At 68.8% G+C, this 57,479-nt stretch carries 49 protein-coding genes (1 of these 49 running past the window's edge); 32 read left to right on the forward strand and 17 right to left on the reverse strand.

Features of this window, described 5'->3' with window-relative positions; genetic code table 11:
* The 3 genes from LW840_RS14450 to LW840_RS14460 all read right to left on the reverse strand — a co-directional run.
* A partial coding sequence (locus LW840_RS14450) for a hypothetical protein (RefSeq protein ID WP_291277228.1) occupies window positions 1–3,473 on the reverse strand: 3,473 nt, incomplete at its 3' end.
* Between the two features lie 164 nt (window positions 3,474–3,637).
* Window positions 3,638–4,936: a M20/M25/M40 family metallo-hydrolase gene (locus tag LW840_RS14455; RefSeq protein WP_291267228.1), complete on the reverse strand. Its 1,299-nt coding sequence runs from the start codon at window positions 4,934–4,936 to the stop codon at window positions 3,638–3,640.
* 112 nt (window positions 4,937–5,048) lie between these two features.
* Window positions 5,049–6,575: a fumarate hydratase gene (locus LW840_RS14460; RefSeq protein ID WP_291261331.1), complete on the reverse strand. Its 1,527-nt coding sequence runs from the start codon at window positions 6,573–6,575 to the stop codon at window positions 5,049–5,051.
* Between the two features lie 110 nt (window positions 6,576–6,685).
* Between LW840_RS14460 and LW840_RS14465 the strand changes: the two genes are divergently transcribed.
* From LW840_RS14465 to LW840_RS14520, 12 genes are all read left to right on the forward strand, one after another.
* Entirely contained in the window at window positions 6,686–7,798 is a 1,113-nt protein-coding gene (locus tag LW840_RS14465; protein ID WP_291261330.1) for a hypothetical protein, read from the forward strand.
* A 23-nt stretch (window positions 7,799–7,821) separates the two neighbouring features.
* A complete protein-coding gene (gene kynU, locus LW840_RS14470) occupies window positions 7,822–9,066 on the forward strand; it encodes a kynureninase (RefSeq protein ID WP_291277229.1) in 1,245 nt (414 codons plus the stop codon).
* A 6-nt stretch (window positions 9,067–9,072) separates the two neighbouring features.
* Window positions 9,073–9,885 carry an agmatinase gene (speB, locus tag LW840_RS14475; protein ID WP_291267230.1) on the forward strand — a complete coding sequence of 271 codons (813 nt, stop codon included), beginning with the start codon at window positions 9,073–9,075 and terminating at the stop codon, window positions 9,883–9,885.
* 79 nt (window positions 9,886–9,964) lie between these two features.
* Window positions 9,965–12,325 carry a bifunctional salicylyl-CoA 5-hydroxylase/oxidoreductase gene (locus LW840_RS14480; RefSeq protein WP_291277230.1) on the forward strand — a complete coding sequence of 787 codons (2,361 nt, stop codon included), beginning with the start codon at window positions 9,965–9,967 and terminating at the stop codon, window positions 12,323–12,325.
* On the forward strand, window positions 12,325–13,116 hold the full coding sequence (locus tag LW840_RS14485) for an SDR family NAD(P)-dependent oxidoreductase (RefSeq protein ID WP_291267232.1): 792 nt from the start codon (window positions 12,325–12,327) through the stop codon (window positions 13,114–13,116). Before LW840_RS14480 ends, LW840_RS14485 begins: the two co-directional genes overlap by 1 nt.
* Entirely contained in the window at window positions 13,113–13,661 is a 549-nt protein-coding gene (locus LW840_RS14490) for a MarR family transcriptional regulator (protein ID WP_291261326.1), read from the forward strand. Before LW840_RS14485 ends, LW840_RS14490 begins: the two co-directional genes overlap by 4 nt.
* Window positions 13,658–14,506 carry an enoyl-CoA hydratase family protein gene (locus LW840_RS14495; RefSeq protein ID WP_291268953.1) on the forward strand — a complete coding sequence of 283 codons (849 nt, stop codon included), beginning with the start codon at window positions 13,658–13,660 and terminating at the stop codon, window positions 14,504–14,506. Before LW840_RS14490 ends, LW840_RS14495 begins: the two co-directional genes overlap by 4 nt.
* 3 nt (window positions 14,507–14,509) lie before the next feature.
* Complete coding sequence (locus LW840_RS14500; RefSeq protein ID WP_291273596.1) at window positions 14,510–15,703, forward strand: acyl-CoA dehydrogenase family protein; 1,194 nt, start codon at window positions 14,510–14,512, stop codon at window positions 15,701–15,703.
* 4 nt (window positions 15,704–15,707) lie between these two features.
* A complete protein-coding gene (locus LW840_RS14505; protein WP_291277231.1) occupies window positions 15,708–17,345 on the forward strand; it encodes an AMP-binding protein in 1,638 nt (545 codons plus the stop codon).
* On the forward strand, window positions 17,342–17,767 hold the full coding sequence (locus tag LW840_RS14510) for a thioesterase family protein (protein ID WP_291267235.1): 426 nt from the start codon (window positions 17,342–17,344) through the stop codon (window positions 17,765–17,767). Before LW840_RS14505 ends, LW840_RS14510 begins: the two co-directional genes overlap by 4 nt.
* On the forward strand, window positions 17,764–18,162 hold the full coding sequence (locus LW840_RS14515; protein WP_291261321.1) for a RidA family protein: 399 nt from the start codon (window positions 17,764–17,766) through the stop codon (window positions 18,160–18,162). Before LW840_RS14510 ends, LW840_RS14515 begins: the two co-directional genes overlap by 4 nt.
* A complete protein-coding gene (locus tag LW840_RS14520; protein ID WP_291277232.1) occupies window positions 18,162–19,052 on the forward strand; it encodes an enoyl-CoA hydratase/isomerase family protein in 891 nt (296 codons plus the stop codon). Before LW840_RS14515 ends, LW840_RS14520 begins: the two co-directional genes overlap by 1 nt.
* A gap of 46 nt (window positions 19,053–19,098) precedes the next feature.
* Here the strand turns inward: LW840_RS14520 and LW840_RS14525 are convergent, their stop codons facing one another.
* Complete coding sequence (locus LW840_RS14525) at window positions 19,099–20,409, reverse strand: alpha-hydroxy acid oxidase (RefSeq protein WP_291277233.1); 1,311 nt, start codon at window positions 20,407–20,409, stop codon at window positions 19,099–19,101.
* A 235-nt stretch (window positions 20,410–20,644) separates the two neighbouring features.
* On the opposite strand from LW840_RS14525, the gene LW840_RS14530 reads away from it, so the two are divergent.
* Window positions 20,645–22,855: a DUF5916 domain-containing protein gene (locus LW840_RS14530; RefSeq protein ID WP_291273600.1), complete on the forward strand. Its 2,211-nt coding sequence runs from the start codon at window positions 20,645–20,647 to the stop codon at window positions 22,853–22,855.
* A 431-nt stretch (window positions 22,856–23,286) separates the two neighbouring features.
* On the forward strand, window positions 23,287–23,676 hold the full coding sequence (locus LW840_RS14535; RefSeq protein ID WP_291267239.1) for a nuclear transport factor 2 family protein: 390 nt from the start codon (window positions 23,287–23,289) through the stop codon (window positions 23,674–23,676).
* Here LW840_RS14535 and LW840_RS14540 read toward each other — a convergent pair.
* The 3 genes from LW840_RS14540 to LW840_RS14550 form a co-directional block, all read right to left on the reverse strand.
* Window positions 23,657–25,264 (reverse strand): amidohydrolase family protein, encoded by a 1,608-nt coding sequence (locus LW840_RS14540; RefSeq protein ID WP_291261316.1) that lies wholly within the window; start codon window positions 25,262–25,264, stop codon window positions 23,657–23,659. The two genes, LW840_RS14535 and LW840_RS14540, sit on opposite strands and share 20 nt — an antisense overlap.
* Before the next feature lie 13 nt (window positions 25,265–25,277).
* Complete coding sequence (locus LW840_RS14545) at window positions 25,278–25,742, reverse strand: hypothetical protein (protein WP_291267240.1); 465 nt, start codon at window positions 25,740–25,742, stop codon at window positions 25,278–25,280.
* Window positions 25,743–26,126: 384 nt separating this feature from the next.
* On the reverse strand, window positions 26,127–27,398 hold the full coding sequence (locus LW840_RS14550; protein WP_291261314.1) for an OFA family MFS transporter: 1,272 nt from the start codon (window positions 27,396–27,398) through the stop codon (window positions 26,127–26,129).
* A gap of 66 nt (window positions 27,399–27,464) precedes the next feature.
* On the opposite strand from LW840_RS14550, the gene LW840_RS14555 reads away from it, so the two are divergent.
* The 8 genes from LW840_RS14555 to LW840_RS14590 all read left to right on the forward strand — a co-directional run bounded on the left by LW840_RS14555 (window position 27,465) and on the right by LW840_RS14590 (window position 35,017).
* On the forward strand, window positions 27,465–28,046 hold the full coding sequence (locus tag LW840_RS14555; protein ID WP_291273601.1) for a pyridoxamine 5'-phosphate oxidase family protein: 582 nt from the start codon (window positions 27,465–27,467) through the stop codon (window positions 28,044–28,046).
* Window positions 28,043–28,528 carry a YeeE/YedE thiosulfate transporter family protein gene (locus LW840_RS14560; protein WP_291267241.1) on the forward strand — a complete coding sequence of 162 codons (486 nt, stop codon included), beginning with the start codon at window positions 28,043–28,045 and terminating at the stop codon, window positions 28,526–28,528. Before LW840_RS14555 ends, LW840_RS14560 begins: the two co-directional genes overlap by 4 nt.
* Before the next feature lie 2 nt (window positions 28,529–28,530).
* On the forward strand, window positions 28,531–28,998 hold the full coding sequence (locus LW840_RS14565) for a DUF6691 family protein (protein ID WP_291277234.1): 468 nt from the start codon (window positions 28,531–28,533) through the stop codon (window positions 28,996–28,998).
* A gap of 256 nt (window positions 28,999–29,254) precedes the next feature.
* Window positions 29,255–31,006, forward strand: a complete 1,752-nt coding sequence (locus LW840_RS14570; protein ID WP_291267243.1) for a hypothetical protein — start codon at window positions 29,255–29,257, stop codon at window positions 31,004–31,006.
* A gap of 163 nt (window positions 31,007–31,169) precedes the next feature.
* Window positions 31,170–32,423 carry a porin gene (locus tag LW840_RS14575; RefSeq protein WP_291277235.1) on the forward strand — a complete coding sequence of 418 codons (1,254 nt, stop codon included), beginning with the start codon at window positions 31,170–31,172 and terminating at the stop codon, window positions 32,421–32,423.
* A 72-nt stretch (window positions 32,424–32,495) separates the two neighbouring features.
* A complete protein-coding gene (locus LW840_RS14580; RefSeq protein ID WP_291261308.1) occupies window positions 32,496–32,885 on the forward strand; it encodes a hypothetical protein in 390 nt (129 codons plus the stop codon).
* Window positions 32,886–32,895: 10 nt separating this feature from the next.
* Window positions 32,896–33,351: a hypothetical protein gene (locus LW840_RS14585; protein ID WP_291277236.1), complete on the forward strand. Its 456-nt coding sequence runs from the start codon at window positions 32,896–32,898 to the stop codon at window positions 33,349–33,351.
* 40 nt (window positions 33,352–33,391) lie between these two features.
* Window positions 33,392–35,017: a M28 family peptidase gene (locus LW840_RS14590; RefSeq protein WP_291277237.1), complete on the forward strand. Its 1,626-nt coding sequence runs from the start codon at window positions 33,392–33,394 to the stop codon at window positions 35,015–35,017.
* 14 nt (window positions 35,018–35,031) lie between these two features.
* Here the strand turns inward: LW840_RS14590 and LW840_RS14595 are convergent, their stop codons facing one another.
* On the reverse strand, window positions 35,032–35,700 hold the full coding sequence (locus LW840_RS14595; protein WP_291261305.1) for a cyclase family protein: 669 nt from the start codon (window positions 35,698–35,700) through the stop codon (window positions 35,032–35,034).
* On the reverse strand, window positions 35,700–37,175 hold the full coding sequence (locus LW840_RS14600; protein ID WP_291261304.1) for a M24 family metallopeptidase: 1,476 nt from the start codon (window positions 37,173–37,175) through the stop codon (window positions 35,700–35,702). The genes LW840_RS14595 and LW840_RS14600 overlap by 1 nt, the downstream gene beginning before the upstream one ends.
* Before the next feature lie 143 nt (window positions 37,176–37,318).
* On the opposite strand from LW840_RS14600, the gene cysM reads away from it, so the two are divergent.
* From cysM to LW840_RS14635, 7 genes are all read left to right on the forward strand, one after another.
* Window positions 37,319–38,224, forward strand: coding sequence for a cysteine synthase CysM (gene cysM / locus LW840_RS14605; RefSeq protein ID WP_343213758.1), 906 nt, complete (start codon window positions 37,319–37,321; stop codon window positions 38,222–38,224).
* Between the two features lie 153 nt (window positions 38,225–38,377).
* The gene (locus tag LW840_RS14610; RefSeq protein ID WP_291261302.1) at window positions 38,378–38,965 is read left to right on the forward strand and encodes a GNAT family N-acetyltransferase; all 588 of its coding nucleotides are present in this window, start codon (window positions 38,378–38,380) and stop codon (window positions 38,963–38,965) included.
* A gap of 5 nt (window positions 38,966–38,970) precedes the next feature.
* Window positions 38,971–40,152, forward strand: coding sequence for an MFS transporter (locus LW840_RS14615; RefSeq protein ID WP_291268964.1), 1,182 nt, complete (start codon window positions 38,971–38,973; stop codon window positions 40,150–40,152).
* The gene (locus tag LW840_RS14620; RefSeq protein WP_291277238.1) at window positions 40,149–40,889 is read left to right on the forward strand and encodes an adenine nucleotide alpha hydrolase; all 741 of its coding nucleotides are present in this window, start codon (window positions 40,149–40,151) and stop codon (window positions 40,887–40,889) included. The genes LW840_RS14615 and LW840_RS14620 overlap by 4 nt, the downstream gene beginning before the upstream one ends.
* Window positions 40,890–41,010: 121 nt before the next feature.
* The gene (locus LW840_RS14625) at window positions 41,011–41,421 is read left to right on the forward strand and encodes a hypothetical protein (RefSeq protein ID WP_291270093.1); all 411 of its coding nucleotides are present in this window, start codon (window positions 41,011–41,013) and stop codon (window positions 41,419–41,421) included.
* Window positions 41,422–41,462: 41 nt separating this feature from the next.
* Window positions 41,463–42,758 (forward strand): hypothetical protein, encoded by a 1,296-nt coding sequence (locus tag LW840_RS14630; RefSeq protein WP_291277239.1) that lies wholly within the window; start codon window positions 41,463–41,465, stop codon window positions 42,756–42,758.
* 126 nt (window positions 42,759–42,884) lie between these two features.
* Window positions 42,885–43,127: a hypothetical protein gene (locus LW840_RS14635; protein ID WP_291277240.1), complete on the forward strand. Its 243-nt coding sequence runs from the start codon at window positions 42,885–42,887 to the stop codon at window positions 43,125–43,127.
* 800 nt (window positions 43,128–43,927) lie between these two features.
* Here the strand turns inward: LW840_RS14635 and LW840_RS14640 are convergent.
* From LW840_RS14640 to LW840_RS14650, 3 genes are all read right to left on the reverse strand, one after another.
* A complete protein-coding gene (locus LW840_RS14640; protein WP_291277241.1) occupies window positions 43,928–44,320 on the reverse strand; it encodes a hypothetical protein in 393 nt (130 codons plus the stop codon).
* A gap of 917 nt (window positions 44,321–45,237) precedes the next feature.
* The gene (locus tag LW840_RS14645) at window positions 45,238–46,749 is read right to left on the reverse strand and encodes an aminopeptidase P N-terminal domain-containing protein (RefSeq protein ID WP_291277242.1); all 1,512 of its coding nucleotides are present in this window, start codon (window positions 46,747–46,749) and stop codon (window positions 45,238–45,240) included.
* A 555-nt stretch (window positions 46,750–47,304) separates the two neighbouring features.
* A complete protein-coding gene (locus LW840_RS14650; RefSeq protein ID WP_291277243.1) occupies window positions 47,305–48,756 on the reverse strand; it encodes a nitronate monooxygenase in 1,452 nt (483 codons plus the stop codon).
* A 387-nt stretch (window positions 48,757–49,143) separates the two neighbouring features.
* Here LW840_RS14650 and LW840_RS14655 point away from each other — a divergent pair, with 387 nt between their 5' ends.
* Window positions 49,144–50,061: a serine hydrolase gene (locus LW840_RS14655; RefSeq protein ID WP_291261292.1), complete on the forward strand. Its 918-nt coding sequence runs from the start codon at window positions 49,144–49,146 to the stop codon at window positions 50,059–50,061.
* A gap of 38 nt (window positions 50,062–50,099) precedes the next feature.
* On the opposite strand, the gene LW840_RS14660 is transcribed toward LW840_RS14655, so the two are convergent.
* On the reverse strand, window positions 50,100–50,537 hold the full coding sequence (locus LW840_RS14660) for a hypothetical protein (protein WP_291266996.1): 438 nt from the start codon (window positions 50,535–50,537) through the stop codon (window positions 50,100–50,102).
* Between the two features lie 11 nt (window positions 50,538–50,548).
* Window positions 50,549–51,811 carry a glucose-1-phosphate adenylyltransferase gene (gene glgC, locus LW840_RS14665; protein WP_291261290.1) on the reverse strand — a complete coding sequence of 421 codons (1,263 nt, stop codon included), beginning with the start codon at window positions 51,809–51,811 and terminating at the stop codon, window positions 50,549–50,551.
* Window positions 51,812–51,901: 90 nt separating this feature from the next.
* Here glgC and glgA point away from each other — a divergent pair, with 90 nt between their 5' ends.
* Complete coding sequence (gene glgA, locus LW840_RS14670; RefSeq protein ID WP_291277244.1) at window positions 51,902–53,347, forward strand: glycogen synthase GlgA; 1,446 nt, start codon at window positions 51,902–51,904, stop codon at window positions 53,345–53,347.
* Window positions 53,348–53,733: 386 nt separating this feature from the next.
* On the opposite strand, the gene LW840_RS14675 is transcribed toward glgA, so the two are convergent.
* From LW840_RS14675 to rfaD, 3 genes are read right to left on the reverse strand one after another with little or no spacing between them, the layout of a single operon-like run.
* Entirely contained in the window at window positions 53,734–54,516 is a 783-nt protein-coding gene (locus LW840_RS14675; protein WP_291277245.1) for an ATP-binding cassette domain-containing protein, read from the reverse strand.
* Window positions 54,513–56,117, reverse strand: coding sequence for an ABC transporter substrate-binding protein/permease (locus LW840_RS14680; RefSeq protein WP_291277246.1), 1,605 nt, complete (start codon window positions 56,115–56,117; stop codon window positions 54,513–54,515). The genes LW840_RS14675 and LW840_RS14680 overlap by 4 nt, the downstream gene beginning before the upstream one ends.
* A gap of 5 nt (window positions 56,118–56,122) precedes the next feature.
* Window positions 56,123–57,151: an ADP-glyceromanno-heptose 6-epimerase gene (rfaD, locus tag LW840_RS14685; RefSeq protein ID WP_291277247.1), complete on the reverse strand. Its 1,029-nt coding sequence runs from the start codon at window positions 57,149–57,151 to the stop codon at window positions 56,123–56,125.
* A 220-nt stretch (window positions 57,152–57,371) separates the two neighbouring features.
* Here rfaD and LW840_RS14690 point away from each other — a divergent pair, with 220 nt between their 5' ends.
* Window positions 57,372–57,479, forward strand: the 5' portion of a protein-coding gene (locus LW840_RS14690) for a SusC/RagA family TonB-linked outer membrane protein (protein ID WP_291273826.1). The gene runs 2,964 nt beyond the window's last position; the window shows 108 of its 3,072 coding nt (coding positions 1–108); it begins with the start codon at window positions 57,372–57,374; the stop codon falls past the right edge of the window.

The following is a 57,479-nucleotide window of genomic DNA, read 5'->3' on the forward strand; positions in this document are numbered from 1 at the left end:
AAGCCGATGCGCCGGCGCGAGGCGCTGCCTTCCATCAGCGAGTCGGGAGCCGGTACGGCTCCGTTCGCATCGCGACCGGCCCAGGTGTAGCCGAACAGCAGCCGCTGGCCAGCGCTGGCCGGGCGCTCGTCGCGCAACACGTACCACAGCTTCATGGTCGCGTCGTTGCGCCCGCGCCCCCCCTTGTCGGGCGCGACCCCCGTGACGGCGCGATCCACGCGCAGCCGAAGCGTCAGGCGCGGAAACGCCGCGGGGGCAAAGCGAAACGCCACGGTCGTCATCTTCATCGCGCTGCGCCTGGTGCGCAGTCGGCAGCCCCGCCCGTTTTCCGTGTCCGACGTCACCATGGAGAAACCGTTGGTCGGACTGCCCTCGGTGCCGCCGTTCCCCGCGTCGTATACGAACTCGTACTCCTCGCGGAACTGCCGCATGTCGTCATGGTCACACCGCATGTCGATGCCGTGGGGGAGCAGATCACCCGTGGCTTCCACGGCAGGGCCGCCCGCCAGCGACTCGAGTTCGTTCATGCGAAAGGTGCGGGCGGGCGTCCACCCGGAACGCCCGGACGGCAACGGCTGCCGTGGACGGCGTGGCTGCGCCGAGGGTTGGATCGGGGCGGGCATGGCGGTCGGTGCCTGGGAGGCCGTGGCGCGACGCCACGTGCTGTCGGCCCCAGGCGCCAACGCGCCCAATTCATTGAGCGTGAGCACGACGCTTTCCAGCACGCTTTCCTGCGGAAAGGCCGAGGCGCTGCGGGCCGCGATATGGTCACCCCGCAGCGCCCCGAGGTGTACCGAAGGCAGGCCATCGGGAATGCGCGCGGCGCTGCGGGTCACGACCCCGTCGTTCTCTTCCGCAAATCGGCCGATGCGCTTGGTGAGCTTCATCCACGGATGCGCTTCGCGCATGTCGGCGTGCAGCGACAGCGTGTAGACGGGCACCTGCGCCACCACGCGCTGGCCTTCGTTGCTCCAGAAGGCGGCGCGCGTGGCGGGCCACAGCGACTCGACGGCGCGGCTGGTGTCGCAGGCGGCGGCGCGTGGGCGCGTGATGACCGCGCGCAGCAGGGCATCCGGCAGGTCTGCCCGCTCGGCCACCGGGGTGCCGCCATGCGGCGTGGCAATCGTCACCACCGCCGCCACCTGGCGTTCGGCAAACTGCGGGTCACGGGCGAGGGCGTGCAGGGCGTCGAGGCCGCCCTTCGAGTAGCCCACCAGCAGGTACCGTGGCCGGGCATACCCGCGGGCGAGACGGCGCTCGGTATCGTCGCGCAGCTGCTGCAGCAGGGCGTTGGCATTGTCGCTGCTGCTGCACCGGCCATCGGTCACGGCGGTGATGGTCCGCATGCCGAGCTGCTCCCGCACGCTGCGCACGCCGCGTCGCCAGATCTCGTCGTCGAACAGTTCGCCGAAGATCCCCGGGACGTACACCAGTGCCACCTCGGGAACGGGCGCGTCGTACAGGGTGGCAACCGAGGGCTGCTCCACCTGTCGCAGCAGCTCGCGCTCCTTGAAGACCTCCCCGAAGAGACGCGACGGGAGCGTACTGTCGAGCGCCAGCGGGGCGAGGCCGCGGTGCAGGCGGGGGCGCAGCTCGTGGTGCCACTGCTGCGCGAACGCCATGTCGCGCGGGTCGCTGATGGAGTCGGACTCCGGCGCCGAAAGCACCGCATCGAGGTAGTACGGCAGCGTCCAGGCAGCCATGGCGGCGCGACGCAGCGCATCGCCGGCCCCGGCGGTCGCGGTGTTCGGGGCGGCCCCGCGTGCCGTGGCGCGGGCGGCGGGGGCACGCCACACGTCGCGGAGCGCAGCCAGCGGCGCCAACTCCGGAATGCCGCGCAGGCGCGCTTCGGTGCGCTCGAGCAGGCGGGTGAGGCTGTCGCTGTTCAGCGAAGCCGGGAGCGGGTCGAAGAGCGCAAGCAGCGTATCGACGTGACCGGTGACGCCCTCGACGACGCGGGTCTGGCGCAGGGCCGCGCGCGTGCGATCGACGGCCCGTTGGCGCGTGGCGCGCGCGGTTGCGCTGGGGCGCACGGCGGCGGCCAGCGTGCGTGCGGTTTCCTGATCGAAGTACTCCGCCGAGAGCGTGATGGGCCGGACCCGGCGCAGGAAGGCGGCATCGGGGTGGTCATCGTCCCGGTGGGTGGCAATCTGCCGCGGGGCGGAGGCGAGGCTGTCGGCCACGGCCCGCGCGTCGTGTGGCGCATGGGCCACGGCCCGGTGAAAGAGTTGCCGTTCGGAGAGGCCCACGACCTGCATCACTTCGTGGCTTCGCACGTGGGCCGGCACGGTGGTGTGCGTGCTGGCCACGAGACCGAGCGTGGAGCGTGCCCCCAGCGCACCGTGCGTCCGGACCATCTGCACGAACCGACCGAGCGACCCGGCCCAGCAGAAGCCATCGCGCAGGTTCACCACGAGATCGGGGGCGTTCTCCACCTGCTTGTCGGCGCTGCGGATGAGCCGGAACGGCGCATCAGGGTAGGGCCCCGCCATGGTGGCCCCGCGCATGACCGTGTCGGGGACCCAGCGGGCCGCGCCGCTCTCGGAGACGAGTGAATCGGGGATGGCGAGCGGATTGCCGGTGACGCGCAGGTACTGCACGGCGCCATCGGGACGCCAGCGCAGCCTGGCCTCCCCGCGGTCGGCACTGTGAATGACCACGTAGCGGTCATCCGCACGCACTTCGAGCCACGTGATCAGGTCCACCCCCGGCAGGCGCTGCGCGGCCTCGGCGAAGGTGCGGCGGCGCTGCAGGTCGGCGAAGTAGACGTTGACCATGCTGGCGAGTGCCAACGTGACCACACTCACTTCATCCGCGCGCGTCAGGCGTCCCGAATCGCGGCGCACGAGACCCGCCCGGCGCAGCGCCGCGTCGAGCGAGACCGGGGTGAGCCGGCGCTCCGGCTGCCCTTCGCCAAACGCCCCGGCGTTGCCGTGGTCGGAGACGATGAACTGCCGCACTGCCGTGTCGCCCCGCGCAGCCAGCGAATCGCTCACGCGCGTCATCATGGCGTCGAGCCGCTGGAGATAGCGGTGCAGCCCGCCCAGGTGCGTATGCGCAATGGCGTCGGCGCCACCCAGAAACACCACGTGGTGGTCACGCGTGAAGTGCTCGAGCACATCACGCTCGGCATCCGCGAGCTCCCGGTCGGCCAGCCGGTCCCCCTCGAAGTACATGAGGGGCTCCGTGATGGGATCGAAGAACCAGTCGAAGGCGCGCATGTAGTTGAACGGGCTCGCCTGCCGCGCGAAGACCTGCCGCGGGTCGTCGTTCACCTGCATGGCGTCGAGATCGAACCAGCTCGCTTCCACCGAGCGGAGGGTCCCGCGGGGACCGAACAGCCGGCTGGCACCCATTACCTCGGTCCACGCCGGGTGACTCATGGACGGATAGGGCGCCACATGGCGCCCCGCGTGGTCGAACGCGCGAAAGAGGCCGCGGCGTCGCGCCTCGATGAAGGCGTCGTAGCTCAAGCCATCAACGGCCCAGACAAGCGTGCGCGCGCCGCGCGAAACGGCCGCGCCCTGCACCGCGGCCGCGCCCGGCGCTGTCGCAGGGGGTGCCGCGACCGGTATGCCGGCCAGGGCGGCCGGAAGGAGAAGGCCGAGGACGAGGCGCCGGCCGTGCTCCATGGTGTTCAGGGAACGATCTTGGCCGGCGGCACCACCTTCACCCCATCGGCGAAGGTGGCCGTGAGCAGGTACAGCAGCTTGGTGCTGGGGAGTGCGGTCGAGGCGAGCGCATACTCCGTGAGCTGGTGTGCGCCGTTGGCCTTCGAGCCGCCAATGGCAATGGAGGGGATCTTGCGCACGACGCCCGGGTTGGCGTCGGTGGCGCCGGTGGCGACGGCTTCCATGGCCCCGGGCATGCCGGTGCTGATACCGAGTGCCCGGTTGATGTCGACGGCCGTCTGCACGAGCGGGTGCGCACGAGCGCCGGCGAGCTGCTTCTCGGTGCCACCGGCCTGGTTCTTCTGCTCGATCTCGACGCGCAGCCCGACCTTGTACTCGGTCGCCACCTCCTGCGTGACCCGCGTGATGGTGCGATCGAGGGAGTCGAGCAGGACCGGGTCGCTGCTGCGGAGGTCGACCGTGAAGTAGAGCTCCTGCGGCACCGCATTGAAGATGTTGCCGCCGTGGATCTGCCCGATGTTCATCACGGCGCCATCGGGGAGGGCGGGAAACTGCAGCTGGTACAACCGATCGATGGCCGCGGCAACCGCGCGGACGGGCGTGGGACGGCCGCGCGAGGCGAGCGTGTGCGCGCCGGGGCCGGTGAACACGTACTTGGTCCAGTAGATGCCCAGCGCGCCGTAGGCGACGCTGCCGAACGCCCCGTCGGGCACGATGAGCAGGTCGGGGCGCGGGTTGGTGCGGAGCCAGTACTCGGCACCCTTGAGCCCCAGCTCCTCCTGCGTGGTGCCGATGAAGATGATGTCGCCCTTGCTGGCGAACCGGGTGGCGTTCATGGTGCGCAGCGTGGCCAGCATGTTGGCCACCGAGGCGGTGTTGTCACCCACCCCCGGCGCGAACAGCGTGTCCCCGCTGCGCCGCACCTTGCGCGGCGTGTCGTTGGGGAAGACCACGTCCATATGCGCCATGATGACAATGGTCGGCCCGCCGCCGGTGCCCTTGCGGACGGCCACGACGTTGCCGATGGAGTCCACGGTGGGCTTGAGTCCCTCCTTCTCGAACGCCGCCTTCACGTAGGCGCCGCGCGCCTGCTCCTGCCCCGACTTGCCGGGCATCTCGGTGAGGCGCACCCACTCCTCGAGCTGTTGCGGAAAGTTCTTCTCGAGCATGGCCATGGCCGACTTCACGTCGGCACGCGCGAGGAGGGTGGGATCCCAGCTGGTGGGGTACGGGGCCGGCTGCTGCGCCGCGAGCGGGGCGGCGGCGAGGAGCAGGGCGGACAGGGCGACGGAGAGGGGGCGCATGGGATCGTGATGGGGAGATGACGCGGCACCCGAACCCCGCGCTCGACACCCGAAACGGCTCCGTTCCGGGTGCCGAGTTGGCGGTGCGGGTCGTTGGTTTTCGCGACGCTGGTCAGGCCAGAATTGGCAGACCCTTGGCGATCTTGTCTTTCCACACGGACGGTCCGGTCTCGTGCACGTTGTCGCCGGTGGCATCCACCGCGACGGTTACGGGCATATCCGCCACGTCGAACTCGTAGATGGCTTCCATCCCGAGGTCGGCGAAGGCCACCACCCGCGACGACCGGATGGCCTTGGAGACCAGATACGCGGCGCCTCCCACGGCCATCAGGTACGCGGCCTTGTGCCGGCGTATGGCCTCAAGTCCGGCCGGTCCGCGCTCGGCCTTGCCAACCATGGCAATGAGTCCGGTCCTGGCCAGCATCATCTCGGTGAACTTGTCCATGCGGGTGGCCGTGGTGGGGCCGGCCGGGCCCACCGCTTCGTCGCGCACCGGATCCACCGGGCCCACGTAGTAGATCACGCGATTCGTGAAATCGACGCCGTCGGGGAGTCCTTCGCCACTCGCAAAGAGATCGGCAATGCGCTTGTGCGCCGCGTCGCGGCCGGTGAGCATCCTGCCGTTGAGCAGCAGCCGGTCACCGGCCTTCCACGTGGCGACGATCTCCGGCGTGAGCGTGTCGAGATTCACGCGCTTGGCGTTCACATCGGGGCGCCACGTGATGTCGGGCCAGTCGCTCAGCTTGGGCACCGGCAGCTGCGCCACTCCGCTGCCGTCCAGCCAGAAGTGTGCGTGACGAGTGGCCGCGCAGTTCGGAATCATGGCGATGGGCTTGGACGCGGCGTGCGTGGGATAGTCCCAGATCTTCACGTCGAGGACGGTGCTGAGCCCACCGAGTCCCTGGGCCCCGATGCCGAGGGCGTTGATCTTGTCGTGCAGCTCGATGCGCAGCTCCTCGATCTTGTTCTGCGGCCCGCGCTGCTTGAGCTGCGCCATGTCGATGTGCTCCATGAGCGACTCCTTCGCCATGAGCATGGCCTTCTCGGCGCTGCCGCCAATGCCGATCCCCAGCATGCCCGGGGGGCACCAGCCGGCGCCCATGAGCGGCACCGTCTTGAGCACCCACTCCACGATACTGTCGCTGGGGTTGAGCATGGCGAACTTGCTCTTGTTCTCCGAGCCGCCGCCCTTGGCGCCCAGCTTCACCTCGACCTTGTCGCCGGGGACGAGCTCCACGTGCACCACGGCCGGCGTGTTGTCGCGCGTATTCTTCCGTCCGAAGGCCGGGTCGGCCACGATGCTCGCCCGCAGGATATTCTCGGGAAGCAGGTACGCGCGGCGGACCCCTTCATCGACCATCTCCTGAATGGAGAGCGTGGCGTCCCACCGGACGTGCATGCCGACCTTGAGGAACACCACCACACTGCCCGTGTCCTGGCAGATGGGCCGATGCCCTTCGGCGCACATGCGCGAGTTGGTGAGAATCTGGGCGATGGCATCCTTCGCGGCGGGGGACTGCTCCTTCTCGTACGCATCAGCCAGCGCGTGGATGTAGTCCAGCGGGTGGTAGTACGAGATGTGCTGGAGCGCGTCCGCGATGGACTGGATGAAGTCGGCCTGAGTGATGGTGGTGGTCATGCCCTAAATAAAGCAGGGGGCCGGGAGCCGGGAGCCGGGGGCGTGGGGCAGGCTGCGGGTGAAGAAACACCGAATGACATGAAACCCAGGAGCGCCCTACGATTCTTCGGATGACACTCGCCCAGTACGCTGTCGATCCGGTCACCGGGTTCGTGCCGCCGGTTCCGCTGCCGCCACGGCTGCCGACGCCCTTTGCCGCGTGGGATGCGTTGGTGCCGGAATTGAGTGCGCTGATTCGGTCGCGCCGCCTGCGCGGGGTGCTGCGGGCGCTACCGGTGGCCGATGTGGCGGCGCTGGAAACGGAAGGCGACCGGGAGCGGGCCTTGCTGCTGCTCACGCACTTCGCGAACGCCCATGTCTGGGGTGGCGATACTGCGGCCCTGCGATTGCCCGCGTCCGTGTCGGTGCCGCTCTGCACGCTGGCCAACGCCATGGGGCGCCAACCCATTGCGCACTACGCCACCACCACGCTCACGAACTGGCAGCTGGTGGACGCGGCGCAGCCGCTCTCGGTGGACAACGCCCGCACGATCATCCAGTTCCTGGGCGGCGTGGACGAAGACTGGTTCTTCGTGGCCAGCATGGGGGTGGAACTGGCCGGTGCGCCGCTGCTGCCGGTCGTGGCGGCCGCGGTGCAGCACGCGCACTCGGGGACCGACCAGGAACTCGCCGTCACCCTCGACGCGTTCGCGGCGGGCATGACGGCGGTGCACGAGGCGCTCGAGGCGGTGCGGCGATGGTGTGACCCGGCCACGTACTACTTGCGGGTGCGGCCGTTCGTTGCGGGGTGGCCGCAGCCGGGGGTGATATACGAGGGCGTGTCCGACGAGCCGCGGCGGCTCATCGGCGGCAGCGCCGCGCAAAGCGCGCTGCTGCAACTGTTCGATGCCATGCTGGGCGTGCACCACGCTGACGCGCCGGCCGGCGCGTACCTGCGCACCGTGCGTGCGTTCATGCCGCCACGGCATCGCGCCTTCGTGGAAGACACGGAGCGCGACTCCCGGGTCCGCGAACGCGTGAAGCGTGGTACGGTGGCGCTCCAGGGGGCGTACAACGCGGCGTTGCAGCGCATTGCCGCCTTCCGCGATGCACACATGCGGCTCGCGCACGATTACATCGTGGCGCCGTCGGCGTCCGGGCGCGATACCACGGGGACCGGTGGCACCGCGCTGGACACCTTCCTGCGGGGCGCGCATCGCTCGACCAGCGATGCGAAGCTCTGATCCTCTCACGCCTTGATGTGCTCATGACCCCCCTTCCCACGGCCGCCGACGTGGCGGCGCTCGACGCGGCCGATCCGCTGCGGCACTTCCGGGAACGTTTCACGCTCCCCGAGGGCGTGATCTACCTCGATGGCAACTCGCTGGGCGCGCTGCCGCGTCAGACGCCCGACCGTGTAGCCGGGGTCCTGCACGGCGAGTGGGGGGACGGGCTCATCCGCAGCTGGAACAGCGCCGGGTGGATCTCGGCCCCGCAGCGAGTGGGGGCGAAGATCGCCCGCCTCGTGGGCGCGGCGCCACACGAGGTGATCGTGGCGGACTCCACGTCGGTGAACCTGCACAAGCTCATCGTGGCCGCACTGTCCGCGCAGCGGGGGCGCCATGTGGTGCTGTCGGAGCCTGGCAACTTTCCCACCGATCTCTACATGGCGGAGACGGCCATCGGTTCGCTCGGTGCAGGGCACCGGCTGGCATTGGCGCCGCGTGACGTACTGGTGGCGCACATCACGCGCGATACGGCACTGGTGATGCTCACCCACGTGCACTACAAGACGGCCGACATGTACGACATGGCGGCCATCACGGCGGCCGCGCACGCCCAGGGGGCCCTCGTGCTCTGGGATCTCAGCCACTCGGTGGGTGCCGTCCCGCTGCAGCTCAGCGCCTGCCAGGCGGATCTGGCCGTGGGGTGCGGCTACAAGTTCCTCAACGGCGGTCCGGGGGCGCCGGCGTTTCTGTACGTCGCCGCGCGACACCAGGCCGCCCTGCAGTCACCGCTCGGGGGGTGGATGGGGCACGCCCGTCCCTTCGAGTTCGTGGACGGGTACGAACCGGCTCCGGGCATCGCCCGCTTTCTGTGCGGGACCCCACCCATCCTTGCGGTGGCGGCGCTCGAGAGCGGCGTCGATCTGCATCTGGAAGCGGACATGGGACAGATCGCGGCCAAGTCGCGTGCGCTCGCGACGCTGTTCATCGAACTGGTGGAGGCGCACTGCCACGCGTACGACGTGACGCTGGTTGGGCCGCCGCCGGGCGCCCCGCGCGGCAGTCACGTGTCGTTCCGGCATCCTGCCGGCTACGCCATCATGCAGGCGCTCATCGATCGCGGCGTGATCGGCGACTTCCGGGCGCCGGACATCATGCGGTTCGGGCTGACCCCGCTCTACCTGCGCTTTGCCGACGTGGCGCGCGCGGTGGAGATCCTGGCCGACGTGCTGCGCACCGAGGCGTGGCGTGCGCCCGCGTATCAGGTGCGTCGCGCGGTCACCTGACTCGCGATGAGTCCAACGGCGGGATCGGGACGCCCCACGCTGCTCGGCGTGCCATACGATGCGTCGTCCTCGTTCCTGCGCGGCACCGCGTTGGCCCCGTCACACATCCGGAGCGCGCTGCGGGCCGCCTCGTCGAATCTGTCGACCGAAGACGGGCGAGCGCTCGACACGCTGGGGTGGGACGACGCGGGGGATCTCGAACTGCCCCCTGGTACCGAGGCGCGGTCGTGCATCGAGGCCGGGGTCGCGCGCCTGCTCGCGACGGGTGGGCGGCCGCTCGTGCTGGGTGGCGATCACTCGGTGACCTACCCGGTGGTACGGGCTGTCGCCCGCGCGGCGGCGCCGTTCACGATTCTCCACTTCGACGCACACGCGGATCTGTACGACGCGCTCGATGGCGATCGCTACTCGCACGCCTGCCCCTTTGCGCGCATCATGGAAGAGGGGTTGGCGGCGCGGCTGGTGCAGGTGGGCGTCCGCACGCTCACCGCGCACCAGCGCGAGCAGGCGCATCGCTTCGGCGTGGAGATGCTCGACATGCAGGCGTTCGCCGCCGGGGTACGCCCGGCGTTGCCCGGCCCCGTGTATGTCTCGCTCGACCTCGATGTGCTCGATCCGGCGTTCGCCCCCGGTGTCTCGCACTGGGAACCCGGGGGGCTCAGCACGCGCGAACTGCTCACCATGGTCCAGGCCATCGAGGGACCCATCGTTGGAGCGGACCTGGTGGAGTACAACCCGCTCCGTGATCCCACGGGTCTCACGGCCATGGTGGCCGCGAAACTGCTCAAGGAGATGCTGGCCGCGATGACGCGGGAGTGATGCCCACGCCAGCCCCCACGGTGGGCGGCCGGACAGCCCGGTTACTTGAAGTTTGAAGTAACGGGTCGTAGCATAGCGCATGCGAATCGTCTGCATTGGCGGCGGGCCGGCGGGGTTGTACTTCGCCCTGCTCATGAAGAAGGAAAATCCGGCGCACCACATCACGGTGGTGGAGCGCAACAAGCCGTACGACACGTTCGGCTGGGGTGTGGTCTTCTCCGACGCCACCATGGAGAACATGCGGCGGTGGGACCCGCCCACATGCGAGGAGATCGAGCAGTCGTTCAGCCACTGGGACGACATCGAGCTGCGCTTCAAGGGGCGTCGCATCCGGTCGGGCGGGCACGGATTCGTGGGAATCGGACGCAAGCGGCTGCTCAACATTCTGCAGGCGCGATGCGAGGCGTTGGGAGTGGAGCTCCAGTTCGAGGCCGAGGTGGACTCGGATCTGGCCTTCCCCGACGCCGATCTCATCATCGCCGCCGACGGGATCAACTCGCGCACGCGTACCCTGTACGCCGAGCAGTTCAAGCCGGACATCGTCACCCGCCCCAATCGCTTCATCTGGCTGGGTACGCACAAGCTCTTCGACGCCTTCACCTTCGACTTCCGGCGTACCGAACACGGGTGGTTCCAGGCGCACATCTACAAGTTCGACGCGAAGACGACCACGTTCATCGTCGAATGTCCCGAAACGGTGTGGCGGGCGCACGGCCTCGACACCGCCGATCAGGAGGCGTCGGTCGCGTTCTGCGAACGGCTCTTTGCCGAATCGCTCGAGGGCGAGCGGTTGATGACCAACGCCCGGCACCTGCGCGGGTCAGCGTGGCTCAACTTTCAGCGCGTCACCTGCGAACACTGGTGGCTGCGCAATGCCAATGGCGCGCACGTCGTGCTCATGGGCGACGCGGTGCACACCGCGCACTTCGCGATCGGGTCGGGCACCAAGCTGGCGCTCGAGGACGCGATCGAGCTGGTCCGGCAGTTCCGGCAGCACGGTGACACACCGGACCGGATCCCTGCGGTGCTCGCGCAGTTCCAGGAGCTGCGGCGGGTGGAGACGCTGCGCATCCAGAACGCGGCCTGGAACGCCATGGAGTGGTTCGAGGCGTGCGGGACGCGCTACTGCGATCAGCTCGAGCCGGAGCAGTTCATGTACTCCATGCTCACGCGCAGTCAGCGCATCAGTCACGAGAACTTGCGCCTGCGCGACCGCACCTGGCTCGAGGGGTACGAACAGTGGCTCGCCGAGCGCGCCCGCCGTGCCGCCGGCGTGGAGACGGAGCCGGCTGCCGCCCCGGTGGCGCCCGTGCCCCCCATGTTCACGCCGTATCGCGCCCGGTCGGTGCTGCTCAAGAACCGCGTGGTCGTTTCGCCCATGGCGCAGTACTCCGCCGTGGACGGGATCGCCGGCGATTACCATCTCGTGCACCTTGGCGCCCGCGCCATGGGGGGCGCCGGTCTCGTGTTCGCCGAGATGACCGCTCCCAGCCCCGAGGCGCGCATCACCCCGGGGTGTCCGGGGCTGTGGAACGACGTGCAGATGCAGGCGTGGCAGCGCATCGTGCACTGGGTACACGAGCATACCGACGCGCGCATTGCCATGCAGTTGGGGCACAGCGGTGCCAAGGGCTCCACGCGGCGGGCGTGGGATGGCGAAGACCGGCCGCTCCCCGACGACGGCTCCGAACCCAACTGGCCGCTGGTGAGTGCGTCCACACAGCAGTATCTGCCGGGGGTGAGTCACCCGGCGCGGGAGATCACGCGCACCGAGATGGACGCGGTGCGCGACGAGTTCGTGGCGGCCACCGTGCGGGCGGCCGCCGCCGGGTTCGACTGGATGGAACTGCACTGCGCGCACGGCTATCTGCTGTCGAGCTTCATTTCGCCGCTCACGAACCAGCGCACCGACGCGTACGGCGGCTCGCTCGAGAACCGGCTGCGCTATCCTCTCGAAGTGTTCGCGGCGATGCGGGCCGTGTGGCCCGACCATCTGCCCATGTCGGTGCGCATCTCCGCCCACGATTGGGTCGAAGGCGGCATCACGCCCGCCGACGCGGTGGAGATCGCACGCGCCTTCAAGGTGGCGGGCGCCGACCTGATCGACTGCTCGTCGGGGCAGGTGAGCAAGCGCCAGAAGCCCACTTACGGCCGCATGTTCCAGACGCCGTTTGCCGATCGCATCCGGCAGGAGGCCAGCATCGCGACGATCGCCGTGGGCGCCATCAGCGAGGCCGACCATGTGAACTCCATCATTGCGGCCGGACGCGCGGACCTGTGTGCCGTGGCCCGTCCCCATCTCGCCAACCCGGCGTGGACGCTCACCGAGGCGGCCCGTATTGGCTACACGGCGATCGCGTGGCCCAATCCGTACCGCTCCGCCAAACCCCAGTTGGAAGCGGGGTTCGCGCGCGAGAAGGCCCAGTCGGGGCGCCCGTGATGCGCTCCGCCGATGCCAGCGCCACCCCTCCGGTGTCGCCGCGTCCGGAGACGGTCCATGCGGTGATCACCGGGGCTGGCCGGGGGATTGGCGCGGCCATTGCCCGCCACCTGCACGAGGCCGGCATGCAACTCACGTTGCTCGGGCGTACGGAATCCGCGCTGCGGCATACCGCCGACGCCCTGGGAGGCGCCGTTCGCGTGGCGGTGTGTGACGTGGCCGATTCGCCGGCCGTGGAGCGGACCTTTGCCGCGCTGCCACCGGTGCACGTGCTGGTCAACAACGCCGGCCAGGCAGAGAGTGCCACCCTGTCGCGCACCACCGACGAACTCTGGCAGCGCATGCTGGGGGTGAACCTGACGGGCACGTTCCACTGTACGCGCGCGGTGGCGGAGGGGATGCGCCGTGCGCGGTGGGGACGCATCGTGAACATCGCCAGCACCGCGGGGCAGCGCGGCTATCCCTATGTGGCCGCCTATGCGGCCGCGAAGCACGGGGTCATCGGATTCACCCGCTCCCTGGCACTCGAACTGGCCCCGAGCGGCGTCACCGTGAACGCCGTCTGCCCGGGCTTCACCGACACGGCGCTGCTCGACGCGAGTGTCGCCAACATCGTGGCTCGCACCGGGCGCTCCGAGGAAGCGGCCCGGGCGGAGCTGGCCGCGCTCAACCCCCAGCGGCGCTTCATCACGCCCGACGAGGTCGCGGCCGCGGTCGCGTGGCTCTGCACCGATGGCGCCGCGTCGATCACGGGGCAGGCGCTCTCGGTCAGCGGCGGCGAGGTCATGTGAGCCCCCGCCGGCACTTTGCGCAGGTGCACGTGGTGGACGACGAGCGCCTCGGTCAGGAGGCGCGGGCGCAGTCGACCGATCACTCGGCGGTGCGTCTCTGGCTGCGCTTGCTCTCCTGCAGCACGCAGGTCGAGCAGGTCATTCGCGCCCGCCTGCGGGAGCGGTTCGGCATCACGCTGCCGCGGTTCGACTATCTCGCCCAGCTGGAGCGACACCCCGACGGACTGCGGCTCAACACCCTCACGCGCAATCTCATGGTCACGGGCGGCAACGTGACGCTGCTGACGGAGCAGCTCGTGGCCGATGGCTGGGTGGAGCGCGCCACCGATCCCGCGGATCGGCGCTCGACCATCGTGTCGCTGACCTCGTGGGGGCGTCGCGAGTTCCTGCGCATGGCCGCCGAGCACGAACAGTGGCTGGTGGCGCTGTTCTGCGGTTTCGACGATGTGCATCGCGACGCCCTGTACGAGCACCTCGGCCGCCTGCGTGCCCATCTGGCACCGCGTGGCCCCTCCACTTCCTCGCGCCAGGAGCGCGCCTCATGACGACCAGTTCCTCGGCGCTCGATGCCGGCACGCGACTCACGATGGCCGGCTTCGCCCCCTCGCACTTCGCGTGGAGCTGCCGCGACGGGGTGGCCACGGTCACGCTGCACCGGCCGGAACGCAAGAATCCGCTCACCTTCGAGAGCTACGCCGAGCTGCGCGACGCGTTTCGTGCGCTGCGCGCCGCGACCGACGTGCATGCGGTCGTGCTCACCGGAGCCGGCGGCAACTTCTGCTCGGGCGGGGATGTGCACGACATCATCGCGCCGTTGGTGCAACTGACCGCCCCCGATCTGCTGCGCTTCACGCGCATGACCGGCGACCTCGTGCTGGCCATGCGCGCCTGCCCACAACCCATCATTGCGGCGGTGGACGGTGTGTGCGCGGGGGCGGGGGCGATTCTCGCCATGGCGTCGGATCTGCGATTGGGCACGGCGCGCAGCAAGACGGCCTTCCTGTTCAATCGGGTGGGGCTCGCGGGGTGTGACATGGGCGCCTGCGCCCTGCTGCCGCGCATCATCGGGCAGGGGCGCGCCAGCGAGCTGCTCTTCACTGGTCGCAGCATGAGCGGCGAGGAGGGGGAGCGCTGGGGCTTCTACAACCGACTGGTCGAGCCGGATCGGTTGCTGTCCGATGCGGACGCGGTGGCGGGGGCGCTCGCCAGCGGCCCGACGTTCGCCAATGGTCTCACCAAGACCATGTTGCATCAGGAGTGGAGCATGGGCATCGAACAGGCCATCGAAGCGGAGGCGCAGGCGCAGGCCCTATGCATGCTGACCGCCGACTTCCGCGCCGCCTACGAGGCCTTCGTGGCCAAGGCGACCCCTCGCTTCAGCGGGCGCTGAGCCGTGTCGCACCGCGAGCATCTGTCCTGGCCGTTCTTCACCGCGGCGCACGTGGCGCTGGCCGAGCGTCTCGACCACTGGGCCGCACAGCACGTGGCGTCGCTGCACTCCGGAGACGCGGACGCGGATTGCCGCGCGCTCGTGCGCGTCCTGGGCGAGCATGGCTGGCTCGCGCATGCCGTGGCGGGCCGGGGCCACGGCGGGGCCGAGGAGGTCATCGACACCCGCGCGATCTGTCTGCTCCGCGAGACGCTCGCGCGGCACAACGGCCTCGCCGATTTCGCCTTTGCCATGCAGGGGCTTGGCTCGGGTGCCATCAGCCTCGAGGGCAGTGCCGACCAGCGCGCCCGTTACCTACCGCGGGTCGCGCGTGGTGAGGCCATTGCCGCCTTCGCGCTGTCCGAGCCCGAGTCCGGGTCGGATGTGGCGGCGCTGTCGTGTGTGGCCCGGCGGGATGGCGCGCAGTACGTGCTGAACGGGGAGAAGACCTGGATCTCGAACGGCGGCATCGCCGACTTCTACGTGCTGTTCGCGCGTACGGGCGACGCACCCGGTGCGCGCGGCATCTCGGCGTTCATCGTCGACGCCGACGCGCCGGGATTCGAGATCGCCGAGCGCATCGACGTGATCGCCCCGCACCCGTTGGCGCGCCTGCGTCTCGTCGACTGTCGCGTGCCGGCGACGCAGCGCCTGGGGGAGAGTGGGGCCGGCTTCAAATTGGCCATGCGCACCCTGGATGTGTTCCGCACGTCGGTGGCGGCGGCCGCACTGGGTTTTGCGCGTCGTGCCCTGCAGGAAGCCATGGCGCGTGTGACCACACGCCCGATGTTCGGCGGCGTGCTGGCCGACTTTCAGCTCACGCAGGCCAAGCTGGCCGACATGGCGCTCACGATCGACAGCGCGGCGTTGCTCACCTATCGCGCGGCGTGGCGGCGCGATGCCGGCCACGCGGTCACGAAGGAGGCGGCGATGGCCAAGTTCGCGGCCACGGAGGGGGCGCAGCGCGTCATCGATGCCGCCGTGCAGCTGTGGGGCGGAATGGGGGTGGTGCACGAGGTCCCCGTGGAACGGCTGTACCGGGAGATTCGCGCGCTGCGCATCTACGAAGGGGCAAGTGAAGTGCAACAGCTGATCATTGCCCGCGAACTGCTCAAGGGACACGTGGCCCCCCCCTCACCCACCACTGCGCACCCCTGACGCCATGCCCAGCGCGCATCTCGACACCTTCGCCCGCGACGCCCTCCCCCCCCGGGAGTGGCAGCCGGAGTACCTCTTCGATCTGCCGTCGCTGCAATTCCCGCCGCAACTCAACTGTGCGACGGCCCTGCTGGATGATGCCGTGCACGTGCACGGATGGGGCGACCGCGTCTGTCTGCGGGCGCCGGGCGTCACGTGGAGTTATCGGGAGCTGCTCGACCGGGCCGATCGCATCGCCCATGTCCTGACCAGCGACATGGGACTGGTTCCGGGCAATCGGGTCCTGCTGCGGGCCGCCAACTGTCCCATGTTGGTCGCGTGCTGGTTTGGCGTGATGAAGGCTGGCGGCATTGCCGTGACCACCATGCCCATGCTGCGTGCCGGTGAGCTGGCCACGATCATTCGCATCAGCCGCGCCACGCACGCGCTGGGAGACGGCGCACTGGCTGAAGAATTGCGCGAGGCGGCCACGGCGGAACCCACGCTGCGCCAGATGCGCTTCTTCCAGGGCGGCGGCGCCGAGGCCCTCGAGCCGGCCATGGCCGCGCACGACCTGCCGTACGTGAATGTCGATACCGCCAGCGACGACACCTGCCTGCTGGGCTTCACGTCGGGCACGACGGGTGTGCCAAAGGCCACCATGCACTTCCATCGGGACGTCCTGGCGGTGTGCCGGTGCTGGCCGCCGCACGTATTGCGTCCCACCGCCGACGACGTGTTCATTGGCAGCCCTCCACTGGCCTTCACCTTCGGCCTGGGCGGGCTGGTGCTCTTTCCCATGGCGGTTGGTGCCAGCGCGGTGTTGCTGGACAAGGTGGCACCGCCGCAGCTGTACGAGGGTATACGCGACTTCGGCGCCACGATTCTGTTCACGGCCCCCACGTCGTACCGCGCCCTCGTGGCCCTCGGGCACGACCTGCGGGCGCTGCCGCTCCGCAAGTGCGTGTCGGCGGGCGAGGCGCTTCCCGCCGCCACCCGCACGCTGTGGCGTGACGCCACGGGCATCGAGCTGATCGACGGCATCGGGGCCACCGAGCTGCTGCACATCTTCATCAGCGCCGACGAGGCGTCCGCTCGCCCGGGAGCCACGGGGAAGGTCGTGCCCGGGTACCGCGCCGAGGTGGTGGATGACGAGGGGCTCGTCGTGCCGCCGGGTGTGGTGGGGAAGCTGCGCGTGAAGGGGCCCACCGGATGCCGGTACCTGAACGACGAGCGGCAGCGCGCGTACGTGCGCGACGGATGGAACTACACCGGCGATGCGTACTTCCGCGATGAGGACGGGTATTTCCACTACCACGCGCGCACCGACGACCTGATCATTTCGTCGGGCTACAACATTGCCGGCCCCGAAGTGGAGGCCTGCCTGCTGCAGCACGACGCGGTGGCGGAGTGCGGCGTATATGGCGTGCCGGATGACGAGCGGGGGAACCTCGTGAAGGCGTGGGTGGTGTTGCGTCCCGGCGTGCCCCGTACGGCCGCCACCGTGCGGGCGCTGCAGGAGTTCGTGAAGGCACACATCGCCCCGTACAAGTACCCGCGCGCGGTGGCCTTCGTGGCGCAGCTGCCGCGTACCGCGACCGGCAAGCTGCAGCGGTTCCGCCTGCCGCAGTGCGAGGCGCTCCCGCTGGAGGAAACATCATGAGCCGCCCGGTGTTTGCGCGGCGATTCCGCGTGCCCTTCAGTGCCTGCGATCCGGCGGGCATCATGTTCTTCCCGCAGGTGTTTCTGCTGTTCCAGGATCACGTCGACCAGTGGGTGACGGAGGGACTCGGTCTCTCCTATGCCGAACTGCTGGGGCCACGTCGCGTCGGCCTGCCGTCGGTGCGCTGGGAGAGCGACTTTCGCGCGGTCAGTCGCATGGGCGACGAGCTCGTGATCTCGCTTCAGGTGGAACGGCTGGGCGAGAAGTCGCTCACGCTGCACTTCGAGGTGCATGGCGACGGCGTCCTGCGCGTGGAAGCGCGGCAGGTGATCGTGTGCACCAATCTCGACACCCATCGGTCGATGCCCTTCCCCGATGACCTTCGCGCCGCCATCACGCGTTTCCAGGAGCAGTCGACATGAGCCAGGCCCTGCAGCCTGAGGGGTGGATGCGACCGCGCGGCTACGCGAACGGCGTGGCTGCGAGCGGCCGGCAGATCTTCGTGGCCGGCATGATCGGCTGGAACGCACGGCAGGAGTTCGTGAGTGACGACTTCGCCGAACAGGCGCGACAGGCGCTCTGCAATGTGGTCGACGTGCTGCACGCCGGCGGGGCGGGTCCGCAGCATATCGTCCGCATGACCTGGTATGTGGTGGACCGTGCGGAGTATCAGGCGGCGCTCCCCGCCGTGGGAGCGGCCTTTCGCGATCTCATCGGGCACTACACCATTGCCATGAGCGCGGTGCAGGTGTGCGCCCTCATGGAGCCGCGCGCGCGGGTGGAGATCGAGGTGACCGCCGTGGTGCCGGAGGGGTGATGGCGGACGCTGCCTCGCTGCAGGACGCGCCCTTACGGTGGGTGCTGGAAGACGGGCTGCTGACGGTCACGATCGACCATCCACCGGTGAACGCCCTGAGTCACGCCGTGCGCACGGGACTCGTGGATGCGGTGGAGCTGGTGGATCGAACCCCGGCAATCCGCGCCATGATCCTGCGCAGCACGGGCGCCATCTTCATTGGTGGGGCCGATATCCGCGAGTTCGGCGGTCCGCGGCTCGATCCCCAACTCAACGCCGTCTGCGACCGCCTTGACGCGTGTGAGAAACCGATCATCGCGGCCATGCAGGGCGTCGCACTGGGCGGCGGGTTCGAAGTGGCGCTGGCGTCGCACTACCGCGTGGCGGCACCGACGGTCGAGGTGGCGTTTCCCGAGGTGCTGCTGGGACTGCTGCCGGGGGCGGGGGGCACGCAGCGCGCCCCGCGGCTGTGTGGCGCGGCACTGGCACTGGATCTCATGCTGACCGGCAAGCGGCTCCGGGCCCCCGACGCGTTGCAGGCCGGGCTGCTGGATGTGATCCATGAGGACCCGGTCGCGCACGCCCGTACGTGGGCGCGATCGCTCGTGGAAGCGGGCGCCCCGCTCCCGCGCGCGCGTGACGGTCGGGCCCTGCGCGACGTGGCGGCTCAGCGTGCGGCCGTGGCCGCCGCGGCGGCGCAGCTGCCCGACGATGCGCTCTACCGCCCCGCGCGCGAGCAGATTCTCGCCTGCGTGCGCGCGGCGGTGGAGCAGCCCTATGCGGCCGGAGCGGCCGTGGAGGCCGAGGCGTTTCTTGCCTGCCTCGCGAGCCCCCAACGCGAACAGCTCGTGCGCGCGTTCTTCGCGCAGCGGGAGGCGCGGAAGGCGACACCGCCGCCGGAGCGCAACTAGGCGCCGCGCTGCCGTGTGACCATCCGCATGTGCCCCCGCACGCCCGTCACGCTGGCGCGATGTGGCGCATCGCGATCTGCGACAATGCGGTAACGCCGCTCTGCTTCATGGTAAGCTCGAACTCCTTGTGCATGATCGCGAGCACCGCTTCGACCCCTTCCTGGCCGAATGCGCCCAGCCCCCAGATGTACGGGCGCCCAATGCCCGCTGCGGTGGCACCGAGGGCGAGCGCCTTGAACACATCGGTGCCGCGGCGGAAGCCGCCGTCGCAGATCACGGGGATCTTGCCAGCCGTACCCTTCACCACCTCCGGCAGCGACACGATGGTGGCGCGACGCGAGTTCTCCGCGCGACCGCCGTGGTTGGAGACGAACAGGCCATCCACGCCGTGTTCCACGGCCAGCGCGGCGTCTTCTTCGGTGACGATGCCCTTGAGCAGCACCTTCATGCCCGTGGACTGCTTGAGTCGGTCCACGAACTCCCAGGTGGGCGTCCCCTTCTCGAGCTGCGGCGGCAGCTTCTCGTAGCCCACGAGGTTGGGTTTGCGGCGATTGTCGCGATCATCGACCCGGCCGCTGACGCCGGGCAGGGGCGGGCCGCCCAGGTGGCACTTGATGCAGTCGCGCGTATCCCGGCGCGCCTCACGCACCATCGTGACGCGATTGCTGCCGCCCAGCAGGTCCACCGTGAACGCGATGGCCGGTGCGCCGGCCCGTTCCGCCCGCTTCACCATCTGCTTCGTGATGGACCAATCCGACTGGTGATACAGCTGGAACCACACCGGACCGCCGCGGGCCGCGATGGTGTCTTCGATGCTCGTCGTAGCGACGGTGGAGAGCACCATGAGGTGATCACGCGCCTTGGCCGCCTTGGCGGTGGCCACTTCGCCATCCTTGTGGAAGCCCTTCTGGCTGCCCAGCGGATTCACCACGATGGGTGACGCGTAGCGCGAGCCGAAGATGGACAGCTGGGTGTCCACCTTGCTCACGTCGATCAGCCGCCGCGGCCTGAGCACCCAACGGTCGAAGCCGGCCCGGTTGGCGGCGATGGTCGCGTCGTCGTCGGTGCCGGTCATCAGGTAGCCCCAATGCGCGACCGGGATGTTCTGCCTCGCGACGGGTTCGAAGTCGAACACGTCGAGGGCATCGGCGGCGCGCGCAATGAGCGGCGGCTGTGCGGCAAGCACCGGGTGGGTGCCGGCGGTCGCCACCTGATCGGCCGCGTGCAGGAGCGCATCGCTGCGGCCGTTGCCAGCCAGGCGGGCGAGCCAGTCGTGATCGAGTCCCGCCGCGGCGAGCAGCGGACTGCCGGCGAGAAAGGCGAGAAACTGCCGGCGGGAATTCGGGTCGAGAGCCATGGTGGTGAATGGGCAGCGTGCGGCGCGGCTTGTCCAGTCACCCGCATGCCGGAAGGCGTCGTCGCCGAACGGTTGGCGGGAGCGGGGCGTAATTTGGGGAGTCCTCGCCTCCCTCCTGCCTCCGGGTCTCATGCCGTCGTTTCCCCGCCGCGCCGCTCGTGCGGCGAGCCTTGTGCTTGCCGTGTGCCTTGCCCCACCCCAACTCGCCGCCCAGCCCGCGGTGCCAGGGGGCGGCATGAAGCTGGATGCCGCCGTGGCCGACTCGTTCGCCCGCGCGGCGCGCGCCAAGCCGCGCCCCACGGTGAACATCATCAAGGTGGACGGGGACGCCCCCGAGATCGATGGCAAGCTGACCGAGGGCGTCTGGCAGCGCGGGGCGGCGGTCACCGAGTTCGTGCAACGGGAGCTCAACGAGGGGGTGCCGGCGTCGGAACGCACCGAAGTCCGCTTTGCGAGCGACGGCAAGAACCTGTACATCGGCGCGCGCCTGTACGACCGCGAACCGTCGCTGATCATCCCCGGTGAGAAGATCCGCGACGTCACGCTGGCCAACAGCGATTACGTGGCCTTCATCTTCGACACCTATCACGACCATCAGAACGGGTTCGTGTTCGGGACCACGCCGGCGGGCATCGAGTACGATGGCCAGGTGATTCGCGAAGGCGAAGGCGGGGGCGCGAATGTGCCGGGGCAGAACCGCATGCAGGGTGGGGCCATGGGCGGCTTCAACGTGAACTGGGATGCCAGCTGGACAGTGGCCACCTCCATCGACTCGCTGGGATGGACGGCCGAGTTCCGCATTCCCTTCTCGACCATCCGGTATCAGTCGGCGAATGGGGAACAGACGTGGGGGCTCAACGTGTCGCGCATGATCCGCCGCAAGAACGAGGAGCTCTATTGGGCCTTCATTCCGCGGCAGTTCAACCTGTACCGCCTCTCGCTGGCCGGAAACCTGGCGCAGTTGCAGCCCCCGGTGCGCCGCATCCAGACGGTCACGCCGTACGTGCTCACCTCCAGCCAGCAGCGCTGGACGGGCAATCTGCAGTCCACGACCACGCCCACCGAGGTGGGTGGCGAAATCAAGTACGGCGTGACACCGGCGCTCACGCTCGACCTCACGGTCAACACGGACTTCGCGCAGGTGGAGGTGGATGACCAGCGCGTGAACCTCACGCGGTTCCCCATCTTCTTCCCCGAGAAACGGCCGTTCTTTCTGGAGAATGCGGGCGTGTTCTCCGCGGGGACGCCGCAGGCCGTGGATCTGTTCTTCACGCGGCGCATCGGTATTTCCGACAACGGCACCCCGCAACCCATCCTGGGAGGTGGTCGCCTGTCGGGACGTGTCGGCAGCACCACGGTGGGGCTGCTGCAGATGGTGACGGACTCGCCCGAGCAGGGATCGCCGGGGCAGTCGTTCTCGGTGGCACGCGCCGTACGCGAGGTGGGCGCGCGTTCGCGCTTCGGCCTCATGGCGGTGCAGCGCCTCTCCACCGAGGACGCCGGGGATGTGAATCGCACCTTCGCCGTGGATGGGCGTCTCGGGGTGGGGCAGAAGTGGACGAGCGATCTCTGGGCGGCGAAGACGACCACGCCGGGACGCACGGGCGACGACTTTGCCTACAGTGGGCGCGTCGCGTTCGCCACCAATGTATTCAACGCCAACGCGCGGGTGGCGCAGATCGGTGAGGACTTCAATCCCGAGGTGGGCTTCATGAGCCGTCCGGCGGGGTACCGGAGCTTCGATGCGACCGCGATGTATCTGGTGCGCAAGCCCGAGTGGGGGTGGTTCCGTCAGTGGAATCCGCACGTGAGCTATCGCGGCTTCTATGACATCGAGGACGGCTTCCGCCAGACGGGCTACTGGCACATCGACGTGACGGAAATCGAGTTTGCCAACAGCTCGCGCTTCGGCCCGGAGTGGAACATCTCCCAGGAAGGGCTCCGGGTGCCCTTCGAGATTTCGCCGGGGGTGGTGCTGCAACCCGGGCAGTATCAGTGGGGCACGCTCGGGTTCGACTACACCACTGACCCCAGCGAGAACATCACCGCCACCGGGCGCTTCGATTTCGGCCAGTTCTGGACGGGGACGCGCAACGGCGGCAGCGGCACGCTCACCGTGCGTCGCGGCGCGACGTTCTCGGGCTCGCTGACGGTGGATCACAACGACGTGCGCCTGCCCGAAGGCAACTTCACGCGCACCCTGCAGGCGGTGCGGCTCAACTATTTCTTCACGCCGCGCATCTTCGTGCAGACGCTCACCCAGTACAACAACCAGCAGAAGATCTGGTCGGCCAACGTCCGCTTCGGCTGGCTCAACACCGCCGGTACCGGGCTGTTCGTGGTGCTCAACGACGGGCGTGAGGCCACCGGCTTCTTCGACTGGGTGCGCCCGCAGCAGCGCAGCCTGTTCGTGAAGTTCACGCGGCAGTTCGGGACGGGCGGCTGACCTTGGGAGACGCGGAGGCGGGGAGGCGCGGCGACCGCGTGCTCCGCGCCTCGTTTGCTCCGCGTCGCCCACGTACGGGTTTCCCCTATGGTGCAAGTCCGCCGATCATGGCAGGTTGATCGCGCAGAGTGAGGGCGATGCCAACACGATGCTTCGGCGGGTCGGGGATCGATCCCGATTCCTCGGAGTAGCTGAGGCGAAGCGAGAACGCACCGCGCGCATGGACCCGCTGCAACATTCCACCGCCGTGTGGAACGCACCGTTGCCGGAAGGCATGCATCCGGCAAGCGGGTGCCGACGCGGACTCAGATGGCAGCAGGCGCCATCGCGGCCTCGGGCCGACGTCCTCCGCGGACGGCACAGGGAAGCGCCGGGCCCCAGGGTCCGGCGCTTTCTGTTCTTCTCCCGCGTCCGTCCTGCGATATTGCGGCATGCGAGATCACGCCGCCGACATTCGTGCCCTGCGCAAGCAGTCCAACGCCGCCATCGCGGCCCTCGACCCCCAGTACGTCGCCAGCTTCATGAGCGAAGACATCGAAGTCGCCGTGGCCGGTGGGCCGGTGCTGCGCGGCCGCCCCGCCAACATCGACGCCTGGGAAACGCAGATGCGGGCCAAGGGCTTCGGTGGCTACGTCCGCACGCCGGAGCAGGTGACGGTCGACACGGCGACCGGCACCGCCCGCGAAGTGGGCCACTGGGTCGGGCGCTGGCGCGTGAACGGCCGTGCGCACGAACAGGAAGGGCGCTACACGGCCGAGTGGAAGCTCGGTACGATGGGCTGGGAAATCGCGCGCGAAGCGTTCACCGAGGACGGCGACTGACCATCGCGCGGGTGCGCCGCAGGGTGCGTCCGGCCCGCGTGCCGGTCACCGCCCCGTCCCGCACGGCGAACACGCCGTTCACCAATACGTGCTCGATCCCGCGCGACGGCGCCGAGGGATTCGTGTACGTGGCCTGATCGATCACGGTGGCGCTGTCGAACACCACCAGATCGGCACGCATCCCTTCGGCCACCTGCCCGCGATCGTCGAGGCCCATGAGCGACGCGGGGAGCCACGTCATCTTGCGGATGGCGGCGCTCCAGCTGAGGGCACGCTGTTCGCGCACGTAGCGGCCGAGCACGCGGGGGAAGGTGCCGAAGGCGCGCGGGTGTGAAACGTTCTCGGGGAGTGCCGCATCGCAATCGCAGGCGATGGCGACGTCCGGATCGGCGATGAGCTGGACGAGATCGGCTTCGGCGCCGAAGCCGAGGATCGCACTGGGCGTGCGCTGCTCGAGCACGCGCACGACGGCCTCGCCCGGGGTGGCGATCTGCTCGCGGTCCATGACCTGCTGGAGCGTGGTGCCATCGTCATTCAGCAGGATGCCGGCCGCCCCGGTGAAGCGCGCGGCAATGGCTTCGTCGGCCTCCCGGATGATGCGGGCACGCAGCGTGGAATCGCGGAACCGCTCGCGCATGGCGACGATGCCGCCATCCTGCGCCCACCCCGGAATGATGAGCTGGGCGAGCGCCGTCTGCCCCGAGAGGTAGGGGTACACGTCCGCCGACACCCAGCGTCCCTGCCGCGTCTCCTGCTGCATGCTATCGAGCATGCGGCGTGCCCCACCCTGGGCCCGCCCCTGCAGCTTCATGTGCGTGAACACCGGCACCATGCCGCTCGCGAAGCCGATCGCCATCGTCTCCCGCATCCCCGCGACAGAACTGAAGCCCGACTCCGGGGTGAGCCGGTCGTGGTTGGTGAAGAAGGTGCCCCACGGCTTCGCCACGGCGAGCACACGATTGACTTCGTCGACGGTGGCGAAGTAGGCGGGCTTGTAATCGAGCCCGGCCGACACCCCGAAGCCGCCGGCCTCGAGCCCCGCAGTGACGAGTTGCTGCATGCGCCCGATCTGCTCGTCGGTGGGGCGTACATCGCGGACCCCCACCACCGTACTCCAGATGCTGTTGAACGGCACGCTCGCCGCCACGTTGACGGCGGTCCCCGCGGTCTCGATGCCGGCGAGTTGGGTCTGCAGATCCACCGGACCGCCACCATCGGCGTTGAGCAGCACGGTGGTCACTCCCTGCGTGAGCAGGTTGGCCGCGGTGCCGAGCGCGCGCGGATTGGCGTGACTGTGCACATTGATGAAGCCCGGAGCGATCATGCGCCCGCGCACATCGAGCACCTCGCGCGACGAGGCGCGCGCGAGGTTGCCGACGCGCACGATGCGGTCGCCGCGAATGCCCACGTCGGCGAGTCGCATGCCCCCGCCGGTCCCGTCCACGACGGTGCCGCCACGCAGCACGAGATCGTACGGCGCCTCCTGCGCGGCGAGCGGTGTGGCGGCGGCACTCGCGGCGAGCACGGCGATCAGCACCGCCACGGCGTCGTGCCGGTGGGTGGTCAACGAGCGGAACATCATGAGCATGGGCGCCTCCCGGTCAGGGTATGCGGAGATAGGTGGCGAACGTCACGCCGGTCGTGCGCCCCTCGGCATCCTCACGCATGTACACCACGCCGATCGTATTGTGATCGGGCGAGAGCACGTTGGTGAGGCGCTGCGTGACGCGTCCGTTATTCGTGTTCACGATCTCGTTCACCAGCGGTGACAGGGCGCGCACGGCGGCGTGGGTCTGCGAGGCGTTGCCCGTGACCGGCATGGCGCGCCCGTCGAAGGTGGTGGTGTACCACCAGCGCGTGGTGTCGCCCCTGGCGTTCACGGCCTGAACGGTCACGCGCATGCCGCCCGCGCCGTGCGGCTCGTAGGTCATGATGTTGCTGGCGGGCGCCGGGGCGTCACTCTTGAGAAGCCAGCGACCGAAGCGGGGATTGCCCGACTGCGCCGCCGCTGCGGACGCGGCGCCAAGCCACAGCAGGGTACCGAAGAGCCAGGAGCCTGCACGCATATACACACTCGCGGGAGGGGGAATGGCGAATGTAGCGCCGCCTCGTCGCTGTCGCTGACGGGCGGGGTCGGGGTCTTGGTCGGGGTCGCGGTCGGAGTCACCGCGCCCTCACGGAGCGCACCGAGGTGGTCGAGGATAATGAGAACAGCCTGCATGCGGGCGTGCCCTCGCGGTGACTGAACCCATCGGGCAGTGGGCTGTGCAGGGAAGACCAGGGAGCACTGCCGAATGCGGCTGTGCTCTGTTGCGGTTCTCCATGTCCTCCACCGCCTCGGTGCCCTCTGTGACGGCGCGTCGCGCTCATCTCTCATTTCTCGCCGCTCGTTGCTCCCCGCTCGAGCGCGAACGGGACCGTCGGGATCGGCCGTGCGCCGTGCCGGCGCGTCAGCGCCGCGCGGCTCGCAGCGGCCTGACCAGCAGGGTGAGGAGCAGCCCCACGCCCAGCAGGGCCGCGAGCAGCTGCAGCGGCTGATCATAGATGGCCACGCGCGACATGCCGGGCGCGAGTGCGGCACGGGCACGCTCGGACAGCTCGGTGATGATGACGGGGCCGAGCACGGCCGCCACGCTCCACGCGGTCAGCAGTGCGCCATGAATGGCGCCGACGTTGGCTGTGCCGAAGAGGTCGGCGAGGAAGGCGGGAATGGTGGCGAAGCCCCCGCCGTACATGGTGAACACCGTGAGCAGGCACACGAGAAACGGCCACCAGGCGCCGGCGCGGGCCAATTGCGGGATGACCAGGAACAGCCCCAGCTGGGCGCCGAAGAAGAGCAGATACGTATTGCGGCGGCCAAGGCGATCGGAGATGGTGCTCCAGAAGAGTCGCCCGCCCGCATTGCAGAGGCTGATCATCGCCACCACGGCGGCGGCTTGCGCGGGGGTGCGTCCGAAGAGGTCCTGCATCATGGGGCTTGCCTGGGCGAGAATGCCAATGCCCGCCGTGACGTTGATGCAGAGCATGCCCCAGAGCAAAGCGAACTGCGGGGTGCGCAGCGCCTCGCGGCGCGTGTAGCCGGGGTGCCCGACCGGCGCTGTGTTGGCCGTGGGGGCGCTGGCCGCTACGGCCCGTACGGGGGCGGGGCGCAGCAGCTGCGCGCCGGCCAGCATGAGCAGCAGGTACGCACCGGCAAGCACCAGGAGGGTGTCGGCCACCCCGACGCGTTCAATGAGCCACGCGTTCGCATGGCCGGCAATGAACGCCCCGCCGCCAAAGCCCATGATGGCGAACCCGGTGGCCATGCCGCGCCGGTCGGGGAACCACCGCACCAGCGTACTCACGGGGGCGATGTAGCCGATGCCGCAGCCAATGCCGCACAGGATGCCAAGCCCCAGGAAGAGCAACAGCGGCTGCCGCAGATGCAGCCCGACGGCTCCCACCGCAAGGCCGGAGGCGAAGCAGAGAGCCGCCAGTCGCGCCGCCATCCGGGCGCCGCGGCGTTCGACCCAGGGGCCCCACGTGGCGGCGCTCAGCCCCAGCAGGACGAGGGCGCTGGTGAACGTGGTGTACGGCGGACTCCCCCACCACGGCAGTGATGGCATGGCCGCCGTGATGGGGCGATTGAGCGTGCTCCAGGCATACACGGAGCCGATGCCGAGGTGCACCAGCACGGCCCCCAACGGGATCGTCCAGCGGCGGGGAGGCGGGGTGAGCTGCATACGGCATGGTGAACGAGCCAGCGGGAGGTTCCGTTGCCGCGTGTGCCGGGGGGCTAGCTTTGGTGCATGCGTGCCATTCTCATCACGTCCCTGGGCGCTCTGCTGCTGACGGGCATCTCCCTGTCGGCGCCGGCCCACGCCCAGGCCCAGACGTCGGCTCCCCCGGCGCTTGCCCCGTCGGTATTGGACTCGATTGCCCGTCGCATCGTGACGGCGGCCCGATATGCCACGCTGGCCACCGTGGACGGTGCCGGACGTCCGCAGGTGCGCACCATCCAGCCGCGTCACCCCGACGCCACCTGGTCGGTGTGGTTCGCCACCAACCCGCGCACCCGCAAGGTGAAGGAGGTGGAGCACCGCGGGGCCGTGGCCCTCCACTACTTCGACCCGGCCACGCAGAGCTACGTGGCCGTGACCGGCACAGCCCGCGTGGTGCGCGATCGCGCCACGCAGGATGCGCACTGGGATGACGCGTGGACCGCCTTCTACCCCGACCGGACGCACGGTGTGGTGCTCATCGTGGTCGACGCGGCGCGCGTGGAGGTGGTGAGTCCCAAACTGGGGGTGGAGAGTGATGCGCTCACGTGGCGTCCGCAATCGTTCACCGTACGTCCCGCCGGTGTGGGCCCCGCGCGGAGGCGGCCATGACGACGGCGTGGTTCGGGGCCGGACTGTTCCCGTTTGGCTGGGCGCAGTATCTGGCGGGGGGGCTGCTCATTGGCAGCGGCGTGGCGCTGCTGTTCGTGCTCACGGGCCTCATTGGTGGCATGAGCTCGGTGTACTCCTCCACGTGGTCGTATCTCGTGCCGCACCCGTTCTTTCAGCAGCGCCCTCTCGTGGCCAGCCGTGGCTGGCGTCTCGCGTACGCCCTGGGGCTCGTGCTGGGCGCGCTGCTCTGGTTTCTGTGGTCGGGGCAGAGTACCCGCGTGGCGGTGAGCATTCCCACCTGGCAGCTCTTCGTGGGCGGACTGCTCGTGGGCTACGGCGCTCGGCTGTCGCAGGGGTGCACGTCGGGACACGGCATTTGCGGGCTCGCCTCGCTCTCGCGCCCCTCACTGGTGGCGGTGCTCACCTTCATGGCGACGGCCTTCCTCACGGCCAACGTCGTGGCCCGGCTGGGCGGGGCGTGAGGATGGCTTCCACCATCATTCCCACCGTGACGCGCGACGGCGCTCCGATTGCCAATGCGACGCCGCGCGCGGTACAGGCGGCCGCGCTCACCGCCGGCGTGCTGTTCGGGTTCGGCCTCGCACTCTCCACGATGATTCGCCCCGAGATCGTGCTCGGCTTTCTGCGCTTCACCGATCTCGGGCTCATGCTCGTGATGGGCGGTGGCGTGCTCGTCGCCATGGTAGCGTATCAGCTGGCGCCGCGATTGCTCACGCGCCCGTTGCTGGGTGGCGCGTTTGCACGGCGCACCGCCGTGCTCGATCGCCCGACCGTGGCCGGTGCCGCCATCTTCGGGATCGGCTGGGGACTGTGTGGAGTCTGCCCCGGTCCAGCCATCGCCGGGCTCGGTGCCGGCAGCTGGGAGCTGGGATGGGCCATTGCCGGCATCGCGCTGGGGGCGCTGGCGCAGGGACTCACGACCCGGCGGTAATCGGATCGGTCGGATTGGTCGGATTGGTCGGATGTCGGATGTCGGAGGTCGGGGGTCGGATGTCGGAGGTCGGATGGATGCCGGAGATCCGATGCCGGAAACGGCGTTCGGAAGTCGGAAGTCGGAGAGCGGGCGGCGGGTACGTCCGACCTCCGAACGCCGTTTCCGGGCGCCGATTTCGGGCATTCGTCCGAGCTCCGTCCTCCGATGGTCGCCCCGGCCGTACCTTTCGGCAGTCCCTTTCCCCGGATTGCCCATGCGTCTTTCCCTCACGCTGCTCCTGCTTGCTACGGCCACCGTGGCCACCGCGGTCGCCGTACCGCTGCATGCCCAGCCCGCTCGCCCCGCGCCCGCCGTGCAGGTTCGCGTGGCGTTGCCCACGGCCAAGGCCACCGCACCCCTCGACGGGCGACTGTTGCTGCTCGTTTCCACCGACAGCACGCGGGAGCCGCGCTTCCAGATCAGCGACGGGCCGGAATCGCAGCTCGTGTTCGGCACCGACGTGGAAGGGTGGACTCCCGGCAGTACCCGCACCGTGACCGACAACGCCGACGCCTATCCGCTGGCGTCGCTGCGCGACCTGCCCCGCGGACGCTACTGGGTGCAGGCGGTGCTCAATCGCTACGAAACGTTCCGACTGAGCACGGGGCACACGGTGAAGCTGCCCCCTGACAAGGGCGAAGGACAGCAGTGGGCGCGCAAGCCGGGCAACCTGTACAGCACGCCGCGCTGGGTCACGCTCGACGCGCGCCAACGCCTGCTCCCCACGGTCTCACTCGACAACGAGATCGCACCCATTGCCGCACCGAAGGATACGAAGTGGATCAAGCACATCACCATTCGCAGTGAGCGGCTCTCGAAGTTCTGGGGACGCGACATGTTCATCGGCGCGAATGTGCTGCTGCCGGCGGGCTTCGACGAGCACCCGAACGCGCGCTATCCGCTGGTGGTGTACCACGGGCACTTCCCGTACACGTTCGAAGGCTTCCGCGAGACGCCCCCCGACCCGAACCTCAAGCCCGACTTCTCGGCGCGCTTCAACCTCGCCGGCTACAACCGCATCCAGCAGGAGCTCAATCATCAGTTCTACAAGGACTGGACGAGCGCGACCTTCCCGCGCGTGCTGCTCATGGAGGTGCGCCACGCCACGCCGTACTACGACGACTCGTACGCCGTGAACTCCGCGTCGCAGGGGCCGTGGGGCGACGCCATCATGTACGAACTCATCCCCGAGGTGGAGCGACGGTTCCGTGGGCTGGGGCAGGGGTGGGCCCGCATCACCTACGGCGGCTCGACCGGTGGCTGGGAAGCCATGGCCGTGCAGATGTTCTATCCCGACGAGTTCAACGGCGCGTACATCGCCTGCCCCGATCCGATCGACTTCCGCGCCAATACGGTGTTCAACCTGTACGAGGAAACGAACGCGTTCTTCCTCGACAGCCAATGGAAGCGCACGCCCCGCCCGGCGCACCGCAACTACCTGGGGCAGGTGCAGACCACCATGGAAGAGACCAACCGTCGCGAAGCGGCGCTGGGCAGCAAGGGACGCAGCGGCGACCAGTGGGACATCTGGCAGGCCACCTACTCGCCCATGGGCCCCGACGGCTATCCCAAGCCCATCTGGGACAAGAAGACCGGGGTGATCGACAAGGAGGTTGCGCGCTACTGGCGAGACAACTACGACCTCTCGTACATCCTGCGCCGGGACTGGGCGACGCTGGGCCCCAAGGTGTTCGACAAGCTGAACATCTACGTGGGCGACATGGACAACTACTACCTCAACAACGCCGTGTACCTCGTGGAGGACTTCCTCAAGGGCACCACGACCCCCAAGTGGACCGGAGAGATCACGTACGGGGATCGCGCCGAGCACTGCTGGAACGGCGATCCCACGCGCAGCAACGCGTATTCCAGGCTGCGGTACCACCAGATGTACATCCCGCGCATCCTCGAGCGCATGCGCGCCCGGGCGCCGCGCGGTGCCGACACGCTGAGCTGGCGCTACTAGCGCCCTGCCCCGTACGTACACCGAAAACCATCAGAGGGGTTGCCGCACTGCGGTAACCCCTCTGTAACGACTGTAACCGTCATGTCACGGCCGGCTGTGACATGTAACGGACAGAGTAGACTGCGCGGTCCGCATCGTTACCGACGCGTTCCCGAGTCTTTACATGCCGCTGTCTCAGGCGTTTCGCCATATCACGTTCGCAAGGCTGTCGCTCCTGCTGTCGGCCGTCGCGCTGCTCACGCCGCCGCGTCTCGCCGCACAGGGGGCCCCGTCTCCGGCGCCCACCGCGGCCCCTGCCCAGAAGCCGGTGCCGTGGTACGAGTCCTTCCGCATTCGGGGCTACGGGCAGATCCGGTACAACCGCCTGCTCGAAAGCAACCCGCAGTTTCAGTGCGAGCAGTGTGACCGCAGCTGGGGAGACCTGGGCGGTTTCTTCATTCGTCGCGCACGACTCATCGTGCAGGGGCAGATTCACCCGCAGGTGTTCATTTACCTGCAGCCGGATTTCGCCAGTGCGGTGGGGACCACCGGCAACGTGGCGCAGCTGCGGGACTGGTACGTGGACCTTGGCGTCGACCCGGACAACGCATTCCGGTTTCGCGTGGGGCAGAGCAAGGTGCCCTACAGCTACGAGAACATGCAGAGCAGCTCGAACCGGCTCCCGCTCGACCGTGCCGACGCGACCAACAGTGCGCACGCCAACGAGCGGGATCTGGGGCTGTTCTTCATGTGGGCTCCCAAGGTCGCCCGTGCGCGGTACGCCGAGCTGGCCACTGGCACCGGCAAGGGGAGCGGGGACTACGGCGTCTTCACCGTGGGCGCGTTCAACGGGCAGACGGCCAATCGTGCCGACGCAAACAACAACCAGACGCTGGTGGCCCGCCTGTCGTATCCGTTCAGGATCGGCAATCAGCTGGTGGAGCCGGGTGTTGCCGGCTACCGGGGGCAGTATACCGTGACGGCCGAGCAGCGGAGTGCGGGCGTGAAGGGACGGAGCGACTGGACCTACGCCGACGAGCGTGCCCTCGTGCAACTCAACCTCACGCCACGTCCGTTCGGCCTGCTTGCGGAGTACAACGTGGGGCGGGGGCCGGAATACAATCCGGCGCGCGACAGCATCGAGACCCGGTCGCTGCGCGGCGGGTTCGTGACGGCCACCTACCAGTTGAAGCGTGGCACGCAGGTCTTCTTCCCGTTCGTGCGATACCAGGTGTACGACGGCGGAAAGAAGCACGAGCGCGATGCACGCAGCCACACGGTGAACGACGTGGAGTTCGGCGTGGAGTGGCAGCCGAATCCGAAGTTCGAGCTGGTGACCGAGTGGTACCAGGGCAACCGCCGCTTCGAAGACAAGCTGCGCCCGCGCTGGGAGCAGCGCGGCCGCCTGCTCCGCATCCAGGCGCAGTTCAACTACTGAATGTGGCCTCCGCTCCCCCCGGCGGGTAGCTTGCGGTGAGCCTGCGGGTTCGCTCACGCCAGGGGAGGCACGATGAACAGTGGGGCGGTCATCTTCGCGGCCAACGTAGACCGCGTGGCGCGGTTCTACGAGGTGCTGCTACTCATGTCGCCGGTGCATGTCGAGACGGGGCTGCGCGTCATCGCCTCGGATCGTACGGAACTCGTCATCCACCAGGTTCCGCCGCACGTTCTGCCGCCGGTCCCCGAGGGAACGGCGCCCGCCCCGCGGGAAGACACGGCCATCAAGCCGTTCTTCGTGGTGCCCAGCCTGGCCGCCGCGCGCGAGATGGCGCCGCCGCTGGGCGGGTACGTGTTCCCCCGCGAGCGCGAGTTCAGCGCGCGGCGCTTCCGTGCCTGCAACGCCTGCGACCCCGAAGGCAACGTGGTGCAGTTTCGTGAACTCCTCCTCCCTCCTACCTGACCCCTGCTCCGTGCCGCTCAAGGACTACGCCGACCATCACGACGCCGACCTGGCGCTCAAGCTGTATGACCTCCGCCGCGAAGCGGTCATGCGCGAGTCGCGCGCCGCGCTGGTGAGCAGGTTCCTCCCCGCGAGTTGGGACGATGTGCTGGCGGTGACGAAGCCCGATCATCCGCTCAACGCGGCCTTCCGTCAGTGCGCCACCTACTGGGAAATGACGTATTCCATGGCCCGCCACGGCGTGATGCACGGCGAGTTTCTCATGGAAAGCAGTGGTGAGGGGCTGCTGCTCTTCACGCGAATCGAGCCGTGGCTCGAGCAGTACCGCCAGCACGTGGGCAACCCGCTGGCCTTCCGCAATGCCGAGTGGGTGGCCAGGGAAACCGAGCTGGGTCGGCAGATCGCCGAGCGGTTCCGCAAGCGCGTCCGGGCGCACCTCGACGCCGCCAAGGCCGCCACGCCGTAACCAAACGGCACCCGTGGCATCTCTCAGGAGGAACACTTCCATGCGCCTGCTGCATCGCTCACGTCACATCGTCGTCACCCTGCTGGTGAGTGCCGGGGCACTGGCCCCGGCACCGCTCGCGTCACAGGCCGCGGCCGCACGGCCTGCGCAAGCGCCGCCGGCCGGCTCAGCGGCCGAAGCATGGTGGCGACACGTGCAGGTGCTGGCGCACGACTCGCTCAAGGGGCGTGACACCGGCTCCCCCGGTCACGAGAGCGCGGTGCGCTACATCGCGCGCCAGTTCGAAGCCGCCGGACTCAAGCCTGGTGGTACCGACGGCTGGTTGCAGCGCGTGGAGTTCGTGGAAGTGAAGCTCGACGCCGAGCGCGTGACGCTGGCCATGCGCCCGGCCACAGGCAGCTGGGTACCGCTGGCGGTTGGGCGTGACCTGCGCCTGGCGCCGCGCCCATCCACAGGCGACATCGAAGCGCCGCTGGTGTTCGCGGGCTACGGCCTGTCGCTGCCGCAGGCGGGGGTGGACGACCTCGCCGGCCTCGATGTGAAGGGGAAGATCGTCGTGCACGTGAACGCCGTGCCGAAGGGACTCTCGGCGGCGCTGCAGGCGCACGGCACGCGATCGCGGTGGACCGCCATGCAGCAGGCCGGCGCCGTGGGGATCATTGCCATTGGTGCGGGCGGGGTGTGGAACGACGCGGGCGGTGCCGGCGGAGTGGCGGTGGCGCTGGCCGACACCATGCTCGACGACACGCGCGGGCAGCGTCTCAACGCCACGGCCAATCCGGCACTGGCGAGCCGCCTCTTTGTCGGCACGGCGCTCGTGTGGGACAGCATCGTGGCCCTGGTGCGGCGCGGCGACAAGCTGCCCACGGCCGCGCTCAATGTGACCCTGCGTGCCACGCTCCCCACGGTGCGGCGTACGCTGTCGTCACCCAATGTGGTGGGCGTGCTGCCGGGGACCGACGCCACGCTGCGCAACGAGATCGTGGTGTACACGGCGCACACCGATCACACCGGCACCTTCAAGGGGCCGGTGCTGACCGGCGACAGCATCTTCAACGGCGCCATGGACAATGCGTCGGGTGCCGCCACGCTCATCGAAACGGCGAGGCTGGTGGCGAAGCGCGGGGGCAACAAGCGCACGCTGGCGTTCGTGGGGGTGACCGCCGAGGAGAGAGGGCTGCTGGGGTCGCGCTACTTTGCCGCCCATCCGTCGCTGCGCAACGGCATGGTGGTGGCCAACCTCAATACCGACATGTTCCTGCCTCTCATTCCGCTCACGGGCGTGTTTGCGTACGGCTACGAAGAGTCGGACCTGGCCGACGACCTCGATGCGGTCACGAAGGCCCGCGGCCTCGAGGTGCTCCCCGACCCGGAGCCGGAGCAGAACCGCTTCGTGCGCAGCGACCAGTACAGCTTCATCCGGCGCGGCATCCCGGCGCTGGCGTTCAAGGTGGGGTATCGCACGGGAACGCCCGAGGAGAAGACATGGCAGGCGTGGGTGCGTGATCACTACCACAAGCTGAGCGACGACATCACGCAGCCGGTGGACTTCGCGGCGGCGGCCGGCTTCAACGAGATGTACGCCGATCTGGCGCTGCGTGTGGCCAATCGGGCGAAGCGCCCCGCGTGGCGCCCGACCAGCTTCTTCGCCACGCCCATTCCCTGACCGGTGGCCGTGCGCTACGGCAACGTGGCGTACGCCCGCACCGGGAAGGTACCAATGCCCACGAGCTTGGGCGGCACGGCACTGAAGCTGAACGGGCCGCTGGGCAGCTGATCGAGCCCGGTGAGGTGCTCCGCGATGAGGATCTCCTCGCGGAGCAGGATGGAGTGCACGGGGCGGGCGCCGCCGTCGGTGCAGTCGATGTTGGTGGCATCGATGCCCACCAGCACGGCCCCGGCATCGCGCAACCACGTGGCGGCATCGGCGGTGAGATACGGATGCCCCTCGAAGTACTGGTCGGTCTGCCAGTGCACATCCCACCCGGTGTGCACCAGCACCGCCTTCCCGCGCACATTCAGCGCGGCAAACCACTCGGCCCCAATGGCCCGCCCGCGCCGGCCATGGTCCGTGGTTGCCCTGACCACCAGCGCCGGCACATCCACGAACCGTTCAAGGGGCATCGCCGCCGTGTCGCGCCCGTCCGCGTAGCGGTGGAACGGGCAGTCGATGTAGGTGCCGGTGTTGCCCACCAGTTCCACCTTGCCGATGTGAAACTCGGTGCCCTCGTCGTAGAAGGCGCGCGACGCCTCGCGACTGAGGAAGTCGCAGATCACCGGCGCCGGCAGCCCCTTGTAGTAGACGGTGCCGTGGGCGATGGCGTGGCTCAGGTCGAGGTACCGCGGCATCAGCGAATGAGGTAAAACTGCTCCTGCCGCGGACGGAAGAACACGAACCCTTCGTCGGTGAGATGCGCATCGTCCTCGAACATCACGAACAGCTTCTTGCCGCCCCACTCGGGAATGGGAGTGGCGGTATTGAGTTCGATGCTGATGTACGACCCGGGGCGCAGGCGCGAGTTCTGCGCCGTGGTGTCGCTGCGCAGCGCACTGCGGAAGTCGATGGACGCGCCCAGGCCGTGCCCCTGCGCCCCAATGGGGTGCGAATAAATCATGGCCTCGATGCCGCGCTCCTTCATCTCGGCCATGGTGGCGTTGAAGACCGCACCGCCCGTGCGCCCCGGCCGTGCGTGCCGCTTCATGAGGGCGTCCTGCAGCGTGTTGGAGTTCGCCATGGCCTGCCGGAGGCCGGCCGGCACCGCCTTCTCGCCCGGCTTGAGGACATACGCCATCTTCTGCCAGTCGGTATCGAAGCCCATGTAGCTGATGCCGAAGTCGATGTGCACCACGTCGCCACGTTCGATGACCGTGCCCTCGGGGGCCACCGCGAGGAAGCCGCGTGAGGTGGCCACGTCACCGCTGGCGCGCTGCACGCGCAGGTCGGGCTGGAACCAGGTACGCACCCCGGCGGCCCAGAGCATGTCGAAGAGTGCGCGGCGCACGTCGCCCACCGTGGTCTTGCCCGGCACGATCACCTCGTTCGACAGGGCCCGCTTCACAATGGCCTCCGTGACGGCGACCGCGGTGCGGTAGTGCTCCATCTCCTCGGGGAGGCGCGTGTCGAGGTACTCCTGGGTGAGTTCGCCGGCGCTCATGAACGTCTTCTCGGCCTCGGGCCCCAGCGTTTCCGCCAGGAAGCGATAGCTGTCGTAGCCCAGCGAGCGCGTCTGGCCGCGCGTGCCGCGAATGCCCAACCCGACGGTCTTCGGCTGGTACCGGGCATACAGGTCGCGCAACGTCGCGGCAGGAGGACGCGGCTCCGTGAAGGGCGCGTCGAAGAAGCGGGCGAGATTCTCCTCGGTATAGCCGGTGATGGCATACTTCCTGAGCCCCTCGGTGCCGGCGTCGATGAAGACGAAGAAGTCACGATTGCCGGTGTACGGGCGCGGCGGCGCCACGTACTGTGCCAGCGGGTCGTCGTGGAACTCCTCGTTCACCACGATCCACATGCCAATGCCATGGCGGCGCATCATGGGGAGCAGCATCTCATGCCGCTTGGTGAGCCACTGCTCGCGTACGGCGATCTGCTGCGACCAGGGAAGCAGCTGATCGGCCTCGGGGACACGCATGGCCGCCACACTCCCGCGGCGCGGCGCGGCCGCCTCGACCCGGGTGCGCGCACGTACATCCGACCCCGTGGAGCGAGCGGGACCGGCCGGCGCCTTCGGTGGCACCTGCGCCTGTACGGCCTGGGCGGCAAGCACGACGGTGCACAGCCCCCGCGTGGCCGCGGAGGTGAACGGGCGACGGAGAGTTCCTGCCATGGCGAACGATCCTCGGGAGTAGGGACGCAGAACACGCAGAGCCAGCGTCCTATTCTACTGCACGGGCCGCCATGGCGTCGCATAGTATTCGTCATGACCATCGGCTGCCCGACCAATCCGCATCGCCCGCTGTGCGCGATGCCATGATCGACCGCACCATCGACCGTACCATTGGCAATACGCCACTCGTGCGGCTGCAGCGTCTTGCCGCGTCCATGCTGGCCGAGCGCGGGGTCACCGTGCTGGGCAAACTCGAGGGGAACAACCCGGGCGGATCGGTGAAGGACCGGCCCGTGCTGTCGATGTTTCGTCGCGCCGAGGAGCGCGGGGACATTCGCCCCGGCGACCGGCTGATCGAGGCAACGAGCGGCAACACCGGGATTGCCATGGCCATGATCGCGGCCATGACCGGCTATCGCATGACGCTCATCATGCCCGACAACCTGAGCGCCGAGCGACGGGCGTCCATGACGGCCTACGGGGCGGAGCTCATTCTCACCCCTGCTGCGGCCGGCGGCATGGAGCACGCGCGTGACGTGGCCATGCGGATGCAGGCGAACGGGGAGGGGAAGGTGCTCGATCAGTTCGGCAACCCCGACAATCCGCGCGCGCACTACGAAACCACGGGTCCCGAGATCTGGCGCGACACCGCGGGGCGCATCACGCACTTCGTGAGCGCCATGGGCACGACCGGCACGATCATGGGCACCGGACGGTACCTGCGCGAGCAGAACCCGGACGTGGTCATCGTGGGGGCCCAGCCGAGTGAGGGGTCGCAGATCCCCGGCATTCGCAAGTGGTCGCCGGCCTACCAGCCAGGCATCTACGACCCATCGGGCGTGGACCGGCTCGAACTGGTTTCGCAGGCCGATGCGGAGGCCATGGCGCGACGGCTCGCGGCGGAGGAGGGGATCTTCTGCGGACCATCGGCGGCGGGGGCGTGCGTGATTGCCCTGCGCGTGGCGGCGGAGGTGCGCGACGCGACCATCGTGTTCATCGTGTGCGACCGCGGCGACCGGTACCTGAGTACGGGGATCTTCCCGGTGTGATCCGGACGACGCCTGTGACCTGACCCGGGGGCGAGGAGCAGGTGGCAGGCGACAGGCGGCGGGGGGGGCAGGTTAGCCGGGCGGGCGGCTTGGCGCGGCGGGGGCGGACGTCTAGAATTTTGGTTCCCCAGTTCCCAGCCACCCCTCCGTTCAATGACCGTGGAAACGCTGCTGGCGCCGCCGACGTGGTCGTTGCGCCGCCTGTACATCGTGTCGGCCGCCGAAGTGGAACAGCTGGCCGACGTGCTCATTGACTGCGTCGATGGCGGCGCGTCGGTGAGCTTCATGGCGCCGCTGTCCCGCGAGCATGCCCTGTCGTTCTGGCGCATGGTGGCCGAGGATGTGGCGGACGGGGACCGGGCGCTCATCGTGGCGGAGGATGCCGAGGGGATTTGCGGTACCGTGCAGCTCATTCTGGCGCAGCCCGACAACCAGCCGCACCGCGCCGATGTGGCGAAGATGCTGGTGCACCGCCGCGCCCGTCGTCATGGCATTGGCGCGGCGCTCATTCACGAGGCGGAGCATGTGGGGCGCGACGCCGGCAAGTCGCTGCTGGTGCTCGATACCATTACCGGCAGCGACGCCGACCGGCTGTACGAGCGTGAGGGATGGGTGCGGGTGGGCGAAGTGCCCGACTACGCGTACATGCCGCACGGCCAGTTGCGCGGCACCACGTTCTTCTATCGTCGCATCACCACGGCGCACCACGGCGAGTACCGGCCCGGCGACGCGGTCCCGTAGCGCGCATGGACGCGCGACGCCTGGCGCGTGCCCGTTGGGCCACGCGTGCGCAGTTCCTGCACCTCGGCGTCATTGCGGGGCTCTTCGGGGCGCACGTGCCGTCGCTGGGCGCACGCTACGCATTTGACGAACAGCGTCTCGCGCTCACGCTGCTTGCGGCCACGGCAGGCTCGGTGGCCATGCTGCTGCTGGCGGGGCGCATCATCGGGCGCGTGGGGGCGCGCGCCACGTCGGTGAGCGCCGGCTGGCTCTTTGTCCTGTCGCTGGTGCTCCTGCTGCGGTTGCCCAGTCCCTGGCTGGTGTTCGTGGTCATGTTCCTGTACGGCGCGGGGCAGAGTCTGTACGACATTGCCATCAACGCCGAGGGTTCGATGCTGGAGCTGTTGGGCCAGCGCGCCGTGATGAGTGGTTTCCACGCCATGTTCAGCGTGGGGGCCATGCTGGGCGCGGGGGTCGCGTCGCTCTTCTTCCGGTACGGCATGCCGCCGGTTACCCAGCTGCTGGTGGTGGGACTCCCCGTTGCGGGTCTCATGACGGTGGCGGCGCGGGGGATGCTCGAGGTCCATCCGCCGGCCGACGCGGACAGCGCGCACTTCGCGTGGCCGCGCGGGCTGTTGCTCACCATCGGGCTGCTCATTCTGGCCGGCATGATGGCGGAGGGGGTGATGTACAACTGGAGCGTGCTGTACGTGCAGCAGGAGTTGGGAGCGTTGCCACAGCGCGCCGCGCTGGCGTATGTGGCGTTCTCCGGGGCCACCGCGGCCATGCGCTTTGCCGGCGACTGGGTGCGGGCGCGGGTTGCCGAGCGTACGGTGCTGGTGGCCGGTGCCGTACTGTCGATGAGCGCCATGGCGGCGACGTTGTTGGCGCATGATGTGACGGTGGCCATGGTGGGGTTCGCCTTCGTGGGCGTGGGGCTCGCCACCGTGGTGCCCATTCTGTACAACGCGGCCACGCGCGTGCCGGGAGTGAGCCGGGCGGCCGGCATCGCGTCGGCGTCGAGCATCGGCTACGTGGGGTTCATGATCGGTCCGCCGCTGGTGGGCGCCATTGCCCACGCCAGCAATCTGTCGTGGGCGCTGTGCACGCTCATTGCGGCGTGTCTCGCGCTCATGCTGGGCGCGGGGCGCATTCCCCTGGCCACGGGGCGGACGGCGTCCATGGCCTCATCGGGAGCGGCCTCGTGACGGGGGCGGGGCAGGCGGAGCGCGCACGGCCGCAGCCGGTGGTGGTGTCGTGGAGCGGCGGCAAGGACAGTACGCTCATGCTGGAGCGGTTGCTGCACGACGAGCACGTGGTGGTGCGGGCGCTGCTCACCACCGTGTCCACGGTGTACGACCGCGTGAGCATTCACGGGGTACGGCGCTCGATTCTGCGCGCGCAGGCCGCGTCGCTGGGGCTGCCGCTGTACGAGGTGGCACTGGGCGCCCACTCATCGAACGACGACTACGAAGCCGCGTTCACGCGCGGACTGCGCACGCTCGAGGCCGCGTACCCGGACACGCGCGTCATGGCGTTCGGTGACCTCTTCCTGGAGGATGTGCGCGCCTATCGCGAGGCCCTGCTGGCGCGGCTCGGGTGGCGCGGCGTGTACCCGCTGTGGGGCGAGGACACGGCAGCCCTGGCCCGGACCTTCGTGCGGCGCGGATACGTGGCCACACTCACCTGCGTGGACACCCAGCAACTGGACGGCGCGTTCACCGGGCGCCGCTATGACGACGCGCTGCTCGACGCCCTGCCGGCCGCGGTCGACCCCTGCGGCGAGCGCGGCGAGTTCCACAGCTGTGTCACCGATGGACCATTGTTCGCCCAGCCGATTGCGGTGGTGCCCGGCGAGCGGGTGTTGCGCGACGAGCGGTTCCAGTACTGCGACCTCGTGGAGTTGGGGCCCGAGCGGTCGGGCAGCGCGGCGAGTGGGGCGTAGCCACCCATCCCGGGCGCGTGAGCGGCCGGGGGCGGGCGCGCACGGTGCCCCCTCGCTATGGTTCAGGCACGCCCTGCGTCGTTCACCCGTCGTCATTCCCATGCAGCTCGATCAGCTCGATATGTCCGCCCCCCTTCCCGCTTCCCTGTCGCCGTTGCAAACCGCCGGTCTGGCAGCGGCCCTCGGCGTGGTGGCGTACGCCATCATCGATGCCACCCCCTGGTTTGCGGCGCAGGGCATTCCGCAGGGGGCCGTGCAGTTCCTGTGGCTGCTCTTCGTGATGGTGGGCGCGGGGCTGTGCGGCTGGCTCAATACCGACCGGGCCTGGCGCTGGGCGGCCATACTGCTGGCGGTGCAGCCGCTGGTCATGTTGGGCATTACGCTGGTGCGTGGCGAGCCCGACGATTCGCCCGCCACCATACCGGCCAAGACGTCGGTGTTCATTGCCAGCGTGTTCGTGGCCACCGTGAGCCCGTTCGCGCTCATCGCGGCCGGTGCCATGGCCTCGAAGCGCCGGAACGAGAGCCGGTAAACACGGTTCCCCGGGCCGGTTCTCCTGTGCGAGCGGGCCGCGTGCCCACGTTTCTGGCGTGTGCCGCCATGGTGGCGCTCACCAGTCTGTTTACTGACGCCTTCAGCGAGCAAGCGGCGCCCGCCGTGAGCGCACGCGCCGACACCGGCGTCACCCGCGATCCCATTGCGCGACTGCAGGCGCGTCTCGACGCCGGCGCGGTCACCCTCGCCCACGACAGCGTGCTGGGGTATCTGCCGGCGCTGCTCAAGGCGCTCGACATTCCGGTGTCGTCGCAGGTGCTGGTCTTTTCCCGCACCAGCCTCCAGACCGATCGCATCGCGCCCTGGTCGCCGCGCGCGCTCTACTTCACCGACGACGTGTACGTGGGCTACGTGCTGGAGAGCCCGTTTCTCGAGATCGGCAGCGTGGACCCGGCCAAGGGCGGCGTGTTCTATACGCTGCCGCAGGAGCCGCGGCCGCGGGCGGCCTTCCAGCGGGAAACCACCACCTGCCTCATGTGCCATTCGTCAAGGAGCGCGACGGGCGGGGTGCCGGGGTTCATGGTCCTCAGCACGGCGGCCGACCGGCACGGGTATCCCATTACGGGGGTGCACGAGGGGTCCACGAGCGACGTGACGCCAGTGGCCCAGCGCTTCGGCGGCTACTACGTGACCGGCACCGGCCCGCACGCGGGCAACGTGTACGCGCCGCTGCTGGGGCACGAGGTGCACGACAAACCGGCGTTTCGCGCCAGGTTCCGGCTGCAGTTCGAGCGGGCCGACAGCAACGCCCGCACGTCGCTTGCCGGGCTGTTCGACACCACGGCCTACCTGCACGGGCAGAGCGATGTGGTGGCGCTCATGGTGCTCACGCACCAGACGGTGGTGCACAACCTCATCATGGCGGTGCACGAGGCGGCACGCGAAGCCATCATGGAGGCGGCCATTGGCGCCGTGCGCACCGACAGCCTGCAGGCGCCGGTCACGCCGCGGCTGCGTGGCGCGGTGGACAACCTGGCGCGGGCGCTGCTCTTCGTGAAGGAAGCGCGGCTCACGGCGCCGCTGCGCGGCACGACGCGCTTTGCGCAGGACTTTGCGCAGCGCGGGGTGCGCGACCGCGCCGGCCGGTCGTTGCGCGACTTCGATCTCGAGCAGCGCCTGTTCAAGCACCCCGCCAGTTTCCTGGTCTACTCCGAGGCCTTCGACGCACTGCCGCGCATGGCGCGCCGGGCGGTGTATGCGCGACTCGCCGACATTCTGGAGGGGCGCGAACCGAGCGACCTGTCTGCGGCCGAGCGGCAGGCGGTGACGGAGATCCTGCGCGAGACCAAGCCGGAGTTCGCGACGCTGCGGTGAAGGGCTAATTCGCATCTCCGTCTGTCGGTTTTTCCCTGTCGGCGGTCGGCACCGCCCCTGACAGACGTCCCGTGGTCACGGCCGAACATTGGTCGCCGACTTCTTTCCCGGGGACGGCAGATGAATGTGACGGCGATGTACTGCAGTGGCTGTGACCGCGACGTGGCGGTGGTGGTGACCGACGCGGCGCTGCCCGATGCACAGGCGAATGTGACCGGTGAGGAGCTGGCGTGCCTCGAAGTGGGCACCGGGTGCACCGGTTCGCGCTGTCCCATTGGCCCGGCGGAGCCGAGTGCCATGGTGCACCGGCTCATCCGGCACGACGCGTCCGTGGGCGGTGGTGCTGAGGTAGGTGAACTGACTTGGTGAGAAAAGGAGAAAGGGAGGGGGCGGTACGCAACGGCTGAATCGCCCGCCGCCGAATCATCAGCGCTTCGGTCTCGTCGATCGCGCGCACCACCATCAGGTCGTCGCCGCCGCCACGGTTCGGACTACTTGGCTTGATGCTACGGTGCCTGGCCTTGCCAGACAATCAGTCGACGGTGAGTCTGTCTGAGAGGATCGTGTGCCGCACGAATTGCCCTCCACCTCGGTCGGTGGTCCGCGTAACGGCTTTCAATGTCCATACTGAGCTGTACTGATGATACTCGCCGCGCACCATACAACTCCCACGCGTGCAATCAATCGCCCGGACCACGATTTTCCCTTCGGCGACCGCCGAGTCCGGTGTGCACGGCACGAGTGTCCGACCAGCGAATGGTCCCAAAGGATCGCGTAGTCTGTGTGCAAGTTCGGCCGTCAGTGCGCTCGCGCTGTCACATACGCTTATGCCCAGCTTTCCTCGACTCATGGCACTGAGCTCGAGGCTGACAGCAACGACCGCCTCCGCCTTGGTCAAGGTGGTAGCGGTATCGCGTGATGCGGTGGTGTCCGACAGTTCCGACGGTTTGCGACCAACGTGCGGTCCTTCGCCTGAAGGTTCCACCGAAACACACGCTATCGGCGATGCAAAGAGAACGGCAACGAACGGCGAGACTCCGCAGGCGTGGCGGCGCAATCGCCGTAACGATTGTGCTCTGGCAAGATCCAGTGCACCTCGAAGGAACATCGTCCCTCTCTGTCTCGAGAGAACAAGGAAAGTCGCACGCACATGCAGCTATTTCCGGGGCTTAGTCGACGGTCATCATCCCCGAAAATGTGAGTCGCAGAACCGAGTGCCGGCCGGTGCGGCCAAGACTGTAGGTCTCCGCATCAAATTGCCAACTGGCGTTGGCCCTGAAAAACCGCCCCGAGACGTTGCACTTCCCCGCGGCGCAGGTGGATGCCGTGACCCACACCTTGCCGAAGCGCGGCACAATGTCGGACCTGCACGGCAGCAACCGCGGCAGCACGGCGAAGTGCCCACGTTGAAGGCTGTCGCGAATCTCTGCAGTGGCTACTCCAGCCTCTTCGCACACACTGAGGTCGTAATCTGCACCGGAAAGATCGATGAAGCTTCGCAGCACCGCCAGAATCGACTGAGCCTTGTGCGACCCCGTAGGAGCCGTGTCGACTTTGGACATAATCGAGGCTGGGCTGACGCCTGCGGATGTGCTCGTCCCTCCGCTCTGCTGTTCAGTCGCACTGCATCCGATGACTGAAATCAGGAGCATGCGAGTGATCCATAGCTTGGTGCCAGAGTTCATCACTTCAGGCCTCACGTCAGATCGAGTAGACTACAGATTCATCGACGAGAACCAACGTGTCGCCGTTCTGGGGGATAATGGGTTGGTTGCACATGATCACACCACTGACTGGCCGTCATAGTGAACGACTCGAGCGTTCGGGCCGCTGAAAGTCTCCGCCAGGCTCGAGCTCATTAGCGCGAGCGGAGCGGGGAAGCGGGGGTTCGTCCACGCGAAAAACGAAACTCCAGGTTGCCGACACACTGAAACGCACTACCCCAGGCCCATCCGTTCGGATCAAGCGGAACGGTTGCCGTGCCCCGGATGTTCGCCGGCCATATCCAGGAGTCCGCGTATACCTTGCTGACGAGCCCCGAGGCGCGTGCATACACGAGTGTCGCTTCGCCAAACGCACCCGGCATTGGCACAAACGCGAACCCGCCGCGACTGCCGGGTGATGGAGTCTGCACCCGCACATAGCCGGGGGCCGCTGGCGAAACCGGGTCCTCCCCCGCACACGCCGGCGAGCAGCTCGAAAGTACCCCTTCTGCCGTTGACTCGATCCTGACGTCGCTGCGCGTCGGCATCTCCTGACAGCTCAGCACAAGGGAGGCAACGGCGAGCACTACCAGTAGTGGGCGAAGCCCCCCCTCCCCGCGTCACCTGACCTCGAGAACATGCGCTCACTCCAATATGGATTCAGACGCAATCAGCCAACCGTGCCGATAATGACGATGCGGCGAATCCGTGTCAATGCGGCGCTGAAGCGGGTGAACTGACTTGGCGAGAAAAGGAGAAAGGGAGGGGGCGGTGCGCTACGGCTGAATCGCCCGCCGCCGTTTCATGAGCGCTTGGATCTCGTCGATCTCGCGTGGCACCAGCGAGATACGCTCCAGCCCCTTGTCGGTGATGATGTAGTCGTCTTCGATGCGCACGCCGGTGTTCTCGTACTGCTTCACCTTGGCCAGCACCCTGGCCTTGAACTGGCGGTTGCGCGGCGTGTCGGGAAGTACATCGAGCGCCCGCGTGCTGATGTAAATGCCGGGTTCAATGGTGAACGCGTCGCCTTCGGCAAAACGGCCGCCGTTCTGATCGCCCTGCAACGGATCGTGCACCGCCAGCCCGATGCCGTGCGAGATGCCGTGGATCATCCACAGGTTCGCCTGCTTGCACCCGTTGGGATTGGCGGTGCAATCCACGCGCCAGGGCGGATCGTACTGGGCGTCCTCACTCTCGATGAGCCCCAGCGCGGCGAGTCCGCGCGTGCGCACCGCCACCGAACTGTCGGCGGCGGCGCGGATGCTCATGCCCGGCTTGCTGTTGCGCTCGGCCGCCTTCTGCGCGTCGAGCACCAATTGGTAAATGGCGCGCTGGTCGGCCGTATAGGCGCCGCTCACCGGAATGGTGCGCGTGACGTCGGCCGCGTAGCCGCGATACTCGGCGCCGGCGTCCATGACCACCAGATCGCCGGGCTTCACCGGATCCATGTCCTTCATGTAATGCAGCGTGGTGGCGTTGTAGCCCGCCCCCACGATGGAGCCGTACGCCGGACGCTCGGCGCCGCGGCGGGTGAATTCGTACTCGAGGGCCGCGCGCAGTTCGTACTCATGCTGCGGATTGGCGGTGAGCATGGCGGCACGGTGCCCCTCGCTCGAGATCTCCACCGCCTTGCGAATGAGCGCCAGTTCGGCCGCCGACTTGCGACCGCGCACGGCCAGCACGTGCGGCATGGCGCTGCGCACCATGAGCTGCGGATGCTTGCGCGCCAGCGCCTTCACCGCCTCCTGACCACGCGTGAGGGTGTCGACCCGGGAGAAATCCATCGTCTCCACATCGGGGATGTGGTAGAAGGGGAGCCCCGTGGCCACCAGCGAATCGAGCACCCCCCAGATGGCGTCGTACGAGCGCGCCGGCAGCCCCGTACGCTGCACGCTGTTGGTGGAGTCGGTACGCTGGCCATAGTAGAACGCCGTGCGCGGGTCGAGCCTGGTGAGGAACAGCGTGGTGCTGGGGATCTTGTCCCGCACCACCATCACGAAGGCGTGGTCGGGCTCGTTGAGCTCGGTGAGGTACCGGAATGCCGCGAGCTGATAGAAGGTGCTGAAGTCGTGCACCAGCGCCCGCCCGCCGAACGCCACCACCACGCCATTGCCGATGCGCTGCGCGAACGCGCTGCGACGGGCGTCCAATTCCGCGCGCGTGATGGCCGTGTCGGACTGCGCGGTCGCCGTTGCGGGAACGACGGCCGCCGCCACGACGGGCGAGGCCATGAGCAGACTGGTGCCGGTGGCGGCGCGCAGGGCGCGACGAAACAATGCAGGACGCATGAGAACGTGGCGATGGGGTGACACACGGCCATGACCGCGCCGAGTCGACTCTCTAAGCTACCCCGCCGCCGCACGGAGGCTACGCCGGTGTTGCGGGTGATGAATCCGGCTTCCGACCTCCGAACGCGGTGTCCCGCCTCCGACGTCGGGCACTCATCCGGCCTCGGACGTCCGATGGTCGGACACTCGGATGTCGGACGTCGGACGTCGGATGGATGCCGGAGGTCCGATGCCGGACACGGCGTTCGGACGTCGGAGGTCGGAGGGTCGTGCGGCGCGATGGTGCGCGCAGCGCGAGTCCGACCTCCGAACGCGGTGTCCCGGCGCCTTCCTCAACGGCGGTCGGGGTCAGCGTCGGGGTTGGCGTCGGGGGCAGCGCGCCATCACGGAGATCACGGAGGTGGTGGAGGAAAGCGGAGAACCGCAAAAGCAAAAGAGCACTGCACGACGCATCATGCCGTTCTCCTTGCCCTCCACCACCTCGGTGATCTCCGTGGCCACGCGTTGGGCTCACCGCTCCCCGCGCTGGCCTCTCACCGTCTCACCGCCCCACGCTCACACCCGCGCCGGAATGCCGCTCCCGATCCACTCGATGACGTCGGCGGCGGAGTAGCGGCCGTCCTTCGCCAGCTGCGTCAGCGACGCGATGTCGTCGCCGCTCGTCACGATGGGCGGTTCGGCCACGTCGTCGCGCTCCTGCGCCAGGCCGATGTCGGCCAGCAGCCCGTTGCAGAGGCAGCGGCGTCCCTCGGTGTCGGCCACCGTGCCCCCCTTCTTCACATACGTGTCGATGGGTTCGGCCGCGCAGCGGTAGTGAATGCGGCCATCGTCGCGCTTCACCGCTTCGCGCAGGTAGCCCAGGTCGCAGATGCGTTCGCGCTTGGCCCCCAGCGCCTGGTGCTTCTGCAACTGCACCAGCTTGAACGGGTAGCCGGTGGGCGAGGCGCGCGGGTCGGTGCGCACGGAGGCCGTGCCGTCGGCCACGCCGCGCAGCACGTCGGCCTTCACCTCGGGGGCGAGCCCCGACTCGTCGCAGAAGGCGAAGACGGTGCCCACCTGCACGCCGGCGGCGCCCGATTCGAGCGCCTGGCACAGCCCCTCGGGCGTGCCCATGCCGCCGGCGAGCCAGAAGGGGAGCCCGAGCTCCTGCATCTTGGTGAGGTCCACCACGTCGCGCTCGCCGTAGATGGGCTGACCGCTTTCGTCGAGCTGCAGGGCCCCGCGTGGCGGCGCGTTGTGGCCACCGGCGGTGGGGCCTTCCACCACGAAGCCATCCACGCGCCCGTTGGACTTGCGGGCCAGCGTGGCCGCCAGCGACGCCGCCGAGACGATCGGGTAGAAGTCGGGGCGCCGCAGGGGCGCCGTGGGGAGCATGCCGTCGGGCCACAGCTCGGCCGGGTCGAAGGCCAGCCACTGCGATTCATCGCGGGCGAGCCCCTCCACGTCGAACTTCATGGTGGCCTTGCTGTGCGTGGCAAGCAGGTCGAGGGCGCCCGGAATTTCGCGCGGGATGCCGGCCCCCATGATGACCGTGGCCACGCCGGCGAGCATGGCGCCGTACAGCGTGGGCAGGTTGGGCATCTGCACCTTGGTGAGCAGGTTCATGCCCACGGCATGGTCGTGCCCCTCGCGCGCCAGCCACGTTTCCACGAACGCCGCGGCCACCGTGACGCGCTGTCGGGCCGTGGAGACCACCTGCCGGTACATGGGGAGCAGTTCGTACGACTGCCCAGCCGGGCGTCGTTCGGGGAGGAAGTAGCGGCGCAGCAGATCGTCGGCCACCCCCGGAATGGGGAAGTGCGCCAGGGCGCGCCGCATGTGCCCGCCCGGATCACCGTCCTGCAGCCGTCGCACGAGCACCGTGTCAATGACGGTACCGGAAACCACGCCCAGGTGCCCCAGCCGCGACACGGCATTGGCGAGCCGCCAGTTGGAGACGCCAATACCCATGCCTCCCTGAATGATGCGTGGTCGCGACGGGGCTGACGTGGGCAGTTCGGTGTCCATGGCGAGGAGGGCTGAAGAAACCCGGAACACGCCGCGCGACTGCGGCCGGTGTGACGCGAGTCTCCTGCAATGTGGGCGCACGATCACGCGGGGAGCACTTCGTGAAACTCCCAACGGTGATGCAGGGGAAGGAGGGACGGACGCCAGCCCGGGTGCCTGAAGAGTCGCACCTCGGGGCAGTGTGCCTACCCAATGATACGCTCGAGACCGCCCGGTCGCTGTGATGCGATGGGGGGGCTTGCCGAATTCGCGAATGGCAAGCGGTGCGACGTAGGGGTTGGCGCGCCTCGGGTGTCGACACCATGGGGACACACGCCCCGGTTGTTGAGGGACGACCGGGACGGCAAACGGGGAGCGAGGCGCTGAGGGAAACTCTAGTTTCCCGGCATGCGACTTCTCCCCGTTCTTGCGTTCACGCTGCTCGCGGCGCTCCATGGTCCCGCGCGGGGGGCGGCGCAGCCGCGTCCCCCGGCGGCGACGCCGGCGCCCGCGCGCTCGCTGGCCACATTGCGCCGCACCCTCGACAGCATTGCCGACGCGCATCGCGGCGTGGTGGGCTACAGCATCACCAACCTCGAAACCACCGAGCACCTCGAACGGCTGGGCGACGAGCCGTTCTCCACGGCCTCGCTCATCAAGGTGCCGGTGCTGGTCGCGCTCTTCGATCTCGCCGCGCAACGGCAGCTGTCGCTCGATGACCCCGTGGTGCTCACCGAGATCGACAAGGTGGGCGGCGCCGGCCAGCTGCAATACCTGCGCACCCCGCTCACGCTGCGCCTGTGGGACGTGGCCTGGCTCATGAGCACCCTCAGCGACAACACCGCCACCAACCTGGTGCTCGATCGCATCAAGATCCGCCGCGTGTGGCAGAAGATGGAAGCGCTCGGTCTCCCACGCACCAAGGTGCATTCGGGGAGCATGACGCGCATTGCCAGCGTAGCCCCGGACAGCTCGGCCAAGTACGGGCTGGGGGTGACGACGCCCAATGAAATGGCCCAGCTGTTCGTGCTGCTGGCGCAGGGGCGGGCGGTGAACCCCGGCGCCGACAGCACGATGCTGGCCATGCTCGAGCGCAATGAAGACAGCAGCAAGCTGCTGCGCTTCAACTACGGCGTGCGTGCCGCCCACAAGACCGGCGATGTGGACCGCTCACGCACCGACTGCGGTGTGCTCTACCTTCCGGCCCGTGTCGTGGCCTGTGTCCTCACGAAGGAGAATCAGGACACCCGCTACTGGACCGACGCCGAAGGGAACGCCGTGATCGCGCGTATCGGTCAGGCGATCGCGACGCACTGGCGCCCGTAGGATGACGGGGCGCGTGTCGCCGACGAACACGACCGCCGTCAGCGGGGCTCCGACGGCGGGACGACTTGGGAATACATCTGACTCTGGTTGAGCGCCCCGTTGGCCGTCTGGATCACGTCGAGGCGGGCAATGATGCCGGTGCCGAGCTGCACGGCGGGGCTGAACCAGCTGAACCGCCCTCCCACCGAGCGGACCTGTACCACGAGCATGCCGCCGGGCTGCAGTTCGCTCACCGGGACCTTGAGGGTGGCGGTGGAGTTGCCGGTGACGGTGCCCAGCCGGCGGCCCAGGGCCTGCGCCGTTCGCACGGCGTAGACGTTCACATCGTAGAAGCCGCGGTTGTGGGCCACCAGAATGACGGTTTCCTGACCGCCGGCGCCGCTGGCGTTCTTGCTGAAGCAGGCCGTCGTGCCCGCCAGTGTGGCCAGCAGCAGCAGGCCGCCCAGGCGGCGCGAGGTGCGGAGCGACGGCATCATGACGGGGCGGGTCAGGGGGTGAGCCGGTCGAGCATCGGCTGGGTAATCAGCACGATCCCCTTCTCGGTACGGCGGAACCGGGACGCGTCGAGCGCGGGGTCTTCGCCCACGATCAGGCCGGCAGGAATTCGTACCCCACGATCCACCACGACGTTCGTGAGTCGCGCCCCGCGCCCCACATCCACATCGGGTTGCAGGACGGCCCCGTCGAGGTGCGCGTACGAATGCACCCGCACGTTCGTGAAGAGCAGCGACCGGAAGATCCCGGCGCCCGACACGATGCACCCGCCGGACACGAGCGAGTCGAGGGCAAAGCCGCGGCGCCCCTCCTCGGCATGCACGAACTTGGCGGGCGGCGTGATTTCCGCGTAGGTCCAGATGGGCCAGTCGTGGTCGTACATGTCGAGGCCGGGAAGCACGGAGGTCAGGTCGATGTTGGCTTCCCAGTACGCATCGATGGTGCCCGCATCGCGCCAATAGGCCTCGCTTTCGCGACTGGCCTTCACGCACGAGTCACGGAAGCGATGCGCCACCGCCTTGCCGTTCGCCACGACGTAGGGAATGAGATCCTTGCCGAAGTCGTGCGACGAGTTCGTGTCGAGTGCATCGCGCCGCAGCAGATCGGCCAGGAAGCTCGTCTTGAAGACGTAGATGCCCATGCTGGCGAGGGCCATGTCGGGCTGCCCCGGTATGCCGGGCGGATCGGCGGGCTTCTCGAGGAAGTGCACGATGCGATCGTGCGCATCCACGTGCATGACGCCGAATCCGGTGGCCTCCAGGCGCGGCACCTCCAGCACGCCCACGGTCACGTCCGCGCCCTGGGTGACGTGCTGCTGCAGCATGAGCTCGTAGTCCATCTTGTAGATGTGATCACCCGCCAGGATGACCATGTACTCGGGCCCGTACGCCTCGATGATGTCGAGGTTCTGATACACCGCGTCGGCAGTGCCCTCGTACCACTGCGTCTCGCTCACGCGCTGCGAGGCCGGCAGGATATCGAAGCTTTCGTTGCGCTCCGGGCGCAGGAAGTTCCAGCCGCGCTGCAGGTGCCGGATGAGGCTGTGCGCCTTGTACTGGGTGGCCACGCCGATGCGCCGGATCCCCGAATTGATGGCATTCGACAGGGCGAAGTCGATGATGCGGGTCTTGCCGCCGAAATACACCGCCGGCTTGGCTCGCCGATCGGTGAGTTCGTACAGGCGGGATCCGCGACCGCCGGCGAGCACATACGCCATGGCGCTGCGGGCAATGGTTCCTCGGGAATACGGCGTCATGCGTGATCCTTCTCCAGCGTGGGCCTGCGACGACCGGTGGCGGTCTGGCGTGATTTTGCGTCAGGTGCGCGTCTGACGTAAGGTAGGGGGATGAACGTGCTCTTTGTTGCCGCTGAAGTGGCGCCTTACGTGAAGACCGGCGGTCTGGCCGACGTCGCCGGGGCGCTCCCGCCGGCGCTGCAGCGCCTGGGACACGACGTCCGCGTGGTGATGCCGCGGTACCGCTCGGTGCGCGAGCAGGGGACCCCCATGACCGGCCCCATTGCCGCCTCCTTCCTGACGGCCGGGGTGCGGGCGGAGGAGCAGCGAGTCTGGCGGGCATCGGCGAGCGCCGTGCCGCTGTACTTTCTGGACATACCGGCCGCCTTCGAGCGCTCGGCCGTGTACGGCGAGCCCGACGACGCGCGCCGGTTCATCCTGTTCGCGCGGGGCGTACTCGACGCCATGCAGCACCTGCGCGAAGTGGAGGGGTGGCAGCCCGAGGTCGTGCACTGCCACGACTGGCACGCGGCGCTGGTCATCAACTACCTCAAGAGCTACTACGCCTACACCTTCGGGCACATCGCCACCGTCTTCACCATCCACAACCTGGCGTACCAGGGGCAGGTGCACCCCGATGTGGCGCAGCTGGCCGGGCTGCACGAGGGGGGGCTGGTGGAGAACGGCATGGGGGCGGGCATTGCCAACTCCTTCAACTGCATGGCCCGTGGCATCCTCTACGCCGATGTCGTGAGCACCGTCAGCCCCACCTACGCCCGGGAAATCCTGGGCAGCGACGGGGGCGAACGGCTCGACGGGCTGCTGCGACGGCGACAGGACCGGGTGGTGGGCATTCTCAATGGCATCGACACGGGGGTGTTCGATCCGCGGACCGATCGGCACCTGGCCGCCCCGTACGACGCGGACGATCCGGCCGGCAAGGCGGTGTGCAAGCGCGCCCTGCAGGAGCGGGCGGGGCTGACGGTGGACCCGGAGCGACCGCTGCTGGGCATCGTGTCGCGGCTGGTGGAGCAGAAGGGGCTGGACCTGCTGCATGCCATCGTGCCGTGGCTCATGCGCGAGACCGATGCGCAGCTGGTGGTGCTGGGGTCGGGGCAGCCGCACCTGCAGGAGGCGTTCCTGCGCCGCGCCGAACAGCATCCGGGGCGCATCGCCACGAAGATCGGCTTCGACGCCGCCCTGGCGCAGCAGATCTACGCCGGCTCCGATGCCTTTCTCATGCCGTCACGGTTCGAGCCGTGCGGGTTGGGGCAACTCATTGCCCTCCGCTACGGGAGCGTGCCCATCGTGCGGGCCACCGGCGGGCTCGTGGATACGGTGCGCGAGGGGCTCGACGGCAACGGCTTCGTCTTTCATCGCTTCGATCCGAAGGATTTCGGCGACGCGATCTGGCGTGCGCTCCAGTGCTACCGCGATCGGCCGTCCTGGGCGTTGGTACAGGAGCGGGGCATGCGCGAAGACCACTCGTGGGACACGGCCGCCCAACACTACGCGGGCGTGTACAAATGGGCGCGGCGGCTCATCGGGCGGGGATGACGCGCGGCGCTGCCGGCGCGGAGCTCCGGCATTCATCCGATGTCCGGAAATCCGACCCAACCGATTGATCCGACCATCGGCAGTCGGAGGTCGGATTCATGTCCGAATTCGGAGCCGGGAAACCGCGTTCGGAGGTAGGAAGTCGGACTCGCTCTGCGCGCGCCATCGTGTTGCACGACCCTCAGACCTCAGACCTCCGAACGTCGTTTCCGGCATCGGACCTCCGGCATTCATCCGACGTCCGACCTCCGGAAATCCGACCCATCCGATTGATCCGACCATCGAAATGAGGCGAACGCCCATATCGATCGTGCCGTGCTTCTTCTCACCTCCTCGGTGATCTCCGTGGGCCCGCGGTGCGCACGGCCGCGACCGCAACTCCGACCCTACCGCTCCCCAAACCGCAGCAGTGCGCGCGTGGCCTCGTGCCGAGGCTGTTCCAGCACGTGACGTGCGGGGCCACGTTCCACGATCTCTCCGTGCGCCATGATGATCACGTCGTCGGCAACCGCTTTCGCGAAGTCGATGTCGTGGGTCGTGAGGAGCAGCGTGCGCCCGGCGGCGGCGAGCGCGCGCAGGGTGTCGGCGAGTGCGCCGCGGCGGGCGGGATCGAGCGCCGCCGTGGGCTCGTCCATGAGCAGCAGCGGCGGATCGAGCGCCAGGGCGCGGGCAATGGCCACGCGCTGCGCCTCGCCGCCGGAGATCTGGTCGGGATAGGCTGCCCGGCGATGGGCCACGCCCAGCGACGTGAGCAGCGCGTCGGCCACGCCGCCGGCGTGCTCGCGGGTGGCCCCGAGCGCGTGTACGGGCGCCAGCGCGACGTTTTCGTGCACGGTGAGGTGCGGGAAGAGCGCGTGCTGCTGGAACACCATGCCCACCGTGCGGCGCAGCTGTCGCAACGCCGACTCGCGCGGCAGTGGCCCGGGCGTGAGCGTCACGCCATCCATCGCGATGTGTCCGGCGTCGAACGGCTCGAGCGCCACGATCGTCCGCAGCACGGTGCTCTTGCCCGCGCCGCTCACTCCCATGAGCGCGCACACGCGCCCCGGGGCGAGGTCGAGCGAGATATCGCGCAGCACCTCCTGCGTGGCCCCGGCGTGCCGGCGTGCGAGACGGAGCTGCGCCACCTGCAGCAGCAGGCCGGCGGCCAGTGGCGGCGTGGAGCTCACCGGTTCCATCGCGCCTCCAGACGACGCGCCAGGCGCGACAGCGGCAGGGACATGGCCAGGTACATGGCACCACACGCCAGCCCCGGGACCAGCCAGCTCCCCACGTTGGTGGCGTAGATGGCGGTCTGCTTGGTGAGCTCCACGACGGTGATGACGCTGACCAGCGACGAGTCCTTGAGCAGCGCCACGAAGTCGTTGGTCATGGGGGCGAGTGCCAATCGCAGCGCCTGGGGGCCGCGTACGAAGCGGAACACCTGCCACTCCGAAAGCCCCAGCGTGCGCGCTGCCTCGAGCTGCAGTCGCGGCACGCTCTGCAGGGCGCTGCGGTAGATCTCCGACTCGTAGGCGGCATAGTTGAGTCCAAGACCGATGATGGCGGCGAGCAGCGCCGGGAGCCGCACCACGGCACTGAGGCCGTAGTAGAGCACGAACAGCTGCAGCAGCACCGGCGTCCCACGCACGATCTCCACGTAGGTGGCCAGCATGCCGCGCAGCACGGGGCCACCGTACACGCGCCCCGCGGCAATGCCACCCCCCAGCAGCACGGCCAGCAGCATGGCGGCGACGGAGAGCCCCAGGGTGATTCCGGCGGCCCGCAGCAGCGACGGCGTGTACGCCCACCCCGTCGTGGTGTCGACCGCCCCTGACCCCGGCTCTGACCCCGGCTCTGACCCCGGCTCTGACCCCAGCTCTGACCCCGGCTCTGACCCCAGCTCTGACCCCAGCTCTGACCCCAGCTCTGACCCCGGCCCCGACCCGGACCCGGACCCCGGTCCCCGCTGGAGCGACGCGAGCAGCCGCTGCTGGTACGCCGCCTGCTCCGCATCCCACACGCCCCACTTCCGGAACACGGCCGCCAGCGTGCCATCACGCAGCCGCGCGGCGAGCACGGCATTTGCCGAGTCGCGCAGCGCCGCACGGTCCCGCGCGAAGAGGGCCACGTAGTGACCGCGCGTCACCACCGTTGGCTGAATCATGAACCCGGGGGTGCGCCGAAGGGCGCGGTCGGCAATGACATGATCCAGCAGCACCGCGTCCACGCGCCCGGCCACGAGATCGGTGTACGGGTGCACATCGTCGTCGTAGCTCACCGGCACCACGCCGTGCTCCTGTTGCGCGGCCAGCAACAGGCGGTAGGCGCCGGTCGCGCCCAGCGTGGCAACGCGCCGGCCGGCCAGCTGGGCGAGCGTGTGGTAGCGCGCCGTGTCGGCCGTGCGCACCGCCAGCACTTGCCGGAACTCGAAATAGGGCAGGCTCACTGCGAAGCGCGCCCGCAGCTCGGACCGGTCCTCGACCCCCGACATGCCCACGTCGAAGTCGCCGCGCGCCACCGACGGTTCGATACTGGCCCAGGCCACCTGCGCAAAGCGCGCCGAACGCCCGAGCCCCTGGGCCATGAGCTCGGCGATCTCCACGTCGAAGCCGCGGACCACCGACGGATTCGACGGGTCGGCCTCCACGAACGGCGCGCCACCTTCGGCGTCACCACCCCAGCGCAAGACCTTCGGCCCGGCGCCGGACGGCGCCGGCGAATCACCACCGCACGCCGCAACACCGAAGACGAGGAGCGCCAGCGCGCATCGCGCCCGGTCAGCCGCCATGAAGCTCAGTCACCGAGCCGGCGATCCCCCACGAGATAGCCCTGCACGTAATCCCGCACGGCGTCGGCCAGCGGTGTGACCGGTGCGCGGTACCCCGCCGCGCGCAGCTTGTCGATGCGCGCCTGCGTATGGTACTGGTACTTCGCGCGAATGCTCTCGGGCATGTCGATGAAATCGATCTGCGGCGCGCGACCCAGCGCCTCGAAGAGCGCGCCCGTGAGCTGCAGCCACGTATGCGCCTCGCCGCTGCCGATGTTGTACAACCCGCCCGCCGATGGCGTCATGGCGAGGTGCAGCGTCATGGCCACGGCATCCTTCACATACAGGAAGTCGCGGCGCTGCTCCCCGTCGCGGAAGTCGGGGCGATGGGAGCGGAACAGCTGCACGCGGCCCGTGGCTTCGATCTGCCCGTAGGCCTTGTGCACCAGCGAGCGCATGTCGCCTTTGTGCGCCTCGTTGGGGCCGTACACGTTGAAGTACTTGAGGCCGACCACATTGGGGAGCACGCCCATGGCCGCGGCGTACTGGTCGAACAGATGCTTGGAGTACCCGTAGGCGTTGAGCGGCCTCAGCCGCGTGAGTGCGGCTGTCTCGTCGTGCGCATCGTCCATGCCCTGGGCGCCGTCGCCGTACGTGGCGGCGCTGGAGGCGTACACGAAGCGCACCTCGTGCCCGAGCGCCCAGTGCGCCAGCTGTTTGGTGTACTCGAAGTTGTTCTTGGCCAGAAAGCTGGCATCGCGCTCGGTGGTGGCCGAGCAGGCACCGAGGTGCAAGACGAGGTCAAACCGTCCCAGGGCGCCCCGCTCGAGGGGGGCCATGAGGTCATCGGCCTCCAGATAGTCCTCGAAGCGCAGTGGCACGAGGTTGCGCCACTTCTCGTCCTGTCCTAGCCGGTCGGTCACGACGATGCGTTCGACGCCGAGTCCGTTGAGCGCCCACACCAGCGCACTGCCAATGAACCCGGCGCCTCCGGTCACGAGGACGCGTGAGGGCAGACGTGGCGGAATCGCCGGCAGGGGGAGGGCGGTGGACATGGACCAGGCAAACGTCAGGAGGAGACGGAAGTGCGGCTGTCGCCCATGACACACGGGCCGATCGCGCAGCCGTTGGCAACTGACACACTCTGGCGACCTCGTACCGCCGACGCTAGTGTTGCGCAGCGTCCGGCCCCGTCTGGTCCGGGACGAATCAGGTCAACCGTCGGAGGTGGGAATGCAGCTGTTTCGGGTGAGGGCTCGACGGGTGGCAATAGGCGTGGGTGCGCTGATCGCGTGCACGCTCGTTGCTGCCCGTCCGGCCGAGGCGCAGGGGACGATTCGTGGTCGGGTGACCGACGCGGCGACCAATCGGCCCCTTGCCGAC

This window comes from Gemmatimonas sp. (assembly GCF_021298855.1).
Classification (GTDB): domain Bacteria; phylum Gemmatimonadota; class Gemmatimonadetes; order Gemmatimonadales; family Gemmatimonadaceae; genus Gemmatimonas.

What these genes read in the sequence shown, in the direction of transcription:
- LW840_RS14455 (WP_291267228.1), bottom strand. Translation starts at nt 4,936, where the DNA reads ATGCGCCCCCTCTCCGTCGCCCTGTCCGCCCTGCTCCTCGCCGCCGCC.
- LW840_RS14460 (WP_291261331.1), bottom strand. Translation starts at nt 6,575, where the DNA reads ATGACCACCACCATCACTCAGGCCGACTTCATCCAGTCCATCGCGGAC.
- LW840_RS14465 (WP_291261330.1), top strand. Translation starts at nt 6,686, where the DNA reads ATGACACTCGCCCAGTACGCTGTCGATCCGGTCACCGGGTTCGTGCCG.
- kynU (WP_291277229.1), top strand. Translation starts at nt 7,822, where the DNA reads ATGACCCCCCTTCCCACGGCCGCCGACGTGGCGGCGCTCGACGCGGCC.
- speB (WP_291267230.1), top strand. Translation starts at nt 9,073, where the DNA reads ATGAGTCCAACGGCGGGATCGGGACGCCCCACGCTGCTCGGCGTGCCA.
- LW840_RS14480 (WP_291277230.1), top strand. Translation starts at nt 9,965, where the DNA reads ATGCGAATCGTCTGCATTGGCGGCGGGCCGGCGGGGTTGTACTTCGCC.
- LW840_RS14485 (WP_291267232.1), top strand. Translation starts at nt 12,325, where the DNA reads ATGCGCTCCGCCGATGCCAGCGCCACCCCTCCGGTGTCGCCGCGTCCG.
- LW840_RS14495 (WP_291268953.1), top strand. Translation starts at nt 13,658, where the DNA reads ATGACGACCAGTTCCTCGGCGCTCGATGCCGGCACGCGACTCACGATG.
- LW840_RS14505 (WP_291277231.1), top strand. Translation starts at nt 15,708, where the DNA reads ATGCCCAGCGCGCATCTCGACACCTTCGCCCGCGACGCCCTCCCCCCC.
- LW840_RS14510 (WP_291267235.1), top strand. Translation starts at nt 17,342, where the DNA reads ATGAGCCGCCCGGTGTTTGCGCGGCGATTCCGCGTGCCCTTCAGTGCC.
- LW840_RS14515 (WP_291261321.1), top strand. Translation starts at nt 17,764, where the DNA reads ATGAGCCAGGCCCTGCAGCCTGAGGGGTGGATGCGACCGCGCGGCTAC.
- LW840_RS14520 (WP_291277232.1), top strand. Translation starts at nt 18,162, where the DNA reads ATGGCGGACGCTGCCTCGCTGCAGGACGCGCCCTTACGGTGGGTGCTG.
- LW840_RS14525 (WP_291277233.1), bottom strand. Translation starts at nt 20,409, where the DNA reads ATGGCTCTCGACCCGAATTCCCGCCGGCAGTTTCTCGCCTTTCTCGCC.
- LW840_RS14530 (WP_291273600.1), top strand. Translation starts at nt 20,645, where the DNA reads ATGAAGCTGGATGCCGCCGTGGCCGACTCGTTCGCCCGCGCGGCGCGC.
- LW840_RS14535 (WP_291267239.1), top strand. Translation starts at nt 23,287, where the DNA reads ATGCGAGATCACGCCGCCGACATTCGTGCCCTGCGCAAGCAGTCCAAC.
- LW840_RS14540 (WP_291261316.1), bottom strand. Translation starts at nt 25,264, where the DNA reads ATGCTCATGATGTTCCGCTCGTTGACCACCCACCGGCACGACGCCGTG.
- LW840_RS14545 (WP_291267240.1), bottom strand. Translation starts at nt 25,742, where the DNA reads ATGCGTGCAGGCTCCTGGCTCTTCGGTACCCTGCTGTGGCTTGGCGCC.
- LW840_RS14550 (WP_291261314.1), bottom strand. Translation starts at nt 27,398, where the DNA reads ATGCAGCTCACCCCGCCTCCCCGCCGCTGGACGATCCCGTTGGGGGCC.
- LW840_RS14555 (WP_291273601.1), top strand. Translation starts at nt 27,465, where the DNA reads ATGCGTGCCATTCTCATCACGTCCCTGGGCGCTCTGCTGCTGACGGGC.
- LW840_RS14560 (WP_291267241.1), top strand. Translation starts at nt 28,043, where the DNA reads ATGACGACGGCGTGGTTCGGGGCCGGACTGTTCCCGTTTGGCTGGGCG.
- LW840_RS14565 (WP_291277234.1), top strand. Translation starts at nt 28,531, where the DNA reads ATGGCTTCCACCATCATTCCCACCGTGACGCGCGACGGCGCTCCGATT.
- LW840_RS14570 (WP_291267243.1), top strand. Translation starts at nt 29,255, where the DNA reads ATGCGTCTTTCCCTCACGCTGCTCCTGCTTGCTACGGCCACCGTGGCC.
- LW840_RS14575 (WP_291277235.1), top strand. Translation starts at nt 31,170, where the DNA reads ATGCCGCTGTCTCAGGCGTTTCGCCATATCACGTTCGCAAGGCTGTCG.
- LW840_RS14580 (WP_291261308.1), top strand. Translation starts at nt 32,496, where the DNA reads ATGAACAGTGGGGCGGTCATCTTCGCGGCCAACGTAGACCGCGTGGCG.
- LW840_RS14590 (WP_291277237.1), top strand. Translation starts at nt 33,392, where the DNA reads ATGCGCCTGCTGCATCGCTCACGTCACATCGTCGTCACCCTGCTGGTG.
- LW840_RS14595 (WP_291261305.1), bottom strand. Translation starts at nt 35,700, where the DNA reads ATGCCGCGGTACCTCGACCTGAGCCACGCCATCGCCCACGGCACCGTC.
- LW840_RS14600 (WP_291261304.1), bottom strand. Translation starts at nt 37,175, where the DNA reads ATGGCAGGAACTCTCCGTCGCCCGTTCACCTCCGCGGCCACGCGGGGG.
- cysM (WP_343213758.1), top strand. Translation starts at nt 37,319, where the DNA reads ATGATCGACCGCACCATCGACCGTACCATTGGCAATACGCCACTCGTG.
- LW840_RS14610 (WP_291261302.1), top strand. Translation starts at nt 38,378, where the DNA reads ATGACCGTGGAAACGCTGCTGGCGCCGCCGACGTGGTCGTTGCGCCGC.
- LW840_RS14615 (WP_291268964.1), top strand. Translation starts at nt 38,971, where the DNA reads ATGGACGCGCGACGCCTGGCGCGTGCCCGTTGGGCCACGCGTGCGCAG.
- LW840_RS14625 (WP_291270093.1), top strand. Translation starts at nt 41,011, where the DNA reads ATGTCCGCCCCCCTTCCCGCTTCCCTGTCGCCGTTGCAAACCGCCGGT.
- LW840_RS14640 (WP_291277241.1), bottom strand. Translation starts at nt 44,320, where the DNA reads ATGTCCAAAGTCGACACGGCTCCTACGGGGTCGCACAAGGCTCAGTCG.
- LW840_RS14645 (WP_291277242.1), bottom strand. Translation starts at nt 46,749, where the DNA reads ATGCGTCCTGCATTGTTTCGTCGCGCCCTGCGCGCCGCCACCGGCACC.
- LW840_RS14650 (WP_291277243.1), bottom strand. Translation starts at nt 48,756, where the DNA reads ATGGACACCGAACTGCCCACGTCAGCCCCGTCGCGACCACGCATCATT.
- LW840_RS14655 (WP_291261292.1), top strand. Translation starts at nt 49,144, where the DNA reads ATGCGACTTCTCCCCGTTCTTGCGTTCACGCTGCTCGCGGCGCTCCAT.
- LW840_RS14660 (WP_291266996.1), bottom strand. Translation starts at nt 50,537, where the DNA reads ATGATGCCGTCGCTCCGCACCTCGCGCCGCCTGGGCGGCCTGCTGCTG.
- glgC (WP_291261290.1), bottom strand. Translation starts at nt 51,811, where the DNA reads ATGACGCCGTATTCCCGAGGAACCATTGCCCGCAGCGCCATGGCGTAT.
- glgA (WP_291277244.1), top strand. Translation starts at nt 51,902, where the DNA reads ATGAACGTGCTCTTTGTTGCCGCTGAAGTGGCGCCTTACGTGAAGACC.
- LW840_RS14680 (WP_291277246.1), bottom strand. Translation starts at nt 56,117, where the DNA reads ATGGCGGCTGACCGGGCGCGATGCGCGCTGGCGCTCCTCGTCTTCGGT.
- rfaD (WP_291277247.1), bottom strand. Translation starts at nt 57,151, where the DNA reads ATGTCCACCGCCCTCCCCCTGCCGGCGATTCCGCCACGTCTGCCCTCA.